Source organism: Leuconostoc sp. S50 (assembly GCF_016624925.1).
Lineage (GTDB): Bacteria > Bacillota > Bacilli > Lactobacillales > Lactobacillaceae > Leuconostoc > Leuconostoc pseudomesenteroides.
The window spans coordinates 1-51,469 of sequence record NZ_JACVUE010000013.1; the positions used below are offsets into that span (position 1 = coordinate 1).

Annotated in this window: 58 protein-coding genes, 1 tRNA gene and 1 other annotated feature; of the genes, 3 read left to right on the forward strand and 56 right to left on the reverse strand. The window is 37.8% G+C overall.

The window, feature by feature from the left end:
* The 17 genes from IAE53_RS09595 to IAE53_RS09675 all read right to left on the reverse strand — a co-directional run.
* The coding region (locus IAE53_RS09595) for a KxYKxGKxW signal peptide domain-containing protein (protein ID WP_200554221.1) at positions 1–2,529 on the reverse strand (2,529 nt) is incomplete at its 3' end.
* Positions 2,530–2,946: 417 nt separating this feature from the next.
* Positions 2,947–4,404, reverse strand: a complete 1,458-nt coding sequence (locus tag IAE53_RS09600) for a CDP-glycerol glycerophosphotransferase family protein (RefSeq protein ID WP_368668224.1) — start codon at positions 4,402–4,404, stop codon at positions 2,947–2,949.
* 143 nt (positions 4,405–4,547) lie between these two features.
* A complete protein-coding gene (locus tag IAE53_RS09605) occupies positions 4,548–5,516 on the reverse strand; it encodes an XcbB/CpsF family capsular polysaccharide biosynthesis protein (protein ID WP_200136011.1) in 969 nt (322 codons plus the stop codon).
* Between the two features lie 179 nt (positions 5,517–5,695).
* Positions 5,696–8,656 carry a CDP-glycerol glycerophosphotransferase family protein gene (locus IAE53_RS09610; protein ID WP_200136012.1) on the reverse strand — a complete coding sequence of 987 codons (2,961 nt, stop codon included), beginning with the start codon at positions 8,654–8,656 and terminating at the stop codon, positions 5,696–5,698.
* Positions 8,657–8,676: 20 nt separating this feature from the next.
* Positions 8,677–9,489, reverse strand: a complete 813-nt coding sequence (locus IAE53_RS09615; protein WP_200136013.1) for an ABC transporter permease — start codon at positions 9,487–9,489, stop codon at positions 8,677–8,679.
* A complete protein-coding gene (locus IAE53_RS09620; protein ID WP_200136014.1) occupies positions 9,486–10,928 on the reverse strand; it encodes an ABC transporter ATP-binding protein in 1,443 nt (480 codons plus the stop codon). The genes IAE53_RS09615 and IAE53_RS09620 overlap by 4 nt, the downstream gene beginning before the upstream one ends.
* Before the next feature lie 56 nt (positions 10,929–10,984).
* Positions 10,985–11,944, reverse strand: a complete 960-nt coding sequence (locus IAE53_RS09625) for a stealth family protein (protein WP_200136015.1) — start codon at positions 11,942–11,944, stop codon at positions 10,985–10,987.
* 1 nt (position 11,945) lies between these two features.
* Positions 11,946–13,079 (reverse strand): glycosyltransferase, encoded by a 1,134-nt coding sequence (locus IAE53_RS09630; protein ID WP_200136016.1) that lies wholly within the window; start codon positions 13,077–13,079, stop codon positions 11,946–11,948.
* Between the two features lie 2 nt (positions 13,080–13,081).
* Positions 13,082–13,729: a sugar transferase gene (locus tag IAE53_RS09635; RefSeq protein ID WP_233610659.1), complete on the reverse strand. Its 648-nt coding sequence runs from the start codon at positions 13,727–13,729 to the stop codon at positions 13,082–13,084.
* Positions 13,730–13,797: 68 nt separating this feature from the next.
* Positions 13,798–14,586 carry a type I methionyl aminopeptidase gene (gene map, locus IAE53_RS09640; RefSeq protein ID WP_200136018.1) on the reverse strand — a complete coding sequence of 263 codons (789 nt, stop codon included), beginning with the start codon at positions 14,584–14,586 and terminating at the stop codon, positions 13,798–13,800.
* Between the two features lie 84 nt (positions 14,587–14,670).
* Complete coding sequence (locus tag IAE53_RS09645) at positions 14,671–15,633, reverse strand: LCP family protein (RefSeq protein WP_200136019.1); 963 nt, start codon at positions 15,631–15,633, stop codon at positions 14,671–14,673.
* A gap of 123 nt (positions 15,634–15,756) precedes the next feature.
* Entirely contained in the window at positions 15,757–16,386 is a 630-nt protein-coding gene (upp, locus tag IAE53_RS09650; RefSeq protein WP_010296403.1) for a uracil phosphoribosyltransferase, read from the reverse strand.
* Between the two features lie 139 nt (positions 16,387–16,525).
* A complete protein-coding gene (gene brnQ, locus IAE53_RS09655; protein WP_148423781.1) occupies positions 16,526–17,878 on the reverse strand; it encodes a branched-chain amino acid transport system II carrier protein in 1,353 nt (450 codons plus the stop codon).
* Between the two features lie 361 nt (positions 17,879–18,239).
* Entirely contained in the window at positions 18,240–18,659 is a 420-nt protein-coding gene (gene rplT / locus IAE53_RS09660) for a 50S ribosomal protein L20 (RefSeq protein WP_004914648.1), read from the reverse strand.
* A gap of 44 nt (positions 18,660–18,703) precedes the next feature.
* Positions 18,704–18,901: a 50S ribosomal protein L35 gene (gene rpmI, locus IAE53_RS09665; protein WP_002815120.1), complete on the reverse strand. Its 198-nt coding sequence runs from the start codon at positions 18,899–18,901 to the stop codon at positions 18,704–18,706.
* Between the two features lie 65 nt (positions 18,902–18,966).
* Positions 18,967–19,506, reverse strand: coding sequence for a translation initiation factor IF-3 (gene infC / locus IAE53_RS09670; RefSeq protein ID WP_345961087.1), 540 nt, complete (start codon positions 19,504–19,506; stop codon positions 18,967–18,969).
* A 12-nt stretch (positions 19,507–19,518) separates the two neighbouring features.
* Positions 19,519–19,643 (reverse strand) — a sequence feature (ribosomal protein L20 leader region).
* Positions 19,644–19,669: 26 nt separating this feature from the next.
* Positions 19,670–20,305, reverse strand: coding sequence for a DUF1361 domain-containing protein (locus IAE53_RS09675; RefSeq protein WP_200136020.1), 636 nt, complete (start codon positions 20,303–20,305; stop codon positions 19,670–19,672).
* 304 nt (positions 20,306–20,609) lie between these two features.
* Here IAE53_RS09675 and rpmF point away from each other — a divergent pair, with 304 nt between their 5' ends.
* From rpmF to IAE53_RS09690, 3 genes are all read left to right on the forward strand, one after another.
* Positions 20,610–20,783: a 50S ribosomal protein L32 gene (rpmF, locus tag IAE53_RS09680; RefSeq protein WP_004914654.1), complete on the forward strand. Its 174-nt coding sequence runs from the start codon at positions 20,610–20,612 to the stop codon at positions 20,781–20,783.
* 66 nt (positions 20,784–20,849) lie between these two features.
* Positions 20,850–21,485: a copper homeostasis protein CutC gene (locus tag IAE53_RS09685; protein WP_148423778.1), complete on the forward strand. Its 636-nt coding sequence runs from the start codon at positions 20,850–20,852 to the stop codon at positions 21,483–21,485.
* Between the two features lie 185 nt (positions 21,486–21,670).
* Positions 21,671–23,266 carry a hypothetical protein gene (locus tag IAE53_RS09690; protein WP_200136021.1) on the forward strand — a complete coding sequence of 532 codons (1,596 nt, stop codon included), beginning with the start codon at positions 21,671–21,673 and terminating at the stop codon, positions 23,264–23,266.
* A gap of 122 nt (positions 23,267–23,388) precedes the next feature.
* On the opposite strand, the gene IAE53_RS09695 is transcribed toward IAE53_RS09690, so the two are convergent.
* The 39 genes from IAE53_RS09695 to IAE53_RS09875 form a co-directional block, all read right to left on the reverse strand.
* Complete coding sequence (locus tag IAE53_RS09695; RefSeq protein ID WP_200136022.1) at positions 23,389–23,787, reverse strand: hypothetical protein; 399 nt, start codon at positions 23,785–23,787, stop codon at positions 23,389–23,391.
* 1,165 nt (positions 23,788–24,952) lie between these two features.
* Positions 24,953–25,258 carry a holin gene (locus IAE53_RS09700; RefSeq protein ID WP_200136023.1) on the reverse strand — a complete coding sequence of 102 codons (306 nt, stop codon included), beginning with the start codon at positions 25,256–25,258 and terminating at the stop codon, positions 24,953–24,955.
* Positions 25,259–25,267: 9 nt separating this feature from the next.
* Positions 25,268–26,359, reverse strand: coding sequence for a GH25 family lysozyme (locus IAE53_RS09705; RefSeq protein WP_200136024.1), 1,092 nt, complete (start codon positions 26,357–26,359; stop codon positions 25,268–25,270).
* Between the two features lie 12 nt (positions 26,360–26,371).
* Complete coding sequence (locus IAE53_RS09710) at positions 26,372–26,611, reverse strand: hypothetical protein (protein ID WP_200136025.1); 240 nt, start codon at positions 26,609–26,611, stop codon at positions 26,372–26,374.
* A gap of 1 nt (position 26,612) precedes the next feature.
* Entirely contained in the window at positions 26,613–26,849 is a 237-nt protein-coding gene (locus IAE53_RS09715) for a hypothetical protein (protein ID WP_200136026.1), read from the reverse strand.
* A 2-nt stretch (positions 26,850–26,851) separates the two neighbouring features.
* Positions 26,852–26,980 carry a hypothetical protein gene (locus tag IAE53_RS11570; RefSeq protein WP_010276360.1) on the reverse strand — a complete coding sequence of 43 codons (129 nt, stop codon included), beginning with the start codon at positions 26,978–26,980 and terminating at the stop codon, positions 26,852–26,854.
* Position 26,981: 1 nt separating this feature from the next.
* Entirely contained in the window at positions 26,982–30,680 is a 3,699-nt protein-coding gene (locus tag IAE53_RS09720; RefSeq protein ID WP_200136027.1) for a phage tail spike protein, read from the reverse strand.
* The gene (locus IAE53_RS09725; RefSeq protein WP_200136028.1) at positions 30,677–31,402 is read right to left on the reverse strand and encodes a hypothetical protein; all 726 of its coding nucleotides are present in this window, start codon (positions 31,400–31,402) and stop codon (positions 30,677–30,679) included. The genes IAE53_RS09720 and IAE53_RS09725 overlap by 4 nt, the downstream gene beginning before the upstream one ends.
* A gap of 3 nt (positions 31,403–31,405) precedes the next feature.
* On the reverse strand, positions 31,406–34,750 hold the full coding sequence (locus tag IAE53_RS09730) for a phage tail tape measure protein (protein ID WP_200136029.1): 3,345 nt from the start codon (positions 34,748–34,750) through the stop codon (positions 31,406–31,408).
* A gap of 256 nt (positions 34,751–35,006) precedes the next feature.
* Positions 35,007–35,369, reverse strand: coding sequence for a hypothetical protein (locus IAE53_RS09735; protein WP_200136030.1), 363 nt, complete (start codon positions 35,367–35,369; stop codon positions 35,007–35,009).
* A 47-nt stretch (positions 35,370–35,416) separates the two neighbouring features.
* A complete protein-coding gene (locus IAE53_RS09740) occupies positions 35,417–35,998 on the reverse strand; it encodes a major tail protein (RefSeq protein ID WP_200136031.1) in 582 nt (193 codons plus the stop codon).
* Between the two features lies 1 nt (position 35,999).
* The gene (locus IAE53_RS09745) at positions 36,000–36,332 is read right to left on the reverse strand and encodes a hypothetical protein (protein ID WP_200136032.1); all 333 of its coding nucleotides are present in this window, start codon (positions 36,330–36,332) and stop codon (positions 36,000–36,002) included.
* Entirely contained in the window at positions 36,329–36,685 is a 357-nt protein-coding gene (locus tag IAE53_RS09750) for an HK97 gp10 family phage protein (protein WP_148423677.1), read from the reverse strand. The genes IAE53_RS09745 and IAE53_RS09750 overlap by 4 nt, the downstream gene beginning before the upstream one ends.
* Positions 36,672–36,980: a hypothetical protein gene (locus IAE53_RS09755; protein ID WP_200136033.1), complete on the reverse strand. Its 309-nt coding sequence runs from the start codon at positions 36,978–36,980 to the stop codon at positions 36,672–36,674. The genes IAE53_RS09750 and IAE53_RS09755 overlap by 14 nt, the downstream gene beginning before the upstream one ends.
* A complete protein-coding gene (locus IAE53_RS09760; protein WP_200136034.1) occupies positions 36,967–37,284 on the reverse strand; it encodes a hypothetical protein in 318 nt (105 codons plus the stop codon). The genes IAE53_RS09755 and IAE53_RS09760 overlap by 14 nt, the downstream gene beginning before the upstream one ends.
* A gap of 40 nt (positions 37,285–37,324) precedes the next feature.
* Positions 37,325–37,507 (reverse strand): HeH/LEM domain-containing protein, encoded by a 183-nt coding sequence (locus IAE53_RS11440; protein WP_370568057.1) that lies wholly within the window; start codon positions 37,505–37,507, stop codon positions 37,325–37,327.
* Positions 37,473–38,675: a phage major capsid protein gene (locus IAE53_RS09770; RefSeq protein WP_200136036.1), complete on the reverse strand. Its 1,203-nt coding sequence runs from the start codon at positions 38,673–38,675 to the stop codon at positions 37,473–37,475. The genes IAE53_RS11440 and IAE53_RS09770 overlap by 35 nt, the downstream gene beginning before the upstream one ends.
* 11 nt (positions 38,676–38,686) lie before the next feature.
* Complete coding sequence (locus IAE53_RS09775) at positions 38,687–39,238, reverse strand: HK97 family phage prohead protease (protein WP_200136037.1); 552 nt, start codon at positions 39,236–39,238, stop codon at positions 38,687–38,689.
* Complete coding sequence (locus IAE53_RS09780) at positions 39,216–40,373, reverse strand: phage portal protein (protein ID WP_200554223.1); 1,158 nt, start codon at positions 40,371–40,373, stop codon at positions 39,216–39,218. Before IAE53_RS09780 ends, IAE53_RS09775 begins: the two co-directional genes overlap by 23 nt.
* Positions 40,370–40,555, reverse strand: a complete 186-nt coding sequence (locus tag IAE53_RS09785; protein WP_200136039.1) for a hypothetical protein — start codon at positions 40,553–40,555, stop codon at positions 40,370–40,372. The genes IAE53_RS09780 and IAE53_RS09785 overlap by 4 nt, the downstream gene beginning before the upstream one ends.
* Positions 40,552–42,297 carry a terminase large subunit gene (locus tag IAE53_RS09790; RefSeq protein ID WP_368668227.1) on the reverse strand — a complete coding sequence of 582 codons (1,746 nt, stop codon included), beginning with the start codon at positions 42,295–42,297 and terminating at the stop codon, positions 40,552–40,554. The genes IAE53_RS09785 and IAE53_RS09790 overlap by 4 nt, the downstream gene beginning before the upstream one ends.
* Positions 42,298–42,557: 260 nt before the next feature.
* On the reverse strand, positions 42,558–43,043 hold the full coding sequence (locus tag IAE53_RS09795; RefSeq protein WP_200136041.1) for a phage terminase small subunit P27 family: 486 nt from the start codon (positions 43,041–43,043) through the stop codon (positions 42,558–42,560).
* 185 nt (positions 43,044–43,228) lie between these two features.
* Positions 43,229–43,720, reverse strand: coding sequence for an HNH endonuclease (locus IAE53_RS09800; RefSeq protein ID WP_200136042.1), 492 nt, complete (start codon positions 43,718–43,720; stop codon positions 43,229–43,231).
* The gene (locus IAE53_RS09805; RefSeq protein WP_200136043.1) at positions 43,710–44,057 is read right to left on the reverse strand and encodes a hypothetical protein; all 348 of its coding nucleotides are present in this window, start codon (positions 44,055–44,057) and stop codon (positions 43,710–43,712) included. Before IAE53_RS09805 ends, IAE53_RS09800 begins: the two co-directional genes overlap by 11 nt.
* 55 nt (positions 44,058–44,112) lie before the next feature.
* Positions 44,113–44,868, reverse strand: a complete 756-nt coding sequence (locus IAE53_RS09810; RefSeq protein ID WP_200136044.1) for a hypothetical protein — start codon at positions 44,866–44,868, stop codon at positions 44,113–44,115.
* Between the two features lie 57 nt (positions 44,869–44,925).
* Positions 44,926–45,402: a hypothetical protein gene (locus IAE53_RS09815; RefSeq protein WP_200136045.1), complete on the reverse strand. Its 477-nt coding sequence runs from the start codon at positions 45,400–45,402 to the stop codon at positions 44,926–44,928.
* A 29-nt stretch (positions 45,403–45,431) separates the two neighbouring features.
* Complete coding sequence (locus IAE53_RS09820) at positions 45,432–46,532, reverse strand: helix-turn-helix domain-containing protein (protein ID WP_233610661.1); 1,101 nt, start codon at positions 46,530–46,532, stop codon at positions 45,432–45,434.
* Between the two features lie 178 nt (positions 46,533–46,710).
* Positions 46,711–46,783, reverse strand: a tRNA-Ala gene (locus IAE53_RS09825).
* A gap of 160 nt (positions 46,784–46,943) precedes the next feature.
* Positions 46,944–47,531: a hypothetical protein gene (locus IAE53_RS09830; RefSeq protein ID WP_200136046.1), complete on the reverse strand. Its 588-nt coding sequence runs from the start codon at positions 47,529–47,531 to the stop codon at positions 46,944–46,946.
* Positions 47,532–47,782: 251 nt separating this feature from the next.
* Complete coding sequence (locus IAE53_RS11635; protein WP_368668225.1) at positions 47,783–48,244, reverse strand: sigma factor-like helix-turn-helix DNA-binding protein; 462 nt, start codon at positions 48,242–48,244, stop codon at positions 47,783–47,785.
* Positions 48,245–48,460: 216 nt separating this feature from the next.
* Positions 48,461–48,583: a hypothetical protein gene (locus IAE53_RS11575; protein WP_255527351.1), complete on the reverse strand. Its 123-nt coding sequence runs from the start codon at positions 48,581–48,583 to the stop codon at positions 48,461–48,463.
* Complete coding sequence (locus tag IAE53_RS09840; RefSeq protein ID WP_200136047.1) at positions 48,580–48,756, reverse strand: hypothetical protein; 177 nt, start codon at positions 48,754–48,756, stop codon at positions 48,580–48,582. The genes IAE53_RS11575 and IAE53_RS09840 overlap by 4 nt, the downstream gene beginning before the upstream one ends.
* Positions 48,756–49,166 (reverse strand): hypothetical protein, encoded by a 411-nt coding sequence (locus IAE53_RS09845; RefSeq protein ID WP_200136061.1) that lies wholly within the window; start codon positions 49,164–49,166, stop codon positions 48,756–48,758. Before IAE53_RS09845 ends, IAE53_RS09840 begins: the two co-directional genes overlap by 1 nt.
* Positions 49,166–49,339, reverse strand: coding sequence for a hypothetical protein (locus IAE53_RS09850; RefSeq protein ID WP_200136048.1), 174 nt, complete (start codon positions 49,337–49,339; stop codon positions 49,166–49,168). The genes IAE53_RS09845 and IAE53_RS09850 overlap by 1 nt, the downstream gene beginning before the upstream one ends.
* Positions 49,340–49,341: 2 nt before the next feature.
* On the reverse strand, positions 49,342–49,761 hold the full coding sequence (locus tag IAE53_RS09855; protein WP_200136049.1) for a YopX family protein: 420 nt from the start codon (positions 49,759–49,761) through the stop codon (positions 49,342–49,344).
* 2 nt (positions 49,762–49,763) lie between these two features.
* On the reverse strand, positions 49,764–49,937 hold the full coding sequence (locus tag IAE53_RS09860; RefSeq protein ID WP_200136050.1) for a hypothetical protein: 174 nt from the start codon (positions 49,935–49,937) through the stop codon (positions 49,764–49,766).
* Positions 49,937–50,218, reverse strand: a complete 282-nt coding sequence (locus IAE53_RS09865; protein ID WP_200136051.1) for a hypothetical protein — start codon at positions 50,216–50,218, stop codon at positions 49,937–49,939. Before IAE53_RS09865 ends, IAE53_RS09860 begins: the two co-directional genes overlap by 1 nt.
* 13 nt (positions 50,219–50,231) lie before the next feature.
* Positions 50,232–50,672 carry a methylase gene (locus IAE53_RS11640; protein WP_368668228.1) on the reverse strand — a complete coding sequence of 147 codons (441 nt, stop codon included), beginning with the start codon at positions 50,670–50,672 and terminating at the stop codon, positions 50,232–50,234.
* A 532-nt stretch (positions 50,673–51,204) separates the two neighbouring features.
* On the reverse strand, positions 51,205–51,469 hold a 265-nt coding region (locus IAE53_RS09875), incomplete at its 5' end, for a hypothetical protein (RefSeq protein ID WP_200136052.1).

Here is a 51,469-nt window from a genome sequence, read left to right on the forward strand (position 1 = left end):
ACTTGGAACATCCGAGCTTGGCGTATCCGAACTTGGTACGTCTGAACTTGGAACATCCGAGCTTGGCGTATCCGAACTTGGTACATCTGAACTTGGCACATCCGAGCTTGGTGTGTCTGAGCTTGGAACGTCTGAGCTTGGTGTATCTGAACTTGGAACATCTGAACTTGGCGTATCCGAGCTAGGCGTGTCTGAACTTGGTACATCCGAGCTAGGCGTATCTGAGCTTGGTGTGTCTGAACTTGGTACATCCGAACTTGGCGTATCCGAGCTTGGCACGTCGGAACTTGGTGTATCTGAACTTGGTACATCCGAGCTTGGAACATCTGAACTTGGTGTATCCGAGCTAGGCGTATCGGAACTTGGTGTGTCTGAACTTGGTACATCCGAGCTTGGCGTATCCGAACTTGGTACGTCTGAGCTTGGAACATCCGAGCTAGGCGTATCCGAACTTGGCACGTCCGAGCTTGGAACATCCGAGCTAGGCGTATCCGAGCTTGGTACGTCGGAACTTGGTGTATCTGAGCTTGGTACGTCGGAACTTGGTGTGTCTGAGCTTGGAACATCTGAACTTGGCGTATCCGAACTTGGTGTATCTTTGCTATACACAACAGTATAGATTAAGTCATTACTGCCATTATTCACAACTTGTTCACTTACTTTGACCAAATTGGAATCCGGTGCATTATTCGAAATCACATGATAGCCATCGACAGTTGGATTATCAACACTTGCAAAAGTTCCACTATCACCCTCAATCCAATCACTTCCTGTTGGCACCCCAGTATTAGGATCTAATGTCGCTGTTGTTGCTGTTGTTGAATAATAAACTGTTTTCGAATCATCTATTGGATTTGTAACTGTCAGGAATGTAATAGGAGTAGCTGTTGCTTGTGTTGCCACAACTTGATTTTGTTCATCAACATAATTGATTGTTTCGTTGACAGTCTTGGTAGATTGTTTGTATTCAGGAGCATAAACAACTGTGAAGTTTAAGTCACTACTATCGCTTGACACAGTTTGTTGACTAACTTGTGTTAAATCAGAGTTTGGTGCATCGTTGGAGATCACAGTATAGTTAGCAATGTTTGGATTATCAACACTGCTAAAGTTAGCGCTATCCCCTTGCGTCCAATCCGAACCGGTTGGCACACCAGTTATAGGATCCAGCGTAGCTGTAGTTGCGGTAGTCGAATAATAAATTGTTTTTGTGTTGTCAACTGGATTCGTAACTGTCAAGAATGTAATTGGGGTTGCTGTTGCCTTGTCAGCAATCACATTTCCCTTGTTATCAACATAATTGATAGTTTCGTTAATAGTTTTAGTCGTTTGAGTATAATCAGGCGCATAAACGTAAACAACTGTACCGTTATCGCCAGGTTTTGTTAATGTACCTGATGGAACAATACTTACCCCAGTTGTGTCGTTGTCACCCATTTTCAGGAACTTATAACCGGCGACATCCAGTTGCTCTGTACTATATGTGCTATTGACATTTGCGCCACCGTTAGAATAAGCAACTGTTCCTTGCGCCACTTGATTGCCCTTCGTATCAACATACTTTACATTGACGGTTGCTGCTTGCTTAAAATCAAAGCTATTGATTTTGAATTGTTGTAAGTTTTTAGAACCACCAGTTGAGGCACTGACAATCAATGCCATCGCCTGACTAGAACTATCAATTGTCTTAGTCCAAGTCAAGGTATTGCCATCAGTTTCAGTATAACTAATTGTTAATACTCTAGTGGCGCCATCATAACTAGCTACAAAGTCATGGAAATTATTGTCTAAATCATTGTCTTTTAATTTTTGAACAGAACTTGTATCTGTTTTGGCCCACCAACGTTGATAAGAATTCCCATCAGTAGCTTGAATTTCCTGATCAGAAGTTGTTACAAAGCCACCAAATTGAGGGTACTGACTACCACTTGGATCAGCTGACCAACCATAACCATTCGAGTTATTTGGTGAAACTTGCGCTCCGGGGAGAGCTGATTGAGGTGTACGATCATCATTGTGATAAGTATCCAATTTGAATCCAACTGCATTAATCAATCCACCAATGCCAAGATTACCACCGGCGTTACCAATGTCTGTCGTGTTACCATCATGAAAAGCGAAACCGATACCATCAGCACCACCTTTAGAGGATACTTTATTACCGAGATTTACTTGTCCCGTTAATGTGAAACTGCTGTTCATGTCGATTTTGCTTTTCAAGGAAAAGTTTCCAACTAAATTATTATTATCAGTTGTCAACGTGACAACGCCTTGAGAAGCATCATACGTTGCTGATCCGTTTAGTGAAAAGTAATCCAAAAAATTGGACGCCGTCACATGACTTATGCCATCACCAGTTTCACGTAGTGTAGCGCTAGTGTTATTCAATCCAGATGTATTGTCAGTTGAATCGGCACTAACACTTGCTGTTGCCACGCTAGTTAGTATAACAGTAGCAAATACTGAAGCATAAACCCACTTTTTACCTGATTTATACATTTTATAATGTTCATTTATTTGCTTTTCCATATTGATTGAGACTCCCTTTCGTTGCTCGATTATAGAATTTTTATAAGTTTTTGGTTATCAAGTCTTTTGACACTCATTATATAAACAATATAATAATCCCAATTTTTCATTACAATCTTTATAGTATCATCGATAATTATAATTATTATTAAATTCCGATATCTCGGAATATGTTCACCTCCATACTCTGGTGAACACAAAAACAGCCATTCTAAAATGCTGTTTGAATAGCTGTTTTCTTGTTAATTTTTCAGTCAATAATGGATAGGGAACACACCGTATTAAATAAAAAGATTGCAAGTGTCTAACTTGCAATCTTTCAATTTCTTACATTATAAAAAAACAAAATTACTGTATTACAAAATCATACCTGATTGTAAATACTTAGCGCTTACTTTGGGATTGCTATTGTGATAATTACCCATGCAACATACGACCAACAGCTGATAATAGCGCCCTGCGTTTGGTACGCTTGATTGCTGACAAATCCAATGACTGAATTTGATGATGAATGCGTTCACTAGCGCCCTGATCTTGAAAGGCAAAATATTTTGTTTTGTCAGCTAATTCTTGACTCGTTAATTGGTAATGCCTCTCGGCTATCTCACTAAGTGCAACTTGTAAGTCCCTGTCTTGAGTGACTTTGACACCAAATGGCAATTCATCCAAATCAATATAACTGCCAACTTCGTCCGCATACCGTGTCTGGTCAAACATATCAAAAACCACCGGTATTTCACGATAATAGGCTTCCCATGAAATGGATGAATAATCAGTAATGACTGTCGCAACCGACGACAATAGTTCATTCATTGGTCCGTCGTTGTCGGTCCACAACTTAACTTTTGACAACAATGACTGATCCAACGTTGCATGTAACTTGGGATGCATCATCAAAATAACTTGCTTATCATCATAATCACTCAAAATCGTTAGTGTTGCTTTGATATGTTGAAAATATTGCGACGCACGAAATGCTTTGTCACTGATGTCATCTAGCCATGGACGCCAGGTGTAAAATACAAGTATTTTGTCGCGCTTATTCAGTCTTTCTTGAGCTAAATCAATCATATCCCAACGCGCCAGCCCTGTAATCGGTGCGCGTTTGGCGTCATAATCTAGTTGTGACGTGACAATATTTTGCTCAAATAATGACGACGTAATCAATAGTGATGGCGCAGTTAATCTGTCACCATAAAAGATATTATCTAGCTTTTTGAAGCCCAACACACCATGCTGCAAAAATACATAAGGCTTCGTCCTAACAACATTGGCAGTTAATCCCATATTTTCACGCCAAAAATAAGCATGCCCCGGTGTCTCAGAACTCACAAATAATGACGCACGATGCAGTAAGTAAAAATGTTGAAAACTACCATGTATCACAATACGTTGCATCGTTTTGAGTTTTGAATAATCTGGAGAATCGCGTTTAATGATAAAATAGAGTTTTTCTTTTGGATAATGCGCTTGCGCATACTTGAAATAAGCAAATCCTGATTCTTGTGCGCGTTCACTGAGCTTTTCAAAGGCTAGCTGTGGTCTGTGGAATGGTTGGATTAGGTTGATCAATGTTGCAACCACAAACGATATACTTTGATAAAAAAATTCTTGAAAATGAAATCCATTATCGGAGCGATAACTAAACGAAAGATTGCCATTATGCGTGACAAATGGATAAAAAACCATATTATTCGGAAGTTTAATTTTAAAAAAGGAAGAAAAAAAGAACAGTCGTATAAAGTTCAAAAGACTAACTTTAATAGGCATCTTCACACCAGAAGTATTAATCAAAAATGCATCTGTATAGACTGGTTCCCAATTCTCTTCAATTGCTATTTTACGTATTAGCTTACGTGATAATTTAAAATGCACAAAAATTTTTTCATTTCTATAACTGTTGTTTATTTTTGAGCCCACGATTCGTTTCCTTTCTTCGCTCCGAAGGAGTCATAGAAAACAACAATAACAGCATTCAGAGTATTTTGTGGCACTGTATAATTAAACAAAACTATAGTTTATTTAAGCGCATTGGAAATCGCGTTGTCCAGACTAGCATTCAACAACGTCAAAGAATGTATCTTGCTATTATATCCGACGACATGCAGATGATCATAAGCGTTAGGCATATCGATATCAACAGGAAAAATAAAATTACTTTTCGAAAGGCGGTTTAAAGTTTTGTTGTTAAAAGAAAAGTGACTGTTAGTAATCACAAATTTTTTAAATTTAAATTCTGAACTATCAATCATTTTATTTATTTTAGGAACTAAATCAGTTTCTCTTAGGCCATCCAAGAAGTGAATATCGTTTTTACTTTCTAAATACCATTTTTCGTCCAAAACGGGGTCTACCGCTACAACCTTATAGTCTCCCATAATTCCATGATACAAGGCACCTGCGCCGCCCTTACTACTCCCCCAAAAGACTACATTATTTTTTTTGATATCCTTTTCAGCCATAATTGTAGAAATTAGTTCTTGCACTTGACTCTCATATTCTGGAAAATTAACAGTATTTATGTAACTAGATCCGTGTGAAAGATTATAATCCATTATTCTTAATATATATGTGTCTTTAACCAAACTTTTCTGTATATCTGGCCAAACATCATATGGCATTCTTTTGGAAACTTGTGGAGCAAAGCTTCCTGAGAATGGAGTAAAAATAACAACCATTTTGTCTTGCTTTTGCGCCCTTTGAGCGACTTTTTCCTGTATGATAAACTTTAAATCTTTGAATTCTTGTACCTCTGGGTTCAAAAATGGAAAGGTCTTACGCTTTTGAAAGTAGGAAATTCCATTCATGTGTTCACCCAGTATATAATCATTAGCCATTAATCGCTTAAATTCTTTATTAACAATCGCATTGTCAACAGCTATCTGCAACATACTCTTTTCTGAATGCATATTTATTCTTAGTTTATTAACATTCAAATCAGGATTATAGTTATCTAAGTAATCAACAAATAACACATCTTCACTCATCTTTATCCTCTTTTTAACTTTTGCGGTATACGTCAGAATTGTATCGTTATAATCTAACACGTAATTAAAATGTTTATTAATATCTTTGATGTTAAACTAGCATCAGTTAACAAATCTAAAAATTCAATATTTTGGTTTATCTTATTCTGTTTTTTTAACTTTTTAATTTTCTAGAGATGTTATGAACGTGTTTTTTTATAAATTGACTTTGCAAAAAAATACATTTGACTATCTTTTTTCAAAACCTTTTTAACCATTTTTTTCAATGAAATTGAATTGATCCATTCTTTGCTTTTAGTTATTGCTAAAGAACTAGTAGAGTTTTTTGTTGAAAAAATAAAATCAATTTCCTCCTTGGCGAGTGGTGAATGTTCATACTGAAGCAAATTTTCAATATGTTTCTGTACACGTTTAGAATTATTTTGATCTTCAAATGCAAAAAACTCTTTAACACGTGAATAATACTTATCTTCTAACACGAAACCATTATCCACTACTAGTTGTAATTCATTTTCAACTTCCTTTAAATTATCAAATACTCTACCAAACCCCATTGTTTCAAAATCAAAGTATCCCGGTTTATTATTAACATTCCCATCATCCATTTGATAATATATAGTCGGCTTATTTTGATATGCAATATCAAAATAAATCGATGAATAATCTGTCAATAAAACACTTGCTTTGTTCAAAAGATCAACATACCTAATATCAACCGGAGCTTCATTAACATAGTTTGGAATTTTGAAAGCATCATCCACTTCCCTAAAATGAGGATGTGGCAACCAAATAATTTCATTTCCAGTCTCAAATAAACTTTTTACTTTATCAGAATTCAATAGATTTTGCCATGAATTGAAGAAATGTGTGTTTTTAATTTTCTCAATTTTTGTAGCGTGCGAATCTGATTCTTTCCATATTCCATTACGCCAAGTAGGGGCAATCAAAATCACGCCATTGTTTGTAGTGGCATCTCGCGATACACTTGTATAACGATCAAAACGCGGAAACCCTGTCAAAATAATTTCATTTTCATCGTATTGATAGCCATAATCAAGAAAGCCATTTTGTTCAAAAGGACTAACAGTAACTAGCAGACGAATATCCTTTTCAATTTTTCTGAGCCACAAACTCAAGTCATGCTTCGTGACACCATGTTGTAAAAATACAAAATTGTAATGATAGGCATCCCTAAGATAACCGAAATCACGTGGCCAAGGTCTCATGATAGTAAGATCAGCTTGAGAGGAAATCAAGTTGGTGGCCTGTATCAACAATCGCTCGTGTTCTCTAGAACCGTACTCAATCAAATTAAAATTTAAACGCTGCAGACGTTCCCAATCAGATGATTCACGTTCTAAAATAAAATAGTTTTGCCATTCAGGATGATTTTCAGCAATTGTTTGATATAGAACTTCAGCGTTATCATCTGCTTTATCTTCCCGATCTTGGAAAATATTAATGATATTTGTAGAGCTTTTACTTTTCAAAGCCAGCATTCTGAGAGTTATTAATTGCTTTTTCCGACTATCAGAAATTTTGCTAACCAATATACTTTTTTTAATATCATTTTCCAAAAACTGTAAATTCTCAAGAGTATTGTTTAGTATCAAAAATTTATTATCATTAAAGTCAAACTTCAAAAGCTTGCTTTTTGCCCAAATATAATTTTTCTTTATTCCTTCTCCAATTGAAACCAACATACCGGAAAATTCAGTTTTCAATTTACGTTGAAAATAAAGATTTTCATATTGTACTAAAAACTGTAAATTGTTAGTATTTTCTAACTCAGTTAGTGGGATATGAAACTCATAGGTAACAGCCCCATGAATCGGTATGCTAATCATTTTTTGTCTTGCTGGTTCTGCAACAATTTTTCCTTGGAATTGTTTTTCACCATCGCTTGCTGACAAACTAAGTTTACCAGACCCCCACAAATGTTCAATCACAATAAGAAAATCTAAGCAATCCGTTTCTGGTCTATATTTAGCTACAAAAATTTTACCTACCAGCTTAGATAGTAAATAGCTTTTATTACCATTGAATAACTCCACATCGTTATTTTTAACAATTGCATTACCAATATTATCAGTATAGTCTGGCCATTTACCACTATATTTAATCCATTTAATTGCTTCTTTTTGTATCCACTTTAAATGACCTTGCGCATCTATAATAGAGTCATCTATAAAATGTAATATAGATGTCACTCGATCAAGATATTTTTTGTACCATTCCTCAGTTCCCAAAAATGGTAAATTCTCTCTCTTAATTTTCCAGCCCAAATCATACATTATTAACATCTGAAGCCATCTGTCAATTTTTCCATTATCATCTTTATACTTGTTAATTAAGTCAAGCATCATATCTGCATTAGGAATATACGTTAATGGGTCACTTCGTGAACTGTCCATTGCTGAATCTGCTGAATTTCTTGCGCGGTAATTATAGTAAATATTATTGATTAAAGCAAACGTTTTTTCAACTTCAACTATTCGAACAGCTAATGCTAAATCTTCACCATACTTTCTACCAACCTCAAAATTAATATTATTATTCAATAAAATATCCCGAGAAATGAATGTTGATGCAATATGAGCAAATATTTTCTTGGGCAATTTATCTATGTGAACAATTTCTTCATTTTTGGTAAATACTTTATTTAGTCCGTGCTCTCCTTCTTTGGCTTCAAACATCCTTATCGGTATTTTTGCAATTTTTACATCACTGTGCTGAGAAAAAAACATTCTAATAGACAGAAATACACTTTGATCAAATTTGTCATCCCCATCTAAAAAATTAACGTACTGACCACTGGCAATCTTAAGCCCTGCATTTCTAGCAACCGAAACTCCTTGATTATCTTGCTTGATGACTTTCACGTTATTAGGAAATCTCTTTTTCCATTTTTCAGCAACGATTTGCGTATTATCTACTGATCCATCATTGACAATAATTACTTCAATAAATCTTTCAAAGCTTATTGTTTGATTTATTAAAGAATCTATTGCATCGTCCAAGTATTCTCCGACATTATACGCTGCAATAATTACAGAAAACAAATAGTTATTCTGTACCCTCGATAATTTATGCATTTGATTATTATTATTCACTTCTAAATATCTTTGTCTTCTACTCATTATTATTCCTCTACTTTCAATCAAATATACTCCATAAAGTTTTTCTTAAATTTTAAATGTAAATAAGATCCAGTAATTAAAAAAATTAAAACTAAACTCCAAAAAATAATAGAGCAAATTCTGAACTGACTTTCAAATAAAATATCAGGACTAACCCATACATCGCGTATACCATATACTATATAATAAAATGGACTTAATCTTAGAATATCTCCAATCACATTATTAAGATTATCAATTTTAAATATGACTCCGGCTATCCACATACCAAGAGACATAAATAATCTTAAAATACTGATATAGTCTGGAATTAAAATAATAATTGTGGAATTAAAAAGTGCAAAGCTATAGCTTAATATTACAGAACAAAAAAAATAATATAATAACCATGGCCACTTTGCATTAAGACCACTACCAGAAAATAATAAAAACAGAGAACCCAAGATAAACAGTGCTATGAAAGTCCATATGGCTGATGCGATGGCAATTGCTGGCAAAACTGACAGAGGAAATTTCATTTTTGTCACTAATCCTATCTGTCTCTTGATAGCTTGCGAACCATTCATAATTGCCTCATCCATAAATCGCCAGACAGCCATGCCCACCATCAGCCAAGCAGCGTATTGCATAGTGTTGCCACTTTGGTTGACATTTCTCAATCCCATTCCAAAAATCACAAAGTAAACACTAACCTGCAAAATGGGGTTAATAATCTTCCATGCCTGTCCAAGGAAAAAATTCTGATAAGTACTTTGGTCACCGTATCTCACCATTCGTATAATCAACGGGAAATATTTAAGTTGTTCCCAAACAATCTTTGTTGCATTGATCATTGCGTTCCCCCCGTGGTCGGTGTTGTTGAAGAAGCCACACCACCTGCGTTTGGATCAACGGCTGATTGCTGAACATTGGCTGTATCAGCATTATCGGTGGTTGGTGGCACATAATTAGGATCTGAATATGTGGTTGCAGGTGCTTGTTCAGTGTCCGTGGCACTACCTGTATCCGGCACCACCGTTTCTTGATCATCAGGAATACCATTACCGTTGGCGTCTACCACTGTTGTTGCCGGTGCTTGCTGATCTTGAGCTACTGAAGAAGAAGATACCTGTGAGCTTGAAGTCGTACTTGCTTTAGATGACTGAGATGATGCCTTTTTTTGTTTAGCTTTTAATAGACTACTTTTCTTAGACAGAGATTCTTTAGCAGCCGTCTCACGTTTCATTTCAGAATCAGCAAGCGCATTTGTACTAGTAAAACCAATCAGCGCAATTAACAGCGCAACAACACCCCAGTTTACAAAGCCAAACTTCACATTTTGAATTTGTTTCTGCGTTTTCTTGGTCGCTTTTTTGACCAGCTTTTTTTGCTCTGATTTGACAGATTCAAGTTGTCTCATTGCGACACGAGAATGTGGCCTTACATCCGGTACTTCAACATTCAACTGCTGCCTTGCAATGTCGACAGCAGAAAAAGTTCTTTGCCCGTGTTTTTGTTTAACAATATATTCTTCACGTTCAGCCTTAGGCTTTTTATTGAATTCTTTTTGCCATTGCTCATAGTGAGACATGACATCAGTTGCCGGACCAATTTCTTTCATTTCTCCGAAGTGCATCCAAATGACACGATCTGCAATTTGTTTGACTTGACCAGCAGAATGGCTCACAAAAAAGATTGTTTTCCCTTGCTTTTTAAATTCTCGAATCTTATCAAAACTTTTATTAGCAAATGTTGAATCACCGACTGAAAGTGCCTCATCAATAATCATAATGTCAGGATCAGTATGCGCCATGATAGAAAAGCCGAGTTTAGCTTTCATTCCAGAAGAATAGCTTTTAACTGGCTGATCGATAAAGTCACCAAGTTCTGAAAACCCAATAATTGTAGGCATAACCTGTTTAATTTGCTTGTTGGTTAAACCTGACATTAACAATTTCAAACGAATGTTGTCTCGACCCGTCAATGCCGGTTTTAAGCCAGCACCAATACTAATAATTGACGTGTCACCATTAATTGTTAAGTCACCAGTTGTTGGTGGATAAATTTCACTGACTATATTTAACAGTGTTGACTTACCAGAGCCATTCAAACCCACAATACCAATCGCTTCCCCAGCATAAACATCAAACGTCACGCCCTTTAGTGCCCAGAAATCACGCTTTTTTGAACGCAAAAAACTAAACAAGTTCAGGATTTTTTCTGAACGTGTCTTCATCAGCTCAAAGCGCTTTGTAATGTTACTGACACTTATTTTTACTTTTTCTCCACTCATTTCCCAACTTCTTTACATTGATATAGTAGTTTTATTATGCCATAAACGTGTTACAACTATTTTTCAATATTCGATTTTGAATAATTATCTTCAAAATAACTTCTTATTTTGCGTGTTTCTACGTCAAATTGCGATTCAGACAGTCTTTTATCGCCGATAGTAATCAATAATTTTTGCTCGGGAATGGGATCACCTAGATAGACCAATTCCCCAATTTTACGACCGATAGGGTTGAAATGACCCGTCACTAATCGTTCATATCTCACCAACCAGTGGCTAATGTCACTGATTTCACGAAAACGATGATGCCCAGTGGCACCTTGTTGGCGACTATATTTTGTCATCACTGACTCATATTCTGATTTTAAATAAGCATAAGGAAAATGAGGATCAAAAAAACGTGTAAACGACGGCCAAGGTAATAAATACAAGTTGAGGATGTTAAGAACACCATAGCGCCAATTAAATAATTTGAAAAAATGTCGCCTGATGAGGTCTTTCTTTTGATAATTTTGATTGATCAAGGCTAAATTATTCACAAACAAGTGTGCAAATTGATCTACTGGATTGATGACATTGAAGCCCAAAATATCACGAGGTGTCCCTGCTTGGGAGAAGAAAACAGTAGATTTAATTGGTTTGTTAATAAACATATCATCATCAAATATCACAAAATGTTCTGACAAACCTTTAATTTTATGTATGTACATTTGAATCGCGTTGGAATTAAATGTTGGCAGTGTATCTGCAGGCATGAAGTCTGCATGTCTGACAATGGTCAATTTCGGATGTGTCTGGTTTAACCACTCTGGAATTTGATTGTCAGTCACCAAAAAAATGTGATTTACCCATGGTGCATTTGTCGCGACCATTCGGAACCAATATTTTAACGTCCCATAATCTCGGTAACGTTCATCCCCATTCAATGTGTCATCGTGAATAGCGTATTTATTTTTTTCTTTCAGCCAAGTTTCGTCCTGACCGTCTACCCATAACAACACAAAGTCGATCGGCATATTATTCTCCTATGCTTTGGTATATCTCTCTCATTTGTTTATCAACCGCTGCCCTATCAAACATCATCAACCTTTGCACGCTCGTATTAGTCAGATTCTGTCTTGGCCGCTGAATATTGTTCTTAATCAATATTGATAATGCTTTAACATCAAGTGGATCAAATACACGACCAATTTCCTCATTTAGAATGTAATCTTTGATGCCTCTAATATCAGCTCCGAGTAAATAGACACCATCTCTGATTGCTTCCAAACCGGCACGCGATAAGCCCTCTCTCAGTGACGGTAGCACAGCTAGATCAGCTGCTAAATGTAAATGTCGAATATTTTTTGTATAATTTAAAAAATGAATTTGGTTCTCAACACCTAATTGCTTGGCTAAATCGGTTAAATTCTTTTTTTGTGAACCACGACCGGCAATCACAAAGTGAATATCTGGCAAATCAAGCAGTGCTATCGCTTCAATCACAATCCGATGATTTTTTCGTTTTGATAGTTCACCAACAGAAATTAAAATCCGACTTGTTTCCGGCAAGTGATAAGTGGCTAACAATTCTTGCTTAGCCAACAGATGATCAGCGAGATTGTATTGATTCAGTAGTCTGAAATTAATTCCCACCCCTGGAACATATTGCGTATTTTTAGCGTGTAACCAACGTTTAGCTAATAAGAAATCTTCCTGATTAATCAGTAACAACTCAGACGTGCAAAATGAGAATAACCATTCAATAGGAAAAATCAACCAATTGATCAAAGCACTTGTTCTAGAAAAATGAAAACCGTGTGCTGTATAAACGACTGGCACGTGATTTTTTAATGCTGCCAATCGTCCTAATACCGAAGCAATCGGTGTATGAACATGAACAAATTTAAATTGATTTTCTTTCATTAAACGAGTTAAGAAAAACAACACTGCAACATTTTGGCGGAATTTCCCCAAACCACGTTCAACTGGAATATTATGTACAACAACTTTTTTGGATGCCAACCAAGCCATGAACTGTTCATTGCTCTTAGCAGACAAGGTCCCATAATGGGTAAAGTTAGCTGCGACGTGCACTTCATAACCCATACTCTGCAATATTTTGATGTTACGATGATTAAATTGTGCGATGAAAGAGGCCGTTGAGGCCATAATTAGTGCTTTTTGAATAATTTTTGAACACCTTCTCTCACAATAATCACAGGTATTGTTTTGAAAATAATTGACAGATCGCAAAATAGCGAGACTTCTCGTGCATATTCTGCGTCGAACTCCGCTTTTTGTTCATCTGTTAACTTTTTTCGACCCTTTATCTGTGCCAAGCCTGTAATACCAGGCATTAAGCTATCGACTCCTGATTCACGTCGCAAATCCAAGAGTTTTTGCTCATTTGCCACCACTGGTCGTGGTCCAATTAAACTCATGTCACCTTGTAACACATTGAATAATTGTGGCAATTCATCCAATGACGTATTACGTAAAAAGCGTCCAACTTTGGTCACTTTCTTGCGAATAGCTGCTCTCTCTGCACCTACTAATATTGGTGCATCACCTGTCATCGAACGAAATTTGTAGATATTGAATTCCTGCCCATTTTTACCAATACGTTGCTGTTGATAGATTACGCTGTCTTGCGTCGTGATTTTCAACAAAAACGCAATAAGAATAAATGTAGGTAAAAAAAGGATCACTAAAAAACAGGCAAAAAAAATGTCTAAAATTGGCTTTACATGTTCTTTATACAAACTTCTCTCAATCTCCTGAAATCCTAAATTTTCCCTCTCCCCAGAGGATATACTCATTCCTTATTATTTTATCATAAAATTCACATTATAAAAGTAATATATATATATATATTACTTTTATAATCTTAAAGGTATTTTGTATCAAATTCAGGATCTTGACTGGTCAAAATTTTTGGACCATCTTTTGTGATCGCCAAAGTATGTTCATATTGTGCTGACCATGAACCATCAGCCGTTGTAACAGTCCAACCATCTTCTTCGGTATGATCTGTGTTGACTTTCCAACCACCAATGTTAATCATTGGCTCGATTGTAATCACCATGCCTTCACGTAAACGAACGCCGTGACCCGGTGTCCCATAATGTGGTACATTAGGTTCTTCATGCATTGTTGGCCCAACACCATGACCAATATACTCACGCACATCGCCATAATGATGTTCAACTTCTGTATATTGTTGAATCGCATTGCCAATGTCACCAATGCGGTTGCCAACAACGGCTTGGTCGATGCCCAAATACATTGCTTTTTTAGTGACAGCCATCAAGTCTTTAATTTCTGGTGTGACTTCGCCGACTGCATAAGACCAAGCAGAGTCTGACACAGCGCCATCTAATCCAACAACTGTATCAACTTTGACTAAGTCACCATTTTTAAGCTTCAAACCTTTACGAGGTAGTCCATGGGCAACTTCGCTATTAATACTAATTGTTGTGGCATACTTGAATCCCTCAAACCCGATTTGAAGTGGCACACCACCATGACTTTCAATATATTCACGCGATTTTGTTTCAATTTCCCAAGTATCAATACCCGGCTTAATTAAATCGCGCAACATGAGGTGCATACCAGCAATAATAGCGCCTGATTGACGCATAGCTTCAATTTCTCGTGGTGATTTTAACTGAATCATTTTTGACTTCTTTCCATTTTTAGTACTCCATTTTATTATAGCATTTCGCCCCAAAATAAAAAGCACGCAATTGCGTGCCAACTACTACTGTGCCATTTGCTGCGTGATAGACTCATGAACCCGCTCAATCTCTGTTTGGCTCATCACTTCAGTTGACCCTAAACCACTAATAGTTTGAGTCGTTCCTTTGAGTTGATCCTGCTTGATCGTCCCAAAAGCATTACGATAGCTAAGCGCCAAATTTTTCATAGACGTTGTTGAAACATCAGTCTGAACATTATTTGAAATCGTCGTCAGTAATGCGTCATTAAACAGTGTGCCAACTTTAGCTGAGTTCTTCAAGACAGCCTTGATAACAAGTTGCTGTCTCATTTGACGACCATAATCACCATTAGGATCTTCATGTCGCATACGTGAAAACGCTAACGCTTCATTACCATCCATGTGATAAGTCTTGCCAGAAACAAATGAGTATTGGTTTTTTGAATCCGCTTGTGTTGTGTCACCTGCGGTGGTAAATGTCAGTGGTGATGTGACGTCAACCCCGCCAACGGCGTCAACCATTTTCACCAAACCACCCATATTAATCAAGATATAGCCACCGTTGATATCAATATTCAACAGATTTTCAACAGCTGACACCGCTGAATCAGCTGATCCATATGCGTAGGCAGCATTGATTTTCATTTGTTGGCCACTGACTGTTACTAACGTATCACGTGGAATTGATGTCATTGTCGTAACATTAGTTTTGGGATTGATGGTCATGACAATCATTGTATCTGTACGCCCTTTATAGTCTCGTCCCAATTCGCCAGTATCCGTCCCTAATAACAAATAAGAAACAGGCTTTTTACTAGTAGTGATTTTGTCCGCAGATTTTGTCGTCTTTGATGACTTCTGCATTTTAGTAATTGTGCTATTAACTTTATAATAAGCGTACGAACCTGTTGCAACGCCTCCAACTACGAGTAATCCAATAATCGTTAAAATAATATTTCGTACTGTGTGTCGCTTTTTTGGACGCATTTTTGAACGCCTTTGCATGAGCAATTCTCCCCTTTATTGTTTGTTACATAATTGTAAAATAGTATAACACAAAATGAACCTTAATAATCAATCCAAACAAAAAAGTCCACAAAAACGTGAACTTTTCATTAGGTATAAATACTACATTGTACCAAATAAACGGTCACCCGCATCCCCCAGACCCGGAACGATATAGCCATGTTCATTTAGTCCTTCATCTAATGATCCTGTATAGATATCAACATCTGGATGTGCATCTTGAACTGCTTTAACACCCTCTGGAGCTGACACCAATGTAATTAACTTAATATGCTTGGCACCACGCTTCTTTAAAGCGGAAATTGCATCCTTAGCTGATCCACCAGTTGCCAACATAGGGTCAACCAACAATACGTCACGTTGATCAATATCTTCAGGTAATTTAATGAAATATTCCACCGGCTCGAGGGTTGTTTCATCACGATACATACCAATATGACCAATTTTGGCTGCTGGAATTAATTGTACAATGCCATCAACCATTCCCAATCCGGCACGCAGAATTGGCACGACTGCTAGTTTTTTACCTGCTAATTGTTTTTTAGTAGTTGTCGCTACTGGTGTCTCGACAACCACATCTTCAAGTTGCAAATCGCGGCTAGCTTCATAAGTCATCAACATCGCGATTTCGTCGACTAATGCCCGAAAATCCTTAGTGCCGACATTTTTGTTACGAATCATTGTGAGCTTATGTTGGATCAACGGATGATCCATTTCAACAAATTTTCCCATGATAGTTTTGAATGAACACAAACGAATCGACTGACAACGCCGTATTCATTATTTCCTTCCAATTCAATTTACTATCTTAAATTATACCAAAAAATTGCGGTATCCGGATAAAAATATCATTCACAGAATGATTTGGTGACTAATCAAGTGCGGTAGCCGCTTGGCGACTAGTAACGACATAGGCACACAAACCAACAAGCGCACCAACTGTTGCTGGCACAACCCATCCAAATCCAAGGGCGGCAAATGGTACAAACTGGTGATAACCATTCACAACACGCTGTACACTACCTAACGACACCAAAGGCGAACTAGCAAGTGCATCTAAGACAGCAGGTACAGTGACAGCAGCCACAACAACGCGATACACTAGCGGTGAGTGCTTAAAATATTTGCTGAAAAGTGACAATAAAATGAGCACCAAAGCGAATGGATACAATAGCATCAAAACCGGCACTGACCAAGCAACGATATTAGTCAATCCTGCATTAGCTGTGACAAACGATCCAAACGCAATCACACGCAACCACCAAAGATAACTCACTTTTGGAAACACACGATGCATGTCTTGTGAGAAGGAGACGAACAATCCCATAGCAGTAGTGAAAACCGCTAAGGTCACGATAACACCAGTCAACGCCGTCCCAAAGTTACCCATGTAATGACCAACGATTTGAGCAAAGGCATCACCACCATTTGCTGATGGTTTGAATAATCCCAAACTACTAGTGCCAACCAGAACTAACGCTGCATAAATCAACGCTTCCGCGACGATACTTAACAAACCAGCCTTTGCTAAAACAGTCGATACTTGCTTTTTTTGGAACCCTAAGCCCTTGACAGCGTATACAACTGAAACGGCTAATGCTAGCAAGGCTATCCCATCCATTGTATTGTAGCCATCTAAAATGCCTTGAAATGCCGCATTACTTTGATACGCCACAGATACTGTTTGATGCGTGTTACCCATTGGCATCACTAATGATAATACCAAAACTAATAACAACAATCCCAAGAATAGCGGATTAAGATATCGTCCCACCCATTTCAATAAGCCTGATTCTTTAACCGTTAAGAAGTATGCCAACCCAAAGAATACAGCCGAGAAAACTAACATTGCTAATCCTTGATATTTAACCGGCACAAACGGTGCGACGCCCATTGAAAACGCCGTTGCTGCAGTACGCGGTGTTCCAAAAAAAGGTCCGATTGTCATGTGAATAGCAACTAAAAATACTGTTCCAAACCAAGGTGCGACTGGTTTGGCAATGTCATAAACACTTTGACTATTGGTGACACTAACTGCCATCATTGCTAAAAATGGCACAATAGTACCAGTAATCAAAAAGCCAACCGTTGCTGGTAGCCAGTTGCCACCTGATAATTGACCTAACTGGACAGGAAAAATTAAGTTTCCTGCTCCAAAAAACATTCCAAATATTAGTGATGCCACTAATACCAACTTTTGCCACGTTAATTTTGTTTCGTCCATTTCTTTTCTCCATAATAGTATACGCTTTTGCTTAATGTAACTCACTAAATCATCTGAATATTCATATCAATCCCTCTTCTCCCTGTATGATGAAAATAAAAAAGACTAGCCACCTTTTTTAGCAGCTAGTCTTTCAACATATCAAATCAGCTACCTATCATGTTTTGTCTGATAGGCGCAAAAAATTTCAGCACTTATCACTAACTAATGATAATAATGCTGATAATAATTTGTTTTGTTGTCGCGAATTGATTTGTCATGTTATCTTCTCATTCATTTATTACTAATATTAAACCAAATATCATTTATTTTGTCAACCTCTAATTTTAGTCAAAAAAAAACGCTTATTGCGTTTTTTAAATTAGCGTTGTACGGCTACTGTCGTTTCAGTTGTTGCTGCAGTACGTTCTTGTACCAAAACATTTTCTGATGACAATGCAGACTTTGCTTGCTCAGCCAACTTTGAGAATGTGTCAAAATCAGAAACAGCAAGATCAGCTAACATCTTACGGTTCAATTCCACACCGGCCAATGTCAAACCATGCATCAACTTTGAGTATGACAAACCGTTCATACGGGCTGCTGCGTTGATACGAGCAATCCATAGCTTACGGAAGTTACGCTTTGTGTTCTTACGATCACGGTATGCATACAAGTATGACTTGTAAACTTGTTGCTTAGCAACCTTAAAATTAATACGACGTTGTCCACGGTAACCCTTGGCCAACTTAACAAACTTTTTACGACGTGCGCGTGATACTGTACCACCCTTAACTCGCATGGGTATTTCCTCCTAGAAATTAAATAATTAGACTTACCTTGAAATTAGAGCGTGCTCAACATCTTAGCGTATGTCTTAACAGTCGTTGAATCCATCATGCGTGTGCCACGCAATTGACGACGTTGCTTCTTTGTCTTACCGTGGAAACGGTGTGAAGTATAAGCTGAAGCTGACTTCAAGCCACCGTTAGCTGTCTTCTTAAAGCGCTTTGCTGATGCGCGGTGTGTCTTCATCTTTGGCATGTGACCAATTCTCCTACTTTACGATTTTTGTTTATGCTTGATTAAACAAGCGACTAAACCCTTACTTACTTGGCATCGCGTGGTGCCAAGACCAAAAACATTTGGCGGCCATCCATTTTGGCACGTTGTTCCACCTTGGCGATGTCATTAAGTTCTTCAGCCATGCGGTCTAAAACCCCACGTCCAATGTCTTGGTGAGTAATCATACGACCACGGAAACGCAAATTCAACTTAACCTTGTTGCCTTGCGACAAAAACTTGATTGCTGCCTTTTTACGTGTTTCGAAATCGCCTGAATCAATCACCGGTGACATACGAACTTCTTTAACTTGAACAATTTTTTGGTTCTTACGTTGTTCTTTTTGCTTTTTTTGCGCTTCGAACTTCGCTTTACCCCAGTCCATGATTTTGGCAACTGGTACTTCAGCGTTAGCCTGTACCAATACCAAATCAAGGTCTGCATCATTCGCTAATTGTTGGGCATCACGTGTTGACATTTCCTCTTGCTTACCATCATGGATAAGCAAAACACGTGGTGCGCGGATATTTTCGTTGACTAGATCAACTTGTCGTGGTTGACGTGCTATTGTCTGGCACCTCCAAATTTATTTTGTGAATCAAGAAGAAAAGTGGGCAAGAACTTAATCTTTACCCACTTCAACACTTGCAGTACTTAACGTACAACTGTATCTGCCAAGCAACATTATCACTTGGCGAGAAGCGGGTGCTTCTACTTGTTCAACAGATACTAGTTTACTACCTCATAGATCATTTGTCAACTGTGTTCTGAATTAACCGGATACCATAATGACTGATGACCAAAATAGCGAATTGTACGCCAGCAAACAATGTTACGAAAACAATCATGTGCATACTAAATGATTCAACGATTAAACTTAAAACATGCTGCAATCGTGTGAAAACGTCCCATGAGTTCAAACGAAGAAAACGTCCAATATATATACCAACACCAGATATAATTGATAACACCGCCATAAGTAGTAATTCCAACACATCATGACGTTTATCAAAATAATGCTTAAAAATAAGTTCCAAACTCAAGATTCCCAACACAACACCAATAAAGATACCTGCCGACAAAACCGCATAATTGAAATATTGCATACGAACTGTCAAACCAATACCAATGTATTGTAAATGAATATAATCTGTAATCATATACATCGTATTTGGATAGAATAGCAACCATAAAATACTAAAAATTGTCGCTACCGTAACGCGTTTAGTAAATGCCACTACTAAGGCAAAATCCAGAGGCAACAATGCCAAAAACACATTCCAGTTTAAAAATGTAAAATGTGTGGGGGTCAGGTAGACAAACAAAAAGAAAAGAACCACAATTAGATGAATAGCACCTATACTAATTAAATTTTGTTTTCTCATCCGAGCACCTCCTTAATTTGCTACATCTTATATTTTAGCACGTCAATGCGTTGTCGTTCCCTGTGTTTATAAGGACTATAATTGTCTTTATCGTGATAAAAAGTTGGTCTCACTGGCTGTAACAGTATTCAGTATCATTCTATGGTACAATAACGATAATAAAGCTTTATCAAAACCTAAAATTTATAGTAACCTTATGTCAAGTAAATACCCTTGACATTAAATAGAGTTTAACTGTTGACAAACGCTGTAAATTTCGGTAAACTTGACTAGTTGATAAATTGAAACGAAAGGAGGTGCTATCATGGCTACCCCATCAAACAAGAATTCAAAGTCTCACAAGCGCAATCGCCGCGGACACATTGGTTTGAATGTTCCAAACATTTTGTTGGATCAGACAACTGGTGAATACCGTGTTGCTCACCGCGTCTCACCTTCTGGTGTTTATAACGGCAAGCAAGTTGTTGATAAGAAGTAACAATGATGCCTGTTCTATTTGTAGAACAGGTTTTTTTGTTTGCGAAATAACTTTTATTTAGGATCTATGACTATAAAAATCAAAGAAGCCGCAGTTGACTCTGCTGATCGCGCCCAAGAAATGATTGCACGTGGTGCTAACCGAATTGAATTAAACGCCCGCCTTGATTTAGGCGGTATTACCCCTGATACCCGAACTGTCATTGACACATTAACTGTTGGTGGTGATATTCCGGTTGTCGTTATGGTTCGTCCTCGTGGCGGCGATTTTGCATACGACAATACTGAATTAAATCAAATGCTAGAAACGCTACAAATCATTGCAGATTTAGGCGGTCAATGCGTCACTTTTGGTGTCGTTCGAAACGGAATACTCGACACCGACATGATGTCGACACTAATCAAGACGGCTAACACCCTTAATTTACATGTTGTCATGCACATGGCATTTGATGAAATTGTCAAAGACCAACAACAAGAAACTATGAACTGGTTATTTGCACATGGTGTTACGCGTATTTTGACCCATGGCGGCGTGCTAACAACGCCTATCACTGAACTTTTGCCACAATTAAAATTTCTTGTGGATCATGCACCTGTTGGCATGACCATTTTACCTGGCGGTGGCGTGACACGCGATAATGCTGACGAAATTGCTGATGTACTCGGTATTTCTGAAGTACATGGTACTAAAATTGTATAATGACTTAATTACACATTTGCAAGATTTTATTAGCCTAAATAGCTTTCTATTTCATAAGGGACTTCACGTCACTAATGAATATTTAACTTAAAATTGTATTTTAAGTCAAAAAAGATTTTATAAATATATAAAAAGAATTATACTATAGTTATCATAATTGGGGAAACAATTTAGAGGGGGAATTTGTGAATACTGCTACACTAGAAAGATTTGTAATGAAAACCATGGCTATAGTAGCTATCTTTTTTGGGATATCTGTTGTACTCTCTGGTCATATTTTTACAAAAAATAGTTCTTTTAAAGGCACTTTTGAATTATTTCCTTTGTGGAAAGATATTCTATTTTCAATATTGTTACTCTGTAGCATCGTGGTAGTTTGGTGGCTTTCCAAACAAAAATCGCGTGCGATTCGCTTTATATTTTGGTGCATCATATTATTTTTAGTCGTTGGTGCTATTTTTTTTCAACCATATAAACCTGTTTTCGATAATTTTGCAGTTAACATACAAGCTTTTCATTTAGTTAAAGACTTTCCAAAATGTAATTGGCATCAATATTTTAGTATATTTCCAAATAACGTGCCAATTACTAATTTGTTGTTTTGGTTAGATTCACCATTCAGGAGCATTATTACCGTTCCTGAAGATCTCTTTTTCATTAATGCCTGTATTGGTCAAGGGTTAGTTCTTTTTTCAATTTATCAATCTGTGAGATTATTAGATTTGATTTTTGATAAAACGTTTGGAAATGTATTATTGTTTTTTTACATACTTTCACCTACATACTTAATACAATTTACACAAATTGCATACTCAGACACCTATTCATTACCATTTTTAATAGCTTCGTTCCGCTATATCATTCAATTACTGATAACTGCAAAAGACATCAGTTTTGACAGTCTTACAAAGCCCACGGTATCTTGGTACTACATAATCTGTTCTGGAGCATTTATGAGTTTGGCATTGTATTTACGTCCAAATTCAATAATTGCTTTAATAGCAATTATGATACTAGCTTTAATTTTAATGGCCAAAAATTGGCGACCCCTTTTACTTTTTTTAATATCACTAATATTTTTTTCAGAAGCTATCACTTTTGTTTCGAATAAGACACTATCTCAGACTTATTATGAACCTAATATTTCTAAAAATAATAAAATGCCGATTGAGTCATGGCTCTTAACGGCATACTATAACAATGGTCGTTCTGGGTCTGAAATAAATCAGATAACAGACAAATATCAAGAATATGACAAAAGAAAATCATATATACGTTCTAAATTATTTGCTAAACTCTATTCATTGGGTCCAATTGGAATAGTCAATACCTGGAAAACCAAATGTAGCGTACTATTTGGTATAAAGTCAGATTTTGGGATGCAATATTTTAATTCGTTCCGTGACTGGGATAGTTACAAACTTCAAATGAGATATAAAAATATCTATCAATTTTTGACACCCAAGATGATTCAAATAAGCATAGTTTCTGTTTTCACTTGTATTTGTCTCTTATTCTTTAATGCCATTGTATTTTTAAAGCATAAGGGTAGCGCTGCCTTATTTAACCAACGTAAGAAGATAACCTTTGTTCTTTCATTAGGTATTTTTGAGTCACTATCACTTTTTTATGTATGCATGTGGGAAGTTCAAGAGCACTATGTCTACATGATGTTGCCATTTTTGTTAATAGTTGGATCGATATTGTCGACCCATTTGGCTCAAAAAATAATTTATATTTTAAAACATCAAAACCTAGGAAAATCGAAATTTAAACATTAAAATATACCAGTCAGGAGCTAATCAAATGCCATTAGATGGACTGACTGTCCCTTTATATCAAGGCTTTATCGAATATAGTGTACAAAAAATGTACAAATAAAAAACACCGACCAGATTAATTTCTAGTCGGTGTTTTCAATTCTGATCGCTCTAATATCTTCTAGTAAGTGGCTGCTAATCTCTCCGTCAGAATGTTCAATGCTCAAACTTCTATCATTAAGGTTAGCTACCAAACCTACTATATTCTTTGCCGTATCGTGTTCATACGTTGTTGTGTTCAATTGCATCACTACAAAACGCCAGTTAGCCATAGCGTGCATAGCCTCTCTAACAATATCGTTGGTTGCCATTTGCTTCATAGGCGTTTCATCAAAATTGTTATCAGCATTGAAGCGCTTTAAAGCATTCGTGTGATCAGATAGGAAATACCCCTGCCACTTCTTGATTCCTCTTTCTCTATAATCATGTTGAAAGTAGTTAGTTACTAGTGCGCTAAAATCATCATAGTCTTTGTGTTCCATAAAGTCACCTCTATGACATTATACGAACACTTGTTCGATATTGCAATAAAAAAATCAGCCAGTTTTTACACTGACTGAACGCGTTTTGGGGTCTAATCTTATAGGGAAAGATTACGAATACAATTATAAATCACTTACTATTTTATAGCAAATAAAAACTCACACCTGCAAATGAGCGAGCAAGTATGAGCGTTGTAATTGTCTTCCAGGAATCAACTACTCGTCTAACTATACGTTATGTTGAATATTAAATCAATATTAAAACCCAACAATCTGCGCTGATATCAGAAGGATGGACGTTAAACTTTGATAGCGATTGTTGGGCTGACTACATGTTATCACTCTTACTTTTTGAAAGCAAATAAAAGCTCAACAACCATGTAATCGTAATTTAGAGAAGAATAAAGCGTTAGCTAATGTAATATATTTTGGTTGTTGAGCCAAATATAATCATACTCCTTGAATTTCTAAATGCAAACAAAAAGCAGGCACTACCTGCCGTCTGCTAGTTTATATCAAAATATATCGTTTTTAATGATACCACTACCGTTTAGTAAAATCAAAATGAGTTATTAATAAAACCCAACAAATACAATGCGATATCAGAAGAATAGAGTAAATCTGACTGTGCTTGTTGAGGTAACCAGTATTATATCGTGCTTACTTTTTGAAAGCAAATAAAAAAAGAAACACATCAGATGTGCCCCTTAAACGTAAAAGAAATGTAGCGAGAGTTATGGATGCAAGCTACGAATTAAATTGTATATCACTTACTTTAAAATAGCAAACAAAAACCCAACAAGTTGAAAACAATTTCAGAATGGACTCCTCCATTATTAAAAAGTGATTGTTGGGCTACACCTATCCTACCCCTATTTGATTGCTGTGTAAATTAAAACCCAACAACCAAGCATTTCACTTAAAAGACGGGCACGTCATGAAACGGTCGACGATGGTTGCTGGGTAGTGTCAACATAAGACTTACTTATTGTAAGCTATTTAAATTTTAATTGCAAATAAAAACCCAACAAACATATCAGATTAGAAATTGGAAGTAACTCATCATGATGTTGTTGGGCTATTTAATGGTATCATTTGTGCGAGTTGAGGGCAAATAAAAAAAGCTCAACTAGAATTTAATCCAGTTGAGCGTTTTTTATTTATATTATTCGGATGTCTTTTCTTCGGAGTCACTAAAACCATTGGCGAATCCATCAATAATAGTAGTGATTGATTTAGTAGCTGTTTCGTTTAGTCCTGTTGAAGCAAAACCAGCCCAAACACCTAACACAAGGTCTTGCACTAATTTACTGTCATTTGTGTAGAATGACAATCCAGAAGCAACAATAGCACCAATTACTACCGCCAACAGAGGTAACAAGTGGTTGTTAATTTTAGTTGGTTTCAATACTTGCACAATAAGCCAAGTCACCACTAGGATTGCGATATTTGAGTCAATATTAAGTGTCATGTGATCTCCTTATTTGATTGTTGCAAACGACTTCATCATCGATACTGGCTCACCACCGATTTCAACGTTAATCGTTGTAGCGGTTTGTGAAATAACCTTGTACTTGCTAGTCAAAGTAAAGTATTCCATACGTCCGTTGTTGCCTTGAATGTATTGATTTTTCAACTTATTACCATATCGGTCAGTCAAAGTCATGGCTGAAATAGGAATATAGTTGTTGTAATCAATCACCGGAATACTCATATCAATGTTGACACCGTAAGTTTTGTGATTATATAAAGTCCAGTAATCAGCCACGTAGACACCACTAAAGGTTGCATAGCGTGTTTTAGCTGGTGTACTTGGTGTGTTAGTTGATTGTGATGGCTTTGAAGCTGTTTGCTCCGCTGGCTTATCATTATCCAATGAACCAACTACCATAACGTTACCATCAACACCAAAATGATTGTCTGCATACTGCCAAATCTTCACGTTGGAATAATTTGGGAAGTATTGCATAGGTGGTGTTGCTTGATGTGCGTTGGTCAAGTACCAGGCTAACCACAAAGCGTTTGGATAACGTGCATTGATACGGCTTAAATCAACGTATGAATTCACGTAACTTGTATAGCTATAAAACATTGGCTTATAGCCAGCAGCGTAAATCTGATCCATGAACGTCAAGATAGCTGTGGTGTTGTTAGCCTTGTTAGCGCCAGCCCCTGCTTCATAATCCAATGCGATGTAACTACCCTTGGCTAATCCAGCATTCTGTGCGTCTTGTACAGCTAATTGCGCGTGGTAACTCGCTTCACTAACTGAATCACCAAACTCACCCCAGAAATAGCCACCGGTTTGCATACCGACGGCATCAGCGTTATGAATTTGGGCGTAGGCTTTAGGATTGACATAATGACTACCCTCACCGCCGCCACGTCCGCCCAGCTTAACCATAGTGAAGTTATCACCATAGCTCTTAAACTGGCTGAAATAGCTTGTGGTTGTGCCCTGATAACTGGCAACGTCAATACCCAATGTATTGGCTGAAACACCTGAAATCGTGGCAACTAAAAAGGCAACCGCTCCAACAGAAGCAATCACCCATCGTTTTAATTTATTCACTTATCTTTCCTCCTATGAGTGTGTGTCAGTCCACTTTTCTAGTGCTGACGTTCGTGTGTCAAGGCTAATCAACTTGCCCTCATGTTGGTCAAGCCGTCCGTCCTGCGCTTTCAAATTACTATTTAGATCTTTAATGGTGTCTTGTAGACTGACAATCTTGTCGCCGATTGTATATTTGAACACTAACCCAAATAAACCACCCGCAAACGATATGACTGTTATCCACCCGACAATATCGTGTGGAAATGCCATATTATCCCTCCGTTGTTTCTGCCGGAGCATCTGCGATAAGCGCTTGAATTTTCGTCTTAGCTGCTGCCTTGATGTCATCTTCTGTTGATGTCAAACTAATACCGTCATCTGGCGTCACCTGCAAATTACCGTTAAGGCTATTTGGGAACGTTCCTGCGTTAAACGAAACTGACGCGTACTTCAATGTCAACTTACCGTCAACGAAACTAAATTGTAAATCTCCAACTGTCATATTCATGATTATTTCTCCTCTTCTTTGGCTTGGTTCTCGTATTGCTCAACAAGTGACTTATACTGTGCATTTTGCAAAGTCAAGTTAGCGTTCTCTTGCAATAACGTTTGTACAATTGAGTTTAAATCTGGTTTCATTTTATTTACCTTCACTTTCTAATTCTTCAATGCGTTCTTTTAATTCTTTGACTAACGGTATCAACAATAATGCCACACGGTCATAGTTAATTCCCTCAACTTCGTTATCCTCACCATACTGAACTAGGTATTCTAACCCAGCGTCACGTAAATCTTCGGCAATCATACCGAAGTACCGTGTTTCGTCATTTTTTTCACGATATTGGCGCTTGTCTATCCACGTTGATAATGGTATTTCAAGTAATTTTTTACTGTCGCTTAACGGAACATTATGTTTAATATCCTGTTTATATTTCTTGGCAGATGAAGCGCGATATAAGCTACCATCTGAGGCAATGTAAACATTTGCAGATTGCGACCAAGTAACATTATACGCAGATGGAATGTGAACAGCTTTGGCTTGCAATGATATTCTGTCTCCGTTTGGCGAGGCGCCTTTACTATCTGAACCAATATATATATATGGTTCACTGGTACCGACAATATCGTTATACTGCTTACCACCAGATATTATGACACCCTGTTCTGCTCCACCTATTTTAGTCGGCATCAAGTTGCCGTTATATTTACCTATACTTAAACCGACAAACTTTTCAGTAGATATCGGCGTGTCATAACCTCTGTCATCATATCCATTGATAGAAACTGTCAAAGAATCTCTTGCTTTAATCAAAGCTGACATTCCATTAAACAAAGAACTATTATTTGATATTTCTAAATATGGATTTGTTTGAGGACTAAACAAAGTTGGGTCAATTAATTGCAATTTTCCCTGTGTCAGTAATGCTCTAGTAACTCCGTTTGCAGTAGAAATATACCCTTGGTCTATATTAATATCCGTGGTGTAATCAGAACTGTTAATTCTACCTTTTTGGAACACAACTGAACCAGTGTTCAGATTGATGTTCAAGTTAGCTCCCGAAATAGCACCAGATACAATGTTATTAGCGTTTATGTTAGTTATATTGACTTGACTACCATTCAACGTTCCAACAGTTAAATTTGAAGCGTTAAGGTTTTTGAAGTTACCACCTTTAGCGTAGAAGTCGCCAGTAACCGTTGTGTTGCCATCTAATACGATATTCTTACCAGCAATTTGAACACCTGAACTATCCTGATTGATTAAACTAATAATCTTGCCGTTGTTATCAGTCAAGGCAGATGTTATCTGTGTCGCTGTCTGTTTCTGAATACTTGTGGCTAACGTGCTACCTGTTATGATAGACGTTTTACTCAATGCTGTTTGAAAGTCAGATGATATGTTGCCACTTGAATCACGAACAAAGTTAGAAATGCTATCTGCGGTTATTTTCACTTGTGCAAGGGCTGCGTTGTTATTGTAGTTTCCTTGTACGTATGTGCCAACAGTTGAAGCGAATACTAACATAGGTTGTGCTATCGCTGCATAACCAGCCCCTCTTGAGTAGAAGGTTACTCTGACTTTTGTTGCACCCGTTGGAACAGCAATATTTTCTGATTTTTGTAGTACCCAAGCTAAAGATTGGTAGTTAGCCGTTCCGAACGTTTGACCAACAGAAGTGTTGCTGTCGTTATAAAAAACTAATTGATAACGGAAGAAAACCGTGCTGTTGTCCGGCGTTGTTGGGTTATAGTGCATATAAGCGCTAAAGGAAATTACCGTACCGGCGATAACTGGAACAAATTGCCAGAGATAATGATAACCGGTGTCTTTAGAGTTTATAGCAACAACATTAGAGCCTTTGTACGTTTTAGTGTAAATATCGTTAACAAACGTTGCATCATAACCAGTCCACGACTGATAATCTGGTGTAAACTCCGTATTAAATAACTGGTTGACTTGTCCCAAGTTATTCACAGCGTCTTCTAGTTTTGAAACAGCTATCTCAGCACCATCTGCCGTCGCCTTAACGGCTGTCAATCGTGAGGTTAAAACTGTATTGTTAGCGTCATAATCACTTTGTGCAACCTTGGCTTTAATTGCCTTGGTGTTCGCCTCAATATCAGTTGTGTTAGCCGTAATGCGACCGTCTGCGTCCTTTTGATAGTTCGACAATGATAGTGCTGCGTTATCAGCAGTTAACTGTGCTTGTCCTATTTGGGTAGTTAATGACTTTGTCTCTGCGTCATAGTCTGTTTGACTGACTTTAGCTCCAATAGCTTTCTCATTTGCCGTGATATCTAGCTGGGCTTGTGATATATCACCAGTGTTTTTATCAATGTCTTTTTGTAAAGCCGTTTTAGCGGCCGCTAATGCGTTTTGTGCTTGCGTAAATTGAGACGTTGCCGCACTCTTAGCGTTCGCCTCTGCTGCATTAGCTTGTGAAGCAGCCTGTGACTTTGCTGTTGCAATATCAGTTGACAGACCTTGCTCCACTTCATCAGTGTGCGCGTTTGCTTGTGCGACCGCTTCTGTGACACCGGCGGCTATTTTTTCTTGCGTGTCTGAATCTACCGGGTCTACCCAGTCGCCATTAACGAAAACCTTCACGCCAGATTTGTCACCGTTAACCCAAAACCAAGTGTCACCTTCTTGTGGGTGTGATGGCTCAACGCTACCGTAGTAATTTGTACTCTTACCGTTCGCACTCACAGCCGCTGCGTCAGCTTGATTTTGAACAGAAATAATCTTGTCCTGTAAATCAGATAACTGTGTTCGAGAACTATCAGCGAACGACTGTTTAGCCGTCCCAACTGTCATTTTGGTAACTCTATCTAAAATAGGGTCGTAATGCAGTTCGTTGACGATAGCTGTGACATTCACACCATATTCTGGAACATAAACAGTCACAGTATCAGTCAATGACACACTCTCTAAATTTTTGAACTTATCCTGATAATCTGCACTGTCTTGTAAGCTCAAAACATCAATATCTATCGTGACTGTCGGTTTGTCTCTGCCTGTATTAGCACTTTGAGTAAACCAACCTTTAGCCGCTGCATTTAAATCAGCTACTGTCTTGATAGTGTCATCAGTAAATTCAAGTGGTAGTGTGTAAACCTGTTCATAATTGTTGATATATTGCGAATCAACCGGCGTACCTTCCAACGTTGTGGTTGTTTGGTCATCGTTCTGAACTGATTTAGTTGGAATAATGCGCGTTACCAATGAACTGATGTCAACACTATATTTCAGACCTGATATGTTTTTACCAAGTCTAAACGTTGAAACATTATCACGACCACGTCTGTTGAACATGGCTACTCGCCTATTCTCGCGCTTTAACTCACCACCCCATATCTGTAAGAATGAGCCAGTTGTTCCCATGATAGCTTCCATAGGATTAACGTAATTGATTGACGTTGTTGATGACGTCGCAATATCAGAATAAAAGGCGAAAATGGATGGATTAACAACTGCATTTTTAAGCGCTGTCATAAACGCTTGTCCGTTTCCAGAAGCATTCAGGTGTTTTACAAGGTTGTGTGTTAGATCATAGGTAATTGAATCTGCTTCAATTGTCACCGCATAACCACTGATGTCAAGTTCTGTGCTAACAATTCTAAAAGCATGAACATCGTCTCGTTGGTTAGGTTTAGCTAGAATAATACGACCAACCGATATATCATCATATCGCACACCAGAAACTGGATAGCTAGCCGTTAATTGTAGTAAACCGTTGCGTTGTTCCTCTACATCAACATCATAAATTTCAACCAATGAGCCAAGACCTTGTGAAGTGAAATCAATCTCATCTTTTTCATATAAAATTGGTGTCATAGTGTCCTCCATCTTGGTTCTACTTCAACAGTCCCGCTGTTCACCGATACGGTGTTTGTTCCCGGCTTAAGTAACGGAAAATTACCAATTGCCATTTTTGCATTCTCATTAACGACTGTTACACCGTCCATTCGCCAAACGGTTTGTAGTGCTGAATCAAGTTCAATGCTAGTCGTGACATTTGTCAACTTAGTAACAACACCGTTGACTGTTAGATTGATTGCCCCTGTTGCCTTGATAATAAAATGTGGTTTCGCATAATATAGTTCTGGATTAGTCAACGTCAGTGATGTTCCAGAAACATTTGATACGTTCAACAAATACTTATACGGTGCTGCACTCACTTTAACCTTGTATATTCTTGTAGATGAAAATACAAGCGGTCTCGTAACGTCTACTGCGTCCGTTCTTACGATTTGGTACTGATACTGGTCATCAAAATAAAACGTAGCAGGCACGTATTTACCAGTGTCTAACGCAACCATGAAAGCCGTATACCGTGACTTTCGTTGCGCTTCTGTGTCGGCTTGAATCGAAAACTCAAACTCAAACTCTCGATTAGCATAGTTACCGTCATCAAACAAAATAGCACGATCTAATCCGACCGCACTATCGTTTAACGTTGTTTTTCGTTCTGGTATACCGGTATCAAACCAGTTTGTAATCACAGCTCCATTGGCAGAACCAACAAAACCGTTGATATTAAAATCTCCTCGTCTCACTGATTAACCTCCTATCGCTCTAGCTTTAGAATTTTGAGCACGTGTAATTCCGTCTGTCACAGCGTCTGTTAGCTTCTTTATCATTTGTGCTGACGTATCAGCTAACACTTGAACCGTGACGTTGATGGTATCACCACCTAATCCGCCAGTTGCTTCAGCAATGCCCTTACCAATACCGCCCAACGTCTTAGCATTAAGTGGTAATGCTGCTTCCGGACCCGCTTCACCAACACCACTAAAACCACCGTTATTAGCAAACAAAGTAGGCTTAGTGAACACACCACCCTTTGCATACCAATCAACACCGATGTGAGGTATCTTGCCCTTTAATGGATTAAAAGAACCAGATAAGTTAAAGTGTGGCAACGGAATATGCGGAATATCAATTTTAGGAAACTTTAGCTTGAAATTAAACAATCGCTTAATCGAGTCAACGATTCCAGAAATAACACCCTTTGCAGCCTGGATAGGTGCTGTGATAGCTGACTTAATCCCATTCCAAACACTCGTAGTCAATGACTTGATACCGTTCCAGACATTGCTTACCGTACTCTTGATACCATTAACAACGGATGAAATGGTTGACTTGATACCGTTCCAGACGGAACTAGCTGTTGACTTAACAGTGTTAAATACTGATGATGTCACAGATTGAATTTTGTTCCAGGTATTTGAAACAAATGTGAACACCGCAGTGGCTGCACCAGTGACAATAGATTTAATGCCATTCCACACTCCTGTTATAAACGACTTGACGGCATTAAATACACTACTGGTAATACTACTAATCTCATTCCAAGCTGCCGATATGATAGGTTTGACAACATTCAGAACAGACGTAATAACTGACTGAATGCCATTCCAAACAGATGACACAACACCTTTAATGACGTTCATAACTGTGTTAATAATATTTTTCCAACCATTTATTTCCCGTGTAATAAACGCACTTATGAAACCAATAACAACAGTGAAAATTGCTTTAATGCCATTCCAAACATTAGTTAAAAAGTCTTTTATTGCGTTAAATGCAACCGTAAAAATTTGTTGTATTTTTTGAATGATAGGCGTTAAGAAAGCTGTAATAGCTTGCATAGCAACCGTAATAATTGCCTTGATAATTTCGAATGCTAGTCTTACTGGTACCGTCAAAATATTAAATGCGGAGATGAACAGTGCCTGTATGACCGCGAACGTAACAGTAAAGAAAGTCTTTATGCCATTCCAAATGGTTTCAATAACATTTTTTATAGCATTAAATACAGTTGATACAACCGAAACAACGCCACCCCAAATATTACTGATAGTATCGGCAATACCCTTCCAAATATCTGATACTTTTTGTTTAATGGCAGTCCAAATATTTCCCCACCATATTTGAAAGTTTGCTATTCCGACGTTGATTGACAATATTAGATCGTTCCAAATTGCTTTAACGTTGTTGACCATGTCTGACCAAACACCTTTAATCCAATCAACTATAGCTCCCCAGTTTTGGAAAACTACCACGATGGCTGTTATTGCTGCAATGATACCAGCTATAATTCCAATAATTGGTAACAAGGCGGTAGCACCAAACGTACCAATAATACCAGCTATCATTGTTATTACCGGTGCCAAGGCGGCAATGGCCACTGATATAGCTCCAAATACACCAATTACTGTTTTTACTGTCGGATTTAAGTTATCAAACCATTTTATTAAGTCTGATAACTTATTAATTAATGGCGTCATTTGAATAACGATGTCTGAAAATGACAACTTCAACTTATTTAATGCGCTTGTCCATTTTTCGCCTGGCGTCTGTTCGTTCATCTTTTTTGTAGCGCCGGTAGTCTTTTCAGTCTCTTTGGTAGCCATTAGCAATGATGATGAAGCTTGTTGCCCCAAATCTTCGAATTGTGTTCCTAGACCTTGAACTGCAGCTTTAGCCTTATCAGCCGGCATTTTAGATAGGTCTTGACCAACAGAAGCCATAACATCAGCACTTGTTGCCTTTCCAGCTTTAAATTGTGCGAAAGCATCTTGTGTTGATTTGCTAAACTGTTTCATCGGCTCATCAAGTTGACCTGCCGTTAGTCTAAGTTGAAATTCTTTCACAGCGTCAGCTACCTTATCGGTATTGAATGCCCCGGCTTGCATTCCTGCATTTAAGACCGATAACATACCGCCTGCACTGATGCCTGCATCTTGAAATGTTGGTGCATATTCGTTAACCGTATCTAAGAAGTCATCGTTCTTATTCAATCCATCTTGTAACCCTTTAGAAATCAAATCAGTGGCTTCTTGACCTGTAAGTCCCATAGCTTTCATAGCTTGACTAGATGAGTTAACTGCGTCTTTAATATCAACACCGCCGTGTTTTGAAACCGCAACCAAATCAAGAGACAGCTTTTTAATGTCACCACTGCTTACAATCGTGCCAAAGCCGTTTATAACATCTTGAACAGCTTCATTAGCTGCATCAACACTATCAACCATTCCTGTTCCAAAAACATTTTTGACAACGTCTGTGGCAGATTTTGCACTTGAAGCCGTTAGACCCATCGTGTTCTGCATTGATGATTGTGCATTACCGAAATCCATTGCGGTTTCAACAATAGCACCACCCATTTCTGAAGCCTTGTCACTTACCTGTGATAGACCCTCAGCCATAGTAGCGCCTTTGAACACGTCCATCTTCCCAGACGTTTCATCAGTCTTATTGCCTAAGTCCTCAATGGCTTTTGAGGCATTAGTGATATTAGTATCATCAACCTTATCGAGTGTCTGTGTCAGTTTTGACATATCAGAGCTTGCCACACCACTCTCTTTGGCAATCATTTGCAAGGCTCTGTCTAGTGATTCAGAACTGGCCGTACCACTCTTAATTGCATTAACCAGCCGTGTACCAAGCACACTTTTAAAATCATCAACAGACGTTCCGGTAGCCTTAAAATAATTTTGCAATCTTTGTGTCGATTGGCTCAATTCTTGTTGACTGTTTTCAGCTGTGGAAAGTTGAGACTTATAACCTTTTAACGTCGCTTCGGTTGAAGCTATTTCACGTTGAAACGCACGATATTGTTCTTCCCCGATGTCACCTTTAGCAAATTGCGCGTCAACTTGTGCTTGTGCGTCTTTTAACGTCTTTAACTTATCGCCGGTTTGCGTAATTGCTTGTGCTAACAGTTTTTGCTTTTGTGCAATTAATTCTGTGTTGCCTGGATCTAACTTTAAAAGTTTGTTGACATCTCGCAACTCGCTTTGAGTTTTATTGGCATTGGAGTTAACACCAGACAGCGCTTTATCTAAACCTTTTGTATCGCCATTAATTTCAATTGTGATACCTTTAATTCTTCCTGCCATAGCTACCTCCTAATTTATGTACAAAAAAAGCGCTCATAAGCGCTAATTCTTTAAAATGAATCAAACATTGCCTGATTAGCTTTGACTTTTTTGTCTTTATCACTATCAGGCGTTTCAGAATTGACATACTCCGTGATATAGTCCATCACTTGCCCTATATCCATCATCTGCATTTCTTCAAATGAAAGACCAGCCTTTTTCGCAACGTACAGATAACTTTCATCATCAAATGTCTCGTCGCTTTCTTGACTGGTCTTTAGGCTTTTTTTGTTGTCACTGAACGCATAACCAATTCCATGACATCACCAAGAAAATCAAACATTGGAAATTCAGTGAAATCAGCAAGCCATTCATCTAATGGTTTTAAACTCATGTCTGCGTTCTTTGCATATACCCAAACGAAGTTATACATAATTGCAATGTCTCCATTTTCAAATAATGGTAACAGCGCAGCCATTTCTTGACCCTTTTTGGACTTATTAGCCGTTTCAGCAATTTTTAAGAATTGTCCCAAGTCTGCGAAGAAATCACGACCAAATGCGTTCTTATAAATGATTGGTGTTGCACCACTTGAAATCAACTTCACGTCTTTACCATCAATATTGATTGTTTTTTCCATTTTTAAACCTCTTTCATTTTGGTATGTACGTGGGATAACCCACTTTGTCATTCACCACCTGCTGGAGCTGATGTACCTGTAAACACGGCGTCATACCATGCGTTATAGACCGCTTCAGTAGTTGCTGAATTAGTCTTAGTCTTAACATCGCCAGAATATGGATCAGGCGCTGCTGTAAATTCAAGTTCTTGTGTGTTCACATCGACCTTGTCTTCCTTAGACTTTGAACCATCACCAGGTCGTGATAATGACACGTTAAACAACAAATGACGTGTTGCTTTTTGGTCACCATCAAACTCAAACATCAAAGCAATACGCTTAATTTTTGAGTTAGCGTTTTCCGTTGATACACCTTTGCTGTCATCAAGACCAAGCACATCTTTTTCAAACGCTTCTGTCAACTTGGCAATGGTCAACTTACCCGTATACCCTTGGTTGTTGTCGGCACTGAAATACTTTGTGTCATCAGCGTAAAATTCAATACCGTCACCGTTTGCGTCAAGTGTTAATTCTGTTGCACCAGGCAAAGCAGCGGGTGTGCCATAAGTAATCTTTTTACCATCATCTGTAATGATGGCGTAGTGCGTATTTTTTAAACCATAGGTGACTTTGTTTTCACTTGCTACCATTTTATTTCTCCATTTCTAAATCAAATTCATAAATTACTTCGTACATCTTCTCATCGTCAATGTACTGCTCACTGATATAAGGCACGATACCCAGACCGTTCAAAAATGACTCAACACGTGTTTCCAAGTCTTCGTCTTTGGAATCCGTGTATAGTTCGATATTTATTGAACGCACTTTGAAGTAGCTTTGGTCATCAGCTATCATGTCATCACGTTCAACAACGTAATACACGGTATAAGGCAAGGCAGGCGCTTTACCAACCGTCCAATGATGATACACAGACGGTAAACCAGTTGTGTTTTTGAGTTGCTGATAAAAATCACTTAATTTCATGACAGCTCCTTTCTGACGACTGCTTCAAATTCATTGATAACCATTTGTTCAACTGGTTTAATGTGCGTGAATGCCTTAGAACGTCCACCGTTTCGTAAGGCGTGACCAAACTCAAGTAAATGAGTTAATGAAGCGTCTGTTGCGTTAAAAATAACGTAATTATTACCAACCTTTTGTAAGCGCCACCCTTTACGATACCGCCCTGTTCTGTTATCGAAGTTACCGGCATTGCGTAACTGTTTAACGGCTTTCTGACCAACCTCTTTCTTAGCACTTTGCAAATCACGCTCAACATCTGAACTATATTGCTTCAAATGTCGTGCTATTTCTTGTGCAAGGTTAATTTCCGCCATTAGCTACCCTCTTTGTTAAGTATAATGTTGTCTTATCGCCACTTTGTTGTGTGCGGTAAACGTCATACTCTTGACCAAGATATTCAGCCTTTTCTTCGCCTACATAATCAATCGTGTTTACTTGAAACGAATATTCAGGCTTTAAACCTTTTTGAGCAGCAGCCGAAAATTCAGCACGACCAACCGTAAATGGATTAGCATACACTTTTCGTGGTGTTTTGATTGGTTTGTAGTTACCGATGTCATCTTGCCCATCAGTTTCTGTGATTAAATACAAAGGCTTATCCCACTTCATAATCAGCACCTTGCAAGTATTGTGTTGAGACACTTAACTTGTCCTTTAACTGTTGATACAACGCCCCGAAACGTTCAGCGTCTGGATTGTCATAACCCCAATTAGCTTTCACATAAAGAAGTACGGCTTGTGTAATCAATACGTTATCGTTTGAATCAGCTTTATCAACCAATCCAAATATCTTCAGGTCTGCACGAGCTGCCAAAATCAAATCGTTCAATTCTGTATCAAGTTCATCATCAACAACAGTAGAACGAACAGCTACCTTCGCCTTTTCAAACAGTGAGTCTTTTTCTTCTGCCATAAAGACCTCCTTAATGGGCTTCACACCCCATTCGACAGATTTAAGCGTCTGTGTCGTTGACCAATGCTAACAAGTCAGCCTTTACAGCGCTTGATGAATAAGACACATTGTGTGCGTCTAACCACGCCTTGATTTCAGCGACCGTATTAGCGTCGGTTGGTTTAGCTGGCGTTTCATCAGCTAGGTTATTAGCCTTGACTGGGTGTGTCAGTGATTGTGACAAATACACCAGCGTCTGAATCAGCAGCAGAAACACCGAAACGCAATACACCTTGCAAAAGTTGACCATAAACATCATTGTCAACCCAACGAACTGCAGCGTCTGCACGGTTTGCATACAACGAAGCACGCTTCAAATCACCGATGAACAATTGCTTAGCACCATCAGCACCACCGAATGCAGTATCTTCAACAACAGTCAAAGGCTTTCCAAACAAAGTCGTACCTGTTGCGCTACCGATTTCTTCTTGCAACAAAGGACGACCAGTAGTGTCTTTCAACAAGTCAAGTGCATTGTAAGCAGAAGCTGTCACAACCCATGACAAGTTATAAGCTGGATCGAATGCAGTGTTCTTGATAGTCTTCAAATCATCAACCAAAGTAGCTGATGTTGCTGATTTAGCTGTAAACTTTGACAGAACAGTAGCAATCTTTTCATTAGAAGTGTTGACCTTAACTTGGTTAACCCAATTTGATACCAACGCTACCAAATCTACTTGTGCATCTGCGATAGATTCTTGTGATACTGGAATGTAACCACGATAAGTATCAACAGCCCATTCAACATCAGTAAATTCAGGCTTTCCCAAGTCTGGGTTTTTAGCCAATTCAGCAACAGTTGGCAACGTTGTCGAAGCACGCTTCAAAATAGGATAAGTTCCCTTAGCAGTCGTAACCGCTGTCTTAGTTACCAAAGAAGACAAGTCAGTGACTGTGTCAATGGCTGCTTCTGGGTTGTAAATGATTTCTTCTGGGATAACAGCACCTACATCAGTTGATGTGATACCATCGCGCTTTTCGCCCTTTGAGTGCAAAAACTCATTTAGCAAATCACGGTATTCTTTCTTTGGTGTTTTTCCTACTGGTTGTGGCACGTCTCGTACCTCCTTTTCATTTGTGTGTGATCGTTGTTGGTCGTCTGCGGGGTTAGCCGGTGCCGTTGGTTGACTATCATCTGGCTTTCCAGCGTCTTTTCCCTTATCTTCTTCATCGAGAGTATCAGGCATGGCGTCAACCAATTCCTTTAATTTTTTGATGTCGGATTCATAGTCCCGAACTTCTGTCATCAATGAATCTGCATTATCTGCCTTGTCAGCAACCGCTTTACGTGCTTCTGTAATTTTTGCTCGCAATTCTGTTTGCTTTTGAGCCAATTCTTCTTGAATTGTCATACTAAATCTCCTTATAATTCACGCTCAATGGCGTTTAGTTCGATAAGTTCAAGTTCTGATGAACGATGTAACTTATCACGTTGTGCAATGGCAACCTTTGTGTCTTGGTATGCAGGAATTGGTGTGAGTGTTATTTCAAACAACTCATCAATCTTGAGGATTGTCCGAATATCCGCCTCTTCCCCTGATTGCCAATTTTCATCAGCAACCGTAAATCCAAATGACATGCCTTGAATGTTGCCAACTCGAATATCTTCAAGCACATCATTTGCAAGGGTTGTATTTGGTAAGGTTGCATTAAAAAAGACGCCCGTATCATCTACCCCAATGGATAGTGTTCCTGCGTCCACACGTGCCAATACGTTGTTAAAATCATGACCATAGAGTAAATACACGTTATCGAAAGAAACGTCCTTAAACGCGTTCTTATCGACATATTCGATAAATCCTCCTAGGTTCTGTGACGGCTTTCCAAATACCACTGGATAACCTGTGATAGTTCTACCATCTGTGCCATCTGGTATCTCAATGTTCGAGGTACTATACGTTCTGATTTCCTGCATTCGTTGACTCCTTTCCTACTGCGTTTTCTTGACCAACGGCTTCAATTAAATCAGGCGTTACCAAGTCACTGTGGCTGTCTTTAAGAATTTCAAGACCAAGCGCAGAACTGATTGCGCCACCTTTAATCAAGTTAGTTGTCCGTTGTTCAAGCATTGCACCGTCTAAGTCGGTAGCTTCACGAATATCAGCAATAATATTCTCACCGTACTTCATAGACAGCTCTTCCAATGCCGGTGATAGATAACGACCTATTGTATTGTTATACGTCGCTCGTATCTGATCAGCATTAGAATGCTCCGACTCACTACCTAACATGTCTGACGGCAACATAAACGCCTTAGCAATTTGAGAACGAGTCCAATCAGTAGCAGTCAACAATTTAGCAACATCGCTTTTAACTTCCAACTGTGAGTAGTCAAAAGTACCGTCCATAACCATGACTCTACCAGCATTTGCACCTGTGTTGGCTTCTTCAAAAGCTGAACGAACGGCCTCGCGACCTTCACTATTTAGTTTCTGACCAGTATTTAGTTTCAACATAGCGCTAGGATTAGCGGACTTGTTAAACACAGAGTTAGCCAGTTTGTTGTTGCCGGATTGCAGTGTCAACTCATCAACTAATGCAGTTAATGGACTTTTACCAGTTAAACCACCGTCAGTTGAAAGTAACCGTAAATGAATCACATCATCTGCTGGTACATTTTTCAAGTCATCTTCTTGTGTACCGTTGAACGTAATGTCATAAGTAGTGACCTGTCCGTCATCACTTAAATACTGTTGAATATGAGACGGTGAGACAAATTCAAGATATTCACCAAAGCCATCTAATCGTCTCAAAGCATAAGCATTACCAGTCAACAGCATTTGCGCAATCATAGACTGGAAAAAATTAAAGCGATTAGTCACTCGACTTGGCGTGCCTAACAATTTATCTATTTTTTGCTTATTCGGTGCATGAAACTTAACACGAGCAATATCAGAACTGATGATATTAACAGCAGTCCATACATCACTATTCTTCAAAGCTCTATCAGCACTGATATAACCACCGCCCAAGACCATTTGACCGCTTGACACCGTATATGAACTTCCAGAACCCCTAATAGGTTGGCTTCTTTTTTCAAAAAACATCATTCACCTCCTTTATTGGAACGTGTGAAGACACTGATTAACAGCAGGAACGCTCCTAGAACCACAAAACCAACGATGATGTGCAATAAAAAAGCAGCATACGTAATCGCAGCCGCTCCCAATAGTGAAGTAATGTCTGATATGTTTTTAAACAGCCAATTGACTGTACTTTTAATCATTTTCAAAAGCCAAAACCTCCACTTGTAAAGTATTCGTTAATCTGGTCATCGTTCATTCTGTCAAACTCGCTCTGTTCTGTTGCAGCGAAGTCTTCAAAATGATAAATACCTTGTTTCAAGGCATCAATTAGGGCATCGACCAAGTCAATTTTTAATGTTGCCTTATTTTTATCAATTTTTATACCATTATTGTCACTAGTGACTACTGCGTTCATCAATGATTTCTCCATCATTGGATCATCTAGTCTCGTAACACGTCCCTCAATGAAACTATCTTGCAGCCACTTGGTTGGTTCGTTCAAACTTAGTGAACCTTGCCTTACTGGTAACATCGTCCAAGTTGTTGCTTCTTCAATCGTTTGAATAAATGCATAAGCATGTGCCGAATCATAAGCAAACACCAAAACTTCAAGTTCATACTCTTCCACGAAGTCCATTAACCACTGATAGACAAATCCATTGTCGATTAAGCCACGTCTGTGTTGTGTAATGTCAGCAAATCCTCTAGCTTCCATGTCACGGTAGTTAATACCATCTTGTTTTTCCTTAGCTTCAATATTTCCAGCCTTGTGCCACGGTATAAACGAATGTTGATACAAATGAAATCGTTGTTCTCCGTTTTCATCTATATATGGGAAAACAAACGCCAATGCAGCGTCATCACTAGTCATAGAATTATCGAAACCGATGTAAACTTGACGATTGTGCATATCAAAATCATGAATAACAGCGTTTTGCACGTCTTCTAGTGAAAAAGCGGCGTTTTCTTCAGCATTTAGCCAAATATTCATGTTTTTAACAAGAAAATCGTTAATTTTTCCCTGTGACATGAGTGTATTTCGCTCTGAAACCAGACCATTTAACAGTTTCATGTGCTGACTTTCTAGACCTAACAATGGGTTAGACTTCTCCCAAGTCTCTGGTTTAAACACCTCATCAGGGCTATCTTGTGACCAAACCGCTAAAAAGAAGTCGTCTAACTCATGAGCGCCACTTTTAATGTCATTAGCAACGTTTCTAATATCTTCACGCAATGGTGCATTAGGGTTTTGGTATGCTGTACTAATCATCAAGAACAATGCTTCTTCAATCTTGACCTGCCCTGATGTGATTTTCCCAAAGGCTTCGCGGCTTTTTTGGTCACCCGCCTCATCAAATATGGCAGTAGTAGCGTGATAACTATCAAACTTACCACCATCAGCAGACAATCGCACAATGACATTGTTTTTTGACTTCATCGTGATTGTTTCGTATGTATCAGCAATGTCCTTATCACGCTTTTTAAAGATACCTTGGCGCATTTTGTTAATCGTGCCACGAATATATCCATACAACTTCTTTGATTGTGCAACCGTGTTAGAAGCCACGATAATATCTTGGTTATTCTTTTTATAAGATTGTACGAAGAAGTCATAAGTCGCTAGAACACTAGCTAAATAAGTCTTACCTTGACCGCGCGCAATACTTGCAATAGCTTTACGGTAACGCTTACCACCTGTTTTTTTGTTTCGCCAACCGACCAATGACCCTAAAATAAACACTTCCCAATCCATCAATGGCATAGGAACACCTGTATCTGGATCTGGCACGTATTGAGCGAACAATAAAAGACCATCAACGTAATTGGAATCAAATTCATAATCCCAATCTTTACGTTTCAGGTCTTCCAGATGACGCTTAGCACTCAATATTAAAAGTTCACCAGCGACTCGTTTTTCGCTAATAACATCTTGTGCATATTGTGTCACTTTATCCAAAAAATCATCTCCTTTCTAGGTAAAATATAACAGTTAAATATAATTATAAAGTAACGTTTATTAAATGAGATTATGAGAGAGTTTCCAAAAGTAACAAAAAACGTGTTACTTTGCTAAAAAAATGTTACCTATCTAATCCTATGAGCCACAAGGCTTCACAGACCAAAGGTAACAAAGTAACATAATACAATATATTATTATATATATATTATTATGCAGAGTGATTTAAAGTTACTGTTACCCTAAAAAAGTTACCCACCCATCTTAGCAACTATATCGTCTGTTTCGTCATCATCATTTTCAGAAGTGACATCAGCTAAAATAGAACTACGACTTATTGGATCTAATCCTAATGATGAACCTAACGACTTAATGTTTTTTACTGCGTTGTTCAAAACGTCAACCGCTGGATTCTTTTTCATTTTGTCATCTTCAAAAATAACCACGCCATGCTCATTAATGACTTTGCGAGCTTGACGGCTAACCGATACCTGTACAACAAATTCTTCAAGAATAGAACTATCCAAGTCTTTCAAAATACCTTTACTGTTAAATTCCTGAACAATATGTTTGTAGAGCGTTTTCTCTTCCGAAGTTAAACGAGACGGTGGTGATTTAATTGCTTGAAAGTCACCGTTGTTTTCAATAGCTCGTTTTGCACGTTCTGCACGAGGTTTGTTTTTAACGTTCGGGTTATTTAATTTTGGTTTTCGCCCACTGGCGCTTGTTCCAGCCATCAAGCCACCTCCTCTCATCAAAAGTTATTTTTCGGGACTTTTCAAATTCATTTTCTGGGACATTTATTGAAGACGAGAGCTATACTACGTTTTCCTTTTATCGCACCCATAGCCCCCTATCAGACGCTCACAGTTACGTTTTAAACCTGTTTGAGTATAAACACACATAAATACAATTAAACGTCTTAAATCGTCTTTAATTCATTAAATTTAATTGGAATATATTTTATCTCTTTAACAGGAACAGCACTCTTGTTAATCATGTTCTTCTTACCTGTCCCATAGTATGTTTGTTCCCACTCTGTCTTAGCTTTGTGTGAAGCCATAGATGTTAGTACAAGATTATTGATATCATCTTTCAGCTCTGGTGCAAACTCTATTGGAACAATGTGGTCAACCAACTTACCAGGTACTACCAGACCATCACGTAAAGCATACTGATCTAACCCATTATCACGTTCGATAACTTGCTTCCGTAACTGCTTCCATTGTTTCGTCTGATAGAAAGCAATACGTTCTTTGGTCTTAATATCATGTTGTCGCTTAACGTTGTATGCCTTGTCAAATCGCTTCGTGTCTCGGGGATGTAATGCAATATGTTGTGTACAGTACCTATCATCAAATGGTATAAGCCTATGGCAACCTTGATGCGTGCATGTGTGTACCTTACTTCCCATTATCGAACGCTTCGGTGATTGCCTTACCAATTCGAGAATACTTCTCACCTAATTGTTTCAGCTCACTGTCATCTACTTCAACCTTGACGTTAATAGTGATGTCACCTAATCCACGATTTGACTTACTCTTTGTAGCTGGTTCCATAATCTTTGGTTCATCATCAATAGGTACATATGAATTCTTAACTTGTTCATTACCCTGCTCCATAACGGTTGCGAATTTATCGCCTTTAATAATAGTCAGACTACCATCAATTTCAATATGATTGCCCTTAATCAACACACCGTCTTTGGTTAGTTCAATTGCTTGTCCGTTCATTAAATTAAATTCTGTCATTTCTTTTCTCCTCATTCACTGCAAAATAAAAAGCGCTTATGCGCTTTAAGTCGATTTATTTTCCTTTTTTTGCACGTTCCCATTCCTCTTTGAAATATATTCCACCATCATTTATTGTTTTACTTATTAATTTAGAAATATATTCATCAACCAATGTTTGTTCAGCTGTTGGATTGCCATCGTTAATTTCTCCGTAACTAATCCCATGTTCATAGTAATTCGTAATATTATTTATTTCCCCGAAAAGATTTTCTATATTTCTAAGCAATAACATATTAGAATCGTTTTTCGGAACATAAAGAATTATTTGATAATACTCACTCCTAATTTGCTCCATTTTTTCAGTTAATTCTTTATTTTTTTCATTTTTTGTGTCCGGATTTCGATCAAAAGCAAACAAATCGTACAAATACATATACTTTGAAACATGTGTCACATAATTTGCTATCAAGGGTCGTACAATGGTCATCCATTCTATTCGGCTTTTTGAAAGAAGATCCCTTTTTGCCTTCCGTCGTCCATCCCAAACATTAACAGCCAATAACAAAACAGATAAAGCCGATGCGGTTCCAACACCATTTAATTGATGGTCTTTGGTAAAGAAAATAACTTGTACTATTTCTGACCAAGGTACAACCGTTATGAACTTATACAAAGAAACAATAGCAAATGACCATTGTATGAGTGCAAAAAATGGAGCAGTTATTAAAATAATAACAACTTTAAGCATTCCAAATTTGCTCACTTGAAGATTAAAAAACTCCTTAATTGGTTTAAATATTTTTTTAACTTTACACAATAGTGAATTCATCTCCAACCTCCAATAGCAGTAATTATACTACTAGAGAGACGTGGGTTGGATTAGAAATTATATTTTTCTGATTTCGGGCTCACGACCTGAATTATCAATCTTTAAATCAGGACGAGAATCAACAAGTTTAATAATAGACTTTTCGGTTAGATTAAGTTCACGAGCAGCTTTCCCCAAAGAAACACGCAGCATCGTATTAAGTGATTTTATTGAACTATGATCACCAAACATAGCCGTAGAATTTTCATCAATGAAAAAATTGAAATGACCAACAAAATCATCAATACCTATTTCATCATTACTATCGCTATCTAAATCAATCGCTGAAACTCTAATGCCAATTTTATGTCCAAAATATTTGTTGCTGTTTATTTGAAAATCAACTATTTTACCTTCCGCTTCATCACGAGTCATCAGCTTGCTATCGTTAATATTACTTGAAACTTCAACATTGAATTTATTTGGTAACACCTCCAGATTAGAAACATATCTATCATTAAAAGTCATGACCCAATAGTGTGGTTTATCAATCATATCATTCTCCTAAACGTGCCACTCGGCAACTAAATAAAGTGCTCAACTTTCAATCGGTCATCATTGTACTCAAGCGCATACATTAACTTGTTTGAGCCAACAAAGCCGTTCATGGTTTCCCAATCATCACTAGGCTTTGGCGTTGAGAACTGTCTGAACACGACACCGTTTTGGTCTTCTGTCTTATCAAAGTGAAGATGACCTGAATGTATCTCGGTAGTTGTTGCAATACCCCATAGGTTTCTGCACTCGTTAGCTAGTATCTGTGCCGGATTCTTTCTGTTGACGTTGCCGTGTTGGATTGAAATAAGAACATGACCTAATAGGTAAGCTGTGCGATAACGGTTGTTCACATCTACTTGAGCCTGTTTAAACCGTTCTTTAATCCAGATCATAAACATATACGAGATATCAAAGTCATGATTACCACCAACTGACTTAATCATCACTGTGTTAGCATTTTGCAACGCTGTCACCACAATCGCTTCAGTAAATTGCATAGCTTCATCAATCGCCTTTGGCATATCAACATCTTCAAGTATTGTGCCGCTAACCGTTTCAGTGCTGTTAATCTTATCAGAATGGAGCATGTCACCAATCATCTCAATGACAATCGTGCCATATCCTTGCTTAATGATATCTAGTAATTCTGACAACTTACCTTGTACATCAGACAAGTGAGTGATACCCCAATGGTTGTCTGTAATCGGTATGACTAAGTTACGCTTCCGTGATGGGTTAATTGATTGTTGCACTTTAAGTGGCTTAATATCACGTGTCAACACTTCAACCGCTCGCTTGATGTCGTTATCAACTTTAGGCTTAACCGTAATCTTTGACTGATACAAATCAATCAAGCCATTCTCAACACTATTCTGTTGCCAGAAATTATTGCGTGCTGATACGATATCCCAATCATCAGGATTAAAGCCATGCGCTCTTAATACGAAATCTGGGTCTTTAGCCTGTTCGGAAGTCATTTGCATTGTCGTAGATGATGTTGTGCTACCGTCCTTGTTGATGACAATTTCAGTGCCACGCTTCACATCTTTGACTTTGTTATCTGGCTTTTGTTTAGAATTGGTTCTAACGCGACCATTGGTTGAGCCTGTACTAAGATATTGCGACACTGTTCGCCTGCTAAAGTTTTCACCATACTCATCAAACAACCGTTAGCGTCTACCTATTCCGCCACCTGCCAACAAACATAAAATATATAAACGCATTATCCTTTGTGCTACCAGACAGCATATTCTAAGACTGCCCGGGTTGGAGTCGAACCAACATTTTTATATAAATTTATGTTAATAGAAATAGAGAGACTCGAACTCTCAACATCTGCCATGCAAAGACAGCGCTCTCACAATTGAGCTATACTCCCATAATGATAGATATTCCAACCTATCGTATTTTTACATACACAGCGGCTTTTTCCGAAGCATGTGTAACGTTGCTTTTAATGGATGAGCAATAACCACAAATAAAAAAAGCCAAGCCGTTTTTGGGCTTAACTTTTTGTTGTGTTAAATATTGTATTTATTTTATTGATGTGCGTTTAAAACAGATTGTGCATGTGCTTCTGTGTCTTTTGCATCTTGCAAAGCATTGTCGTTTTGTATCTTTGTTTGAGAACTTTGATTGGTTGAGTCATTCAATTTTTGTTGCGCATCATTTAGTTGGCTTTGTAAATTAGAAATCGTCGCATTTGCTGCATCTAAATCTTTTTGTTTAGCATCAACTTGTTGTTGAACCGCAGCCACCTTATTATTCCCGTCGGCAATTGCCTGTTGCGTTTCAGCTATTTTTTGTTGAATTTGTTGTTGCAAGCTATCATTTGTTGAACTTGCAGTGCCTAATTGATTTTTCAAATCGTTCATCTGATTTTGAAGTGTCGATACATTGTTCTGTGCTGTTGTCAATTGACTTTGGAGATCAGCACTTTGTTGTGTCAGATTAGACACCTTAGTTGATTGGTCAGTTAGTTTGTTACCTAATTGGTCAATTATATTACGTGTGTTAGATAGGTTAGGAGTACCAGCCCATGAACCACTATCCGCCACAGCAGTTGCAGCGCCAAACGAGATAGCTACCGCAGCAGCCACAGTAATGATTGTTTTTTTATATTTCATGATATTTTATCACTTTGTCCTTATTGTAACGATATTTTACACAACGTTTACGATAATACTCTGTATATATACAGTTGTCAATAGTTAATTTATACATTATTTTAATTCACAACAACAAATAGAGATTATTGTATCAAGCCATCACATCCAATACCATTTAAATAACACTTTATGAAATTTTTGTTAATTATTTGATAATACCAATATACCGCTTATTTCCACACTCTGTCCCCACTCAATAAGTACTCAATTCACACCGAACAGGTAAGTTTTAGAAACTCTTCTGTCCACAGTGCGAATTTATAATATGCCGTCTCGAGCAATTTATCAACGTTGCTGGGCGAATACCCAATCGCCTCTGCCAACTCATCAATGGATAACCGTTTGAAGTGGCGCAAATATATTGCACGACTGTACCGGTCTTCCATGTTATGCATTGCCTGACCAATTAAACGAATCATCAGCTTTGCATCACCATTTGCAATCAGATTGATTGTTGACTCCTCAACGTGATTACCAACACTGCTGTTCATTGGCATATCAGAAATGACTGGCGAGTGATACAAAGAATCAACGTTTGATATGTGGGCTAAGTCTAATAAGTCTTTAAATTCACTAGGCTTATTCACAGACAGCGGATTACCAAAGAAATCTGATACATTTTTTATTGTTTTTTCGCGATCATATTGCAATTTTTCTCTCCGTTCTGTCACTTCTATCCGCCAATTTTCGCTCTTCTTTCTACATGTTATAATATTAAAAACGTCAGGAGGTACTATGACCTTATTACTACTTCACGCTTTAATTTACTTTATGATTTTTCTATTGTTGATCACTCTTCTGATTGGCTTTTTAATACATAGCCGTGGCACGAAAGTAATTTCTATTTTCGGTATAACGATACAAATATTGTTACTGGTCTACCTAAATCACTTATAGTGAGATCGCATTTCTGTTACAAATTTCATCACAATATGCAACGCTGCGACCATTGCTGACACTAACACGCCAGACTCAATCGCATGCTGTAAGTTGTGTCCTATTTCAATCATTTCTTTTTAACCCAAATTCTTCCGCATTTTTTACACTTCATCCACTCGTGACTGCTGTTAAAACTAACAATTTTATAGTCATGTTTGCAGGTATTTTCTAAATACGCTTGGATAAGCCAATTTTTAGTGCGTACCATGTCTTCTTTAAAGCTGATAATAATGTCTCCCAACATCACTCGCCCTCCACTGGTAACTGCACCGCTTCTGTTAATGGGTTAGTCCATTTTTCAGCTTCTTCTTTGGTATCAAACTGTGTCGCATGTTCCTTATTATTGTTGTAAGTCAACTCACCTTCATCAGTGCAATAAAGCATATTACCACCTGCATTTGGAAGTATTCTTCTCACAAACCACTTCATATTAGATTCAACCTCAATGTGTTCCTCTAATTGTTCAAATCCTCTAATGCCGCGATTGTATTCGCTGAATAAATCAAATTCCGCCTGTGTCATCTTCACACGTGGGTGTAATGGTTCTGCTGTGTAAAGTGGTTCTGAACGTTTGTTAACTGGCTTTAATGTGCTATATCGCCAGCCTAAAGTTTCGCTGACGTCTTTTGTTCTGTATGCTACTGGTTCAGTCATCACTTATCTCCTTCATCATCAACAGGTGTGCCTTCAACAACGATTGAGTTATACTCATCTGCGTCAGTAATCAGTTCATCATCTTCATTAAATTGAGCATACTCACTAATAATTGCAGCGACCATAAATTGTGATAATTCAACCATTACATTTCCATCTTGCTTTTTTGCCATTTTTACTTATCTCCTCCGTGTAAAAACTCATGAAGATCATTGCCGATGTCATCAGGAATCATGCGTTCAATGTCGGCAGCTAATAAATCTGCGTTTTGATGTACGTTACCAACGACTTCATAAGTTTTCTCGTCATACCAACATACTGGCTCAAATCTTCCGTCAATATAGATAACAACTTCTATATTTCCACCTGCGCTTTTTAGAATGTCATTTTCATAAATTTCAACGCCGTTTTTGTCTTTGAGACCTGTGTATTGTTCAAGAACATCTCCAACAGAATGATAGATTGTAGTTGTGTTGCTACCAATACCACCCGTTACTTCAAATCCCATTCCAAGATTTTGTTTACCACTGTTCATATCAAGTGTTCTATATTCGTGTAATATACTATTCCACGCTCTAAACTTAATCTCTCGCATAACTATTCACTCCAATCAATATATTGTTCTTCATCGTTTTTCACTAGTTCAAAGACAGCTTGATCTCGTTCACTCCACGTATGGATTCCATGTGACATTCTTGTGTACCGATACTTTGAATATCGCAGTTTACCACCGTGATTTTCGGCGTATTTTTTTGCTTCGGTTAGTGTCATCATTCGCTCCATTCCGCAATATACTTATCTGCCGGCAGCACTCTGATGTGTCCGTCTGATGTGTGGACGAAATAAGTATCATCTTGTCTTGGCAAACCCATACCATCATAGTCTTCACCGAATTCTATTTTAGTAACCTTAGGCTCTTTGCCAGTCATCAAATAACCAAGTTTTGCGACCCCTTCACCCACTTCATAACGGATTGGTTTAGCAAAAACTCTTTCATTTATTTCCATTCCAATATTTCCCAATCCCACGCTCTGTAAGCTAACTATTTTCATAATCATTCTCCTTTCAAATGACCTGTTCTAAAATGTCTTTAACTAAATTAAGTGGTATATTTGACCGCTCGTTATAATCTCTAATTTGCTTCCTGCCTTGTCCTCTTGACCCAATAACAATATCTGCTTTAGATCCTGATGACATTTTCCCTAATGATAAGAACTTGTTAGACATAAACGTTGTCGGTTTCTTTGGAAAACTTTTATCATAGACCGCATAATGTGCAACATTCGCAATACCCACAAAGTTATAATTATGTTCCAAGTAGTACCAAATTTTTGAAGACTGTGGGTTTTCAATCACCCAGGTTTCGGGTTGGTACCTGTTGATTATTCTAATGGTGTTGTAGGCACACAATTCACCATTTATCCTAGTCAAAGTTGCCTTTGCTACATCACTTTTAAACGGCGTATCATTCTTTGATAAAATTCTATTTGCTGTTGATGGTGTCATATTTCCATCCTCCCAAACATAGAACTTATTGCCGCCTTTCATAGCACTAGCTACTGAAAAGCTCTCACAAGGTGGACTAGCCAGAATAATGTCTGGCTTAGGTAGCTTGTCCAACGTTTCAAACAATGACTTGTCACCAAATATCTCTTTAAAGTTAGATAGATCAGATTGATGAAATTAGAATTTTTGTTTAATTTGTCGATACCTATTGAGTAATTCTCGATATTGTCAAAGTATTTATCGATAGCTCGCTTATACGATGAATTGCCACTGTCAAACAATGACCAAACTATTTTCATCTCATCACACTTTCTATGCCTCCACCCTCCCTATCACATTCGGTTACGTTTTTTAGTAACACTGTATGTGCTTTAACTTCGTATAATAATATATATATAATTTATATATAGTAATTGTTACTTTGTTACTCTTGCCAGTTAAAACGTTGGTACGTCTGAATTTCAAAAGGTAACATTTTTTATTAAAAGTAACGCTTATTTTGTTACTTTTTGAAAACTTCTCATTTTCTAATTTAATTATTGTTACTTTTTTGATAGGCTCGGAACGTTTTTCCGTGTACCTTAACTAGCTTTTTTGTAAATTGTTCTCGTTGCATAACCATGTTGATTTGGCTCTTGATTATCTTTTGATTGTAGTCAATCATGTTGTTGTACAACTCACTTTCAACGTCTCGCACAAAGTCCGTGACCTTAATTTTGTCAAAGTCATGATACTGTAAGTCCAATACGTTCATGATGGTGTCATTCACTTCAGCGAATACGTTCAAATTGTCAGTC

What these genes read in the sequence shown, in the direction of transcription:
- IAE53_RS09605 (WP_200136011.1), bottom strand. Translation starts at nt 5,516, where the DNA reads ATGAGTGAAGATGTGTTATTTGTTGATTACTTAGATAACTATAATCCT.
- IAE53_RS09610 (WP_200136012.1), bottom strand. Translation starts at nt 8,656, where the DNA reads ATGAGTAGAAGACAAAGATATTTAGAAGTGAATAATAATAATCAAATG.
- IAE53_RS09615 (WP_200136013.1), bottom strand. Translation starts at nt 9,489, where the DNA reads ATGATCAATGCAACAAAGATTGTTTGGGAACAACTTAAATATTTCCCG.
- IAE53_RS09620 (WP_200136014.1), bottom strand. Translation starts at nt 10,928, where the DNA reads ATGAGTGGAGAAAAAGTAAAAATAAGTGTCAGTAACATTACAAAGCGC.
- IAE53_RS09625 (WP_200136015.1), bottom strand. Translation starts at nt 11,944, where the DNA reads ATGCCGATCGACTTTGTGTTGTTATGGGTAGACGGTCAGGACGAAACT.
- IAE53_RS09630 (WP_200136016.1), bottom strand. Translation starts at nt 13,079, where the DNA reads ATGGCCTCAACGGCCTCTTTCATCGCACAATTTAATCATCGTAACATC.
- IAE53_RS09635 (WP_233610659.1), bottom strand. Translation starts at nt 13,729, where the DNA reads ATGAGTATATCCTCTGGGGAGAGGGAAAATTTAGGATTTCAGGAGATT.
- map (WP_200136018.1), bottom strand. Translation starts at nt 14,586, where the DNA reads ATGATTCAGTTAAAATCACCACGAGAAATTGAAGCTATGCGTCAATCA.
- IAE53_RS09645 (WP_200136019.1), bottom strand. Translation starts at nt 15,633, where the DNA reads ATGCAAAGGCGTTCAAAAATGCGTCCAAAAAAGCGACACACAGTACGA.
- upp (WP_010296403.1), bottom strand. Translation starts at nt 16,386, where the DNA reads ATGGGAAAATTTGTTGAAATGGATCATCCGTTGATCCAACATAAGCTC.
- brnQ (WP_148423781.1), bottom strand. Translation starts at nt 17,878, where the DNA reads ATGGACGAAACAAAATTAACGTGGCAAAAGTTGGTATTAGTGGCATCA.
- rplT (WP_004914648.1), bottom strand. Translation starts at nt 18,659, where the DNA reads ATGCGAGTTAAGGGTGGTACAGTATCACGCGCACGTCGTAAAAAGTTT.
- rpmI (WP_002815120.1), bottom strand. Translation starts at nt 18,901, where the DNA reads ATGCCAAAGATGAAGACACACCGCGCATCAGCAAAGCGCTTTAAGAAG.
- IAE53_RS09675 (WP_200136020.1), bottom strand. Translation starts at nt 20,305, where the DNA reads ATGAGAAAACAAAATTTAATTAGTATAGGTGCTATTCATCTAATTGTG.
- rpmF (WP_004914654.1), top strand. Translation starts at nt 20,610, where the DNA reads ATGGCTACCCCATCAAACAAGAATTCAAAGTCTCACAAGCGCAATCGC.
- IAE53_RS09685 (WP_148423778.1), top strand. Translation starts at nt 20,850, where the DNA reads ATGACTATAAAAATCAAAGAAGCCGCAGTTGACTCTGCTGATCGCGCC.
- IAE53_RS09695 (WP_200136022.1), bottom strand. Translation starts at nt 23,787, where the DNA reads ATGGAACACAAAGACTATGATGATTTTAGCGCACTAGTAACTAACTAC.
- IAE53_RS09700 (WP_200136023.1), bottom strand. Translation starts at nt 25,258, where the DNA reads ATGACACTTAATATTGACTCAAATATCGCAATCCTAGTGGTGACTTGG.
- IAE53_RS09710 (WP_200136025.1), bottom strand. Translation starts at nt 26,611, where the DNA reads ATGGCATTTCCACACGATATTGTCGGGTGGATAACAGTCATATCGTTT.
- IAE53_RS09715 (WP_200136026.1), bottom strand. Translation starts at nt 26,849, where the DNA reads ATGAATATGACAGTTGGAGATTTACAATTTAGTTTCGTTGACGGTAAG.
- IAE53_RS11570 (WP_010276360.1), bottom strand. Translation starts at nt 26,980, where the DNA reads ATGAAACCAGATTTAAACTCAATTGTACAAACGTTATTGCAAGAGAAC.
- IAE53_RS09720 (WP_200136027.1), bottom strand. Translation starts at nt 30,680, where the DNA reads ATGACACCAATTTTATATGAAAAAGATGAGATTGATTTCACTTCACAA.
- IAE53_RS09730 (WP_200136029.1), bottom strand. Translation starts at nt 34,750, where the DNA reads ATGGCAGGAAGAATTAAAGGTATCACAATTGAAATTAATGGCGATACA.
- IAE53_RS09735 (WP_200136030.1), bottom strand. Translation starts at nt 35,369, where the DNA reads ATGGAAAAAACAATCAATATTGATGGTAAAGACGTGAAGTTGATTTCA.
- IAE53_RS09740 (WP_200136031.1), bottom strand. Translation starts at nt 35,998, where the DNA reads ATGGTAGCAAGTGAAAACAAAGTCACCTATGGTTTAAAAAATACGCAC.
- IAE53_RS09745 (WP_200136032.1), bottom strand. Translation starts at nt 36,332, where the DNA reads ATGAAATTAAGTGATTTTTATCAGCAACTCAAAAACACAACTGGTTTA.
- IAE53_RS09750 (WP_148423677.1), bottom strand. Translation starts at nt 36,685, where the DNA reads ATGGCGGAAATTAACCTTGCACAAGAAATAGCACGACATTTGAAGCAA.
- IAE53_RS09755 (WP_200136033.1), bottom strand. Translation starts at nt 36,980, where the DNA reads ATGAAGTGGGATAAGCCTTTGTATTTAATCACAGAAACTGATGGGCAA.
- IAE53_RS09760 (WP_200136034.1), bottom strand. Translation starts at nt 37,284, where the DNA reads ATGGCAGAAGAAAAAGACTCACTGTTTGAAAAGGCGAAGGTAGCTGTT.
- IAE53_RS09770 (WP_200136036.1), bottom strand. Translation starts at nt 38,675, where the DNA reads ATGACAATTCAAGAAGAATTGGCTCAAAAGCAAACAGAATTGCGAGCA.
- IAE53_RS09775 (WP_200136037.1), bottom strand. Translation starts at nt 39,238, where the DNA reads ATGCAGGAAATCAGAACGTATAGTACCTCGAACATTGAGATACCAGAT.
- IAE53_RS09780 (WP_200554223.1), bottom strand. Translation starts at nt 40,373, where the DNA reads ATGATGTTTTTTGAAAAAAGAAGCCAACCTATTAGGGGTTCTGGAAGT.
- IAE53_RS09795 (WP_200136041.1), bottom strand. Translation starts at nt 43,043, where the DNA reads ATGGCTGGAACAAGCGCCAGTGGGCGAAAACCAAAATTAAATAACCCG.
- IAE53_RS09800 (WP_200136042.1), bottom strand. Translation starts at nt 43,720, where the DNA reads ATGGGAAGTAAGGTACACACATGCACGCATCAAGGTTGCCATAGGCTT.
- IAE53_RS09805 (WP_200136043.1), bottom strand. Translation starts at nt 44,057, where the DNA reads ATGACAGAATTTAATTTAATGAACGGACAAGCAATTGAACTAACCAAA.
- IAE53_RS09810 (WP_200136044.1), bottom strand. Translation starts at nt 44,868, where the DNA reads ATGAATTCACTATTGTGTAAAGTTAAAAAAATATTTAAACCAATTAAG.
- IAE53_RS09815 (WP_200136045.1), bottom strand. Translation starts at nt 45,402, where the DNA reads ATGATTGATAAACCACACTATTGGGTCATGACTTTTAATGATAGATAT.
- IAE53_RS09830 (WP_200136046.1), bottom strand. Translation starts at nt 47,531, where the DNA reads ATGAAATATAAAAAAACAATCATTACTGTGGCTGCTGCGGTAGCTATC.
- IAE53_RS11575 (WP_255527351.1), bottom strand. Translation starts at nt 48,583, where the DNA reads ATGATTGAAATAGGACACAACTTACAGCATGCGATTGAGTCTGGCGTG.
- IAE53_RS09840 (WP_200136047.1), bottom strand. Translation starts at nt 48,756, where the DNA reads ATGTTGGGAGACATTATTATCAGCTTTAAAGAAGACATGGTACGCACT.
- IAE53_RS09845 (WP_200136061.1), bottom strand. Translation starts at nt 49,166, where the DNA reads ATGACTGAACCAGTAGCATACAGAACAAAAGACGTCAGCGAAACTTTA.
- IAE53_RS09850 (WP_200136048.1), bottom strand. Translation starts at nt 49,339, where the DNA reads ATGGCAAAAAAGCAAGATGGAAATGTAATGGTTGAATTATCACAATTT.
- IAE53_RS09855 (WP_200136049.1), bottom strand. Translation starts at nt 49,761, where the DNA reads ATGCGAGAGATTAAGTTTAGAGCGTGGAATAGTATATTACACGAATAT.
- IAE53_RS09860 (WP_200136050.1), bottom strand. Translation starts at nt 49,937, where the DNA reads ATGACACTAACCGAAGCAAAAAAATACGCCGAAAATCACGGTGGTAAA.
- IAE53_RS09865 (WP_200136051.1), bottom strand. Translation starts at nt 50,218, where the DNA reads ATGAAAATAGTTAGCTTACAGAGCGTGGGATTGGGAAATATTGGAATG.
- IAE53_RS11640 (WP_368668228.1), bottom strand. Translation starts at nt 50,672, where the DNA reads ATGACACCATCAACAGCAAATAGAATTTTATCAAAGAATGATACGCCG.